Origin of the sequence: Cerasicoccus frondis, assembly GCA_031296915.1 — a bacterium.
Classification (GTDB): Bacteria; Verrucomicrobiota; Verrucomicrobiia; order Opitutales; family Cerasicoccaceae; genus Cerasicoccus; species Cerasicoccus frondis.
The window spans coordinates 114776-172446 of the sequence record JAVDPC010000011.1; the positions used below are offsets into that span (position 1 = coordinate 114776).

Here is a 57671-nt window from a genome sequence, read left to right on the forward strand (position 1 = left end):
TGCATTTTCCACTGGAAACAGCTCCGCCCCCGCTCCCTCACGCCCTAATCATCAACAATTTAAAAATCAGAAAAGCGATAATTCACCTAAAACTGCCAAATCGGGCTTAACTCTTGACAATGCAACTATTACGTATAAGTTCCAAATCCATAACCCCCACACAGCGCCACTTCAACTCTGGTTGGAGAGAGCATATACCCGGCGCCGTAAACAACATCTCGCCCGCCAATGCCCCAACACCACAAGCCATCCCGCCCCTCCAAGGGATTTGCCCTCATTGTTGCCCTGACGCTGATGGCTTTCATGGTCATTCTTTTGCTGAGTCTATCGACGCTTGTTCAAACAAACATCGCCTCCTCCGCCCATCTAAACAATTTACAAGCCGCCAAGCAAAACGCGATCTTCGGTCTGTATGTCGGCCTGGGCAACCTGCAACAATCAATGGGGCCGGACCAGCGCGTATCAGCGCCGGCAAATTTAGCAGGCGCGCCTGATGATTTGAAAAACTACATTGGCGTTTGGGATGTGACAAACCCGGACAATGCCCCCACTTGGCTCATTTCCGGCCAGTCCAATCCAAACTCCGGCAGCTACTTCGACCCCACATCCGCCACCCCGACCTGGAACGCCAACGGCGACTCCACCTCAGACGACTACATCGTAATGGTTGGGCCCAACTCAGTAGGCGATGGGACGCCAGCTTCTCTTCGAGACACTGACAATAACAACATCCCCGATGACATCGTCACTGCCCCCAAGGAATTCATCGAAAACAGCGGCGCCTTCGCATACTGGATCGGCGATGAAAATCAGAAAGCCCGCATCAACCTGGTGAAATCCGAGCCTGGCTTTTCCAGCACAAATGATAAAGCCAAGGCGCGCATGCTCTTCAGCAGTCCAGTCGGCTCGCCCTACAGCCAGCTCAGTGATTTTGCTCAAGTAGATACAGACAATGCTCAGCTCGCCTCTGACATCGCCCGCAGCTATGACTTCTCTGACCTGACGCTTTCCACGAGTGTATCACAAGGCGCCCTCGGCAAGTATTTTCACTCCCTCAGCTTCTACTCTAACGGCATTCCAGTTGATGTAAAAAACGGCGGACTGAAGCTGGATCTGTCACTTGCCTTCGAGATGGACGACACCGATTTTTACAAATCCGAATTCGCGAGTGGAAACACCAACGCTTACAGCAACCTCGTCAACGGCTCGGCAGTCAAAGTCAGCTTCCTATTTGAAGAACCTGTCGACAGCAGTAGCGGTGAACCCTTCTTCGGCCCGACTTGGGATGTGCTGCGCAACCATTACCTACTCTATAAACAAATCCGCAACAACAACACGACGCCAACTCTCAGCGGCGCTCCCTACTACCCAAACACATTTGAACAAGAATGGCGCCCCGGCAATAAGCCTTCAACTTATTCCTATGCTTTCCTCATGAATAAAGGCGCAGCGACTGATGGCGATGGCGATCACCTGACCAAAAAAATTGTGAATGATAGCGAAGTCGTCTTTCCAACCCAAGAACAGCTGATGCCGGTAATCCAGCGAGTGCATTTCTATATATCCCTGCAGAACATTGGCGGAAATTTAAACATTGTGTTGATCCCACACGTCGTCCTGTGGAACCCCTACAATGTCACCCTTGAAGTCGACGCAGTGCGCGTCATCGTATACAGTCAGGACATTCAAATCAACGTCGCTGTCTACGATGGCGGCACGGATGAGATAAAGACATATGACGATGGTGGCGTTATTCATGAATGCAAAGGCAACGGCACCCTGAAGAATTACTTCGTCAACAACCAATCTTCCAGTAACCGTGATAAATTCTTTCTGCTAGTTAAAAATGGTCCAAGCTCGGATTTCCAAACCCCGCTTTCCTTTGAACCTGGCGAAGTAAAAATATTCTCTGCCGCCAATTCTTCCCCGCAGCTGCTTTACAATCATGTTCTACTGATGAACGAGGGATTCAACTTCACCGGTGGTTTTCGCATGGAAGATTTCCCCAGCAGCACCTATAGCAGTGACATTCGATCCTTCGGCAACGGTGAAGACGCTGTTGACATGATCAACAAACTACCAGTTACCGACGCTGATATAGTCATCGCTGGTATCCGCACAGACATCGACGGAGGCCCAGCCTATCGCCTGATCGGCACCTACGTGCCGCGCACGGAGTTTCCTGACACGGTAACCAGTATATCCAACAACCGTGAGGATAAGGAACCACTCATCGCCTATCGACACTATACCATGCAGGAAGAATCTTTGCTAGACTACGCCATCAGCGCCAATAGTGACCTGAATGTGCAATTCTCTCCCGGCGAGAATCCATCAGGCTTACAGCTTTCGGGTGGATCGTTTAGCTCTCCTGTGGGGCTCTTCGTTTTCGACTCCTATCAGAAGCCCATAGGCGACCCCTATAGACCCTTGTCGGTTGGCGGTTGGACGAACCCGCGCTACTATGTTGAAAAATTGAGCTGGGGGAATGAACATGTAATTGATCGATCATCCACTGGTGGAATGAACACCCGGATAATCGCGCCTGCCACCGAAGAAGCTATGCCGCAGACAGATACCCTGACCAATGCCTATTGGGGCTCCACCAATGAGACGGCTAATGGACTGACACACGTCAGCATGTTTGACATTCCCACCACTCCGCCCCTCTCCTTAGTCGACTTCCGCCACGCGGACATCCTTCCCTACTACCGAACGCCGGCGCACGCGATTGGCAATTCGCGCGCCCATCCACTCGTTTCCCGAAACTTGCGCGCAGAAAAACTCGATGGCGCAGTGTTCACCACTCCCGACCTCTCTCTACTCGCAAACGAAGCCCTCTTTGACCGCTACTTCCTTTCGGGCATCACTCCCGAAATCGACTACACGGCCAATGACTATACGGAAACGCGCTCAGTCGCCAAAGTGCTCAGTGACTACGCGAACAACAGCGACTCACAATTCTCCGCGAACCCTCGGATCACTTACACGGAAGATAGCCCAAGCGCTTCACTGGAGGATGCGCTGCTCTTAGACCCGTCAACACTTGCCCCCGACGCGTATCAGAAGTCAGCCGCCTACACACAGATCATTGGCTCGTTCAACGTGAATTCCACGGATCCACAAGCATGGGAAGCCCTGCTAGCAACGATCAAGCAAGAGCAAATGACCACCACGAATCCTGACGGCTCGCTCAGCTTGAAATACGCTGCGAACACCAGCGATGATCGATTCGATAATTTCCTGATCGGACGGCTCAACACCCCAAGTGACACCTCACTGGGCTGGCGCGGTTGGAATCAGCTCAGCTCTGCTGAAATTGCTGAACTGGCCGACCAAATCGTCATCCAAGTCAAAGCCCGCGGTCCGTTCCTATCAATGAGCGACTTCGTGAACCGCGCCCTCAAAGACGACGAAACCGGGCTATCCGGCGCACTGCAAGCCGCGATCGACAACACCGAAGTGAGCGGAGTAGGACTCAACGACGACGTGTTGACCGCTGTTCTCTCTCAGCCCGAAGACAGTTCCAATGGATCAGGCCGCAAGTTCGCAAATTCGGATAACTCCTACCAGGAAACGGGAGACGGAGCAAACGACTTCTTAACGCAAGCAGATCTACTGGCGCCCCTTGCTTCACTATTAACCGTTCGCTCAGACACGTTCCGCATTCGTGCTTATGGAGAGTGCCTCAATCCACTCACTGGCGTTGTCGAAGCGCGCGCATGGTGCGAAGCCATTGTTCAGCGCGAGCCTGAGTATGTTTACCCCTCAGTTGACCAGCTTGCTTGGGACGCCCCTCTCGGCGACAACATCCAGTTTGGCCGCAGGTTCGTCGTAAAATCTTTCCGTTGGCTTGATGAAAATGAAATTTAATCTCCACCTCTGCATGCTCATACTCTGCGCCCCCTGGCTATCTTGCTGGGGAGACGTTAACCTTGCCGACGATAAGCCGGTCAATCTACGCTTCTGCGCAACCGCCTGGAAGAAGTCCGTTCGCGAGCCATTGTATTACCAACTAGATGGCGAGTATCTTCCGCTAAGGCTCACCACCTCCTCACGCTCTGGCGTTGTTGAATACCACGGCCCGAACCCGATTGTTTTTTACGCACGGAACAAAGGCGACTATGCGCCTGTTGCCCAAGCCCAAATACCACCTGGCGTCAAACAAGCGCTGCTGCTGTTTTTCAGTCGAGAGGAAGCGCCAGGCGGAAGACGGTTTGACATAAAAGTGCTCGACGACAACGAGAGCATTTTCCCCCGCAACAGCTACCGGTTCATCAATTACAGCACGGACAACATCGTAGGCAAACTGAGCGACGAGAAATTCATCCTCGACGCCAACGCAGCCATTACGATCCAACCAACTCAAACACAGAACAATCAACTCTCTCTTCAGCTCGCCGAAGTAGACGACAATCAGGCAACCATGATTTACTCCAGCGTTTGGCCCTTTCATCCCAACACCCGGAAGCTGGTCATTCTCGTTCCACCGGAAGGCAGCCGAATGGAGAAGATCAGCATGGTGGTGATCCCTGATTACATGCCACTCGAAACCGCACAGGAGAAACAAACTAATCAGTAACCTCGTATGACGAAAAGAACCAAACCAAACCAGATGCCAAAACGCTGGCTTATGTTTGCCGCCTTTACCTGTTTGGCGGCGCTAGCCACCCCACTCCAAGCAAAGGAGATTAAAGGCCTTTTCATTGGCAACAGTTATTGCGATTACAATGCGCTCAATAAGCAAGTAGAGGCCATGCTCAATGCTTCCGGAGACGAAGCATTGCTCAAACGTGAAACCAAAGGCGGGTTCTCCTGGAAAAAACATTGGGAAGGCCCGAAGGCGCAAAAACGCGTTACCGATGAAGCAGAATGGGATTTCGTTGTGCTTCAAAACCACAGTCGAAGCTCACTGGATAAACGATCAGAATTTGACGAATATGGTGAAAAATTCATTGATTTGGTCAAAGAATCTGGAGCTGATCCCGTGCTCTACATGACTTGGGCTCGGGCAAACTTACCACAAGATCAAGCAGTCATTACCGAAGCCTACAGCTCACTCGGCGAACGTGAAAAGATAAAAGTAGCGCCTGTTGGCTTAGCATTTGAAAAATGGATTCAAGAACACCCGGATGTCCCACTTCACATACAAGACAATAGCCACCCAACCATGGAGGGCTCCTACTTGGCCGCCTGTGTAATCTACTCCACGTTGACCGGCAAATCCCCCGTGGGACTCCCCAACATCATAGATGGCGCCAACTGGGTCACCGGTGGAAAACACTTGGCCTTCCTTGATCCGACGATGGCCAAGAATCTTCAGGAGACGGCATGGGCTACCGTTCAAGCCTACTCGACCAAGCAATACTTCTCCGAAACGCCATTGGAAGTAAGCGCACAGCCCGATGCGACAAGCAGCACAATCAATTACCAAGCCAGCGATACCGACATACGCATTAACTTCGGCGGCGCCACTCCGGCAGGGTGGAATAAGGTCGGCGGAGGCTTAAGCCCTGCGCCCATTACTTTGGTTAGCGCAAATGGTCAGCCAACCACATCCACCATTGAAGTAGTCGATGATTTTCAAAGCTACGAAAACAAGGGCGTCGTCAAACTCCCACTCACCGGTGACGCGTTGGCCTTTGAAGGCGCCAAGAGCGCTACGTTGTTCCTCAATCGTGGTGAAAACAACAGCACGGGTGAAGTGCTCCTTAAACTGGACCCCAGCAAATCATACAACATCCAAGTGTGGGCGTCGCGACACGGCAATGGGCGTCGCTGGGCAAAGTACACCATCACGGGTGCACAAACCGAATCCCAATTCCTGGCGGGCGGCAGCGAAAGCGGAGCTGACGGCAATTTCAACAAAGTGCTTCATTTCGCCGAGGTAAAGCCGAGCAGCGATGGATCAGTCCGTCTCAAAGTTGAGTTCCCCGCCGATAGCGACCCGGTTCGCAACATTGGCGACTTCATTTACCTGACAGGCATGATCGTTTCACCTCACTAATTACCAACAAATAGTTATCCAACGTAAGCCCGGGCTCAGACCTGGGCTTACGCATTTCCTCAGATGTCACCTACAATCGCCAGCAATCCGGATTGGGCATGGTCCGCAGAGTCGCATCCCAATCAGACAGTTCTTTTTCGCACGACCATTCATGGCCTGGATAATGATAAATGTGCACGCTTATTGATTGCAGCAAACACACGATACCAGCTGTGGATTAATGGAGTCTACCAAGGTCAAGGCCCATGCCCTGCACCGAAAACGGAAAGCAATGCCGATGAGTATACGCTCCAACCAACAGGCAATCCGTTGTGCCTGGCCGTGCTCGTGCATTACTACGGCGTCAGCGTGCAAAGCCACTCAAATGCACCGGCAGGACTGTGGGCGCAAATGAAAGTTGATCGCGGCAGCCGTACGGAAATGCACTCCATCAAGCCCGAAGATTGGAAGTACTGCCAGGTCAACGGATGGCGCTCCACAAAATGTCGTCGCAGTTGGGCAACCGCCTGGGTCGAACAATTTCATGCCAGCGAACACCCTGACGGCTGGCAAAATACAGACCATGACGACACGCACTGGCCGCAGGCTCAAAGCCATCGCCACGAAGGCTCCATTCTCCTTAAGCGAGAGACGCCTATGCTCAAAGAATGGCTCATGCCGGCGGAGACATTAATTGCTGCAGCCGAAGTATCATTGGACGCAGATTTCCCTGAAGATGGTTCCATTAAATTGGGCGAAATGCTCGACAATGAAGCGTGGAAAAAACTTCCCTTAGAGCAGTTTCAAGCTGATTGGTCATCCGGGGCTGGCATTGAAACTTCCAAGCGAGATTCAGGCTTGGCGCTGGTCTTTGATCTGGGCGTTAACGTCGCGGCGCAGATAGAATTTCAGGTCAACGCCAGCTGTGGCGTCGTCGACGCCTACGGAGCAGAGCGACTGTCAAATGGCCGTCCCCTGGCCTATCTGAAAGGCGCCGACTACGCATGCCGCTGGCACGCAGCCAACGGCGCAGCTCCATTTCGAACGATTAACTACAATGGGTTCCGCTACCTGCTTATCGTCTTACGTCCAGACGGTTCCCCCATGCGCCTGAAGGCCGCTGGCGCTTGGCGACGCCAGTCCGACATGACCTTGCATTCGAACTTTTCCACCCGCGATGCAGAGCTCTTCAGTCTTTGGCAAAAGAGTATCCACACGCTGCAAATCGGCACGCAGGAGACCGGCGTGGATTGCCCAACGCGCGAACAGGCATTCTATGTTGGCGATGGCTTATGGCACTCGCTTTGGTTGAGTCGACTATTCAATGAGCCGAGCCACCTGCACCATTTCTTTCAAGCCGTGGAAAGTTGTCAGGATGAACTAAGCGGGCTAGTTTCTCCGGCGATTTATCGAGGAACCATGCCCTATGCATTCCTGCTGGATTACTGCCTGATCTATGTTTGGGGCATCGATGTCTACCGCCGTGCGCTTCCCGTTGATGACGCCCGCCTCAGACAATTACTGAGCAGTGGCGAGCGTGTCTTGAAATGGTTTGAAGAGCGTATCGGGCCATCGGGCATTGTGGAAACCGAACCGCATCAGGAGGCCTCTGCTGGGCCCCAACACTATACGCAGCTTGTCTTTATTGATCACCCCGGCATGGGTTGGCACATGACCGATGAGCCAGGCATCGCTCGTTCACGCAAATCGTTTGGCCTAAACGCATTTCTCATCATTGCTCTGGAAGCGTTTCACCGATGCGCTGAATCAGTTGGTTATGAACCTCAACTTGACGGCGACAAGCTTTGCATCGCAAAGCTTAGATCAACATGCCGTGAGCTTTTCTGGAATCCTCAGCAACAAATCTATGCAGATTGCATCGACGCTGATGACGTCCAACAAGGATGGAGTGAGCACTCTCAAATGCTGGCGGTTCTCTCGCGAGTAACCTCCGGCGCCGATGCCTATTCTCTGATTGGGCAACTCATCGAACAGCGTGCAAATCCCGCGCTATGCCGGGGCACTCCCTACATGTGGATTTACTACACCGAGGCGCTCTACCTGAGCGGCCATGGCGATAAAGTCATCGAACTCGTCCGGGATGCATGGAGTGAAATGAATAACAATCCCGAGGTCACAACCTGGTGGGAAACATTTCTCGGCGACCACCTCGACAGTTGGTGCCATCCATGGTCAGCCGTGCCAGCTTGGGTGCTGCATAATCAGGAAGAACAATTTCGCATCGTTCCACCCGCCACGCAGGAGCAAGCGCAGCCTGAACTCTACGTTAGATGATCTCTAAATAATTGCAGTCAGGCAGCTCTGGAAAATAGCGCCGTTGGCAGACTTTGACGCCAGCAAACCATCGAGACGATGTGATCCTGCAAGGGCAGATCGCGCCCCTCACTGCCCCCCAACGCTTACGTAATATCAATACGCTGAATTTCCAGACACGACCTAGGGGCTGTTCGAACAGGTGGAGCCCGAAGATGACAGTCCTGTCATCTTCGGAAGCTTGATAACGCTCCTGGATCCAGCATAATGGCTGGTAAATCTCCTCAATTACTTCTGCATGCCCTCAACAAACCGAACATTTAAAAAGCAACTCACCACGTTGAGTGCGGTTTGTTTGGCTTGCGCATCGCACGCGACCGTGTTGGTGGACAACCTCGATAATCACTTCGAAGCGCTGGGCGCAGTCGTGGGCAATTTGGACGGCCTTCAATTTGTTGCTGGTGAATTCATTACCGGGGATGGTGACTACATCACCATCAACCAAGTCACCCTGCATGTCGGCGGCAAGACTGGTGATCCCTACGGCTTTACCGTAGGGCTTTACGACGCCATCGACGGTTTGCCAGGCAATCTGATAGCTGAATTTTCCGGCAACACCGATCCCATTCTGGATGCGGATCATGTCTACACAGCAGATGGCGATATCCTACTCTCGGCGAACACCAGTTACTTCATTGTCGCTGAAGCATCGACGCCCGAGGCAACGCCGCCTGAAGAAGATCCGACTGCATTTTATGTATGGGACATGACCACCGTAAACAGCCAGACCGCCGTTGGCAGTTGGTCGATACCAGACCGTATATATTTTTATAACGGAACTGAATGGGAGGCCGATAGCGGTGGCGCAGCGCCACGCTTCAGTGTTGAAGGCATTCCCGAACCCGAGCAATATGCCGTAGCCTTTGGCGCCTGCGCCCTCCTATTAGCATGGCGGCGGCGAAGCGCTTCGTAGAGGACGACGAATCTCCCAATTGCGCTACGTCAGGGCAGGCCGCTCAATCAGCCACGCGTTGCACTGCTTTCAATTCCGCTCTCACCAGTGAAGACAGTTTAAGATGAAAGCGCCTCAAGCCAACGGACATAGACTCTCAGAGCTACTTTTTACGTGTATAAGTCGTTGATGCCCAGCATGGATTATTAGTGAAAGCCACTCACTAATAAAATGCTCGTGCGTTCACTTTTTGTTTGTGATCAAGCGCCGGAAGTTTAGTGTTTTATTGATCACCACACTAGGCGGCACAGGGTTCCCCTGTGTTGTTTCGGATTGATGGAATCAGGGCACAGGCGGGACGCCTATGCTACGGCCAATGCGGCCTCCCAAAACCCTACTCGCCTTACACACCTACCCACATTACCCACCTTAAAACACATGAACTTCCCCCAAACACATCCTCCTTAGCGAGCAACGCCGAGGTATCCCAGTCGACGCCATGCGGGACGATTCGGGTCGCGTGCCTTGCGTGACGGGCAAACAGGCTCATTCGCGAACTGGCTTGGTGACAGCAACCAGCCTCGCGACGCCCAGCTTTTGCCCGACCCACGCATTACACGACACCTTATGCCAGCCTGGTCAGCGCCGCGTCGACGTGTGAGTGGCGGATAATTCCGTCGCTCCAGCCGGCGGCCCCTGAACCGCCTGCGCTTCACCTGCGCCTCGTCCCAGCGAGCGGGCAGGTAAGGCAATGTTCTTTGATATCAATTTGGGGCAGGCTTCCCCCCCCCCGGGGAGCAGGTTATTCGTTTTGCGACGCCCTCTGGCAACCAACTGGCGCGCCGCCACTTCACCCAGCTGTCAATTGCTTCCAATGGTTGGCAATATCGATGCGCCGCGCAAACCAGACATCGCCCACGCTCGTGGCATGCTCCAGAAATTTGATCAGACCGCGAACGCGACTTGGGCGACCGCTGAAGCGCGGGTGCACGCCGATGGACATCATCTTTGGCTCGGTTTCCCCCTCTTCCCAGAGCGTATCAAATGCATCGATGCAGACCTGCGCAAAATGATCTGCGGTGAGGAACTTGCCCTGCGGCCCACCCTGAAACCGCATGTCATTGGTGTCAAAGGCGTAAGGAACGATCACCAGATCACGCCCGGCGACTTGCTGAATGCGCGGTAGGTCGTCGTCAAAAGCATCGGAGTCATAAGTGAAGCCCGCTTCGGCGAGCAAGCGTCGGGTATTGGGCGAAGGCGATCCCTTCGTATGCCAGCCAAGAGGTCGTTGGCCACAGGCATTTTCAATCACATCGACAGTCTTTTGAATAATGGCGCGCTCGTGGGCTTCCTCCATTTGCGAATGACCTTCCCAGCGATAACTATGCGCCGAAATTTCATGCCCACGCGCGATGATGTCCTGCGCCAGCCAAGGAGATTTTTCAATCGCCCGCCCCGAACAGGTCACGGCCGCCTTGACCCCAAAGCGCTCCAACACCCGCATCAAACGCCAATGCCCGGCGCGCGTTTCATAATCGAAGTGCGAGGCCAGGCAATAATTCGGCGTCTTTTCGATGGGTTCCAATATCTCGTAGACGAACTCATTTTGCTCATCGCCATCTGCCAGGGACAACTCGGAACCAGCTTCAGCGCCGATGACAATGGACACCGCCACCCGGGCGCCACCTGGCCACTTCGGGTGTGGCGGCTTGCCACCATAACCTTTATAATCGCGCGGGTAATTAGTTGGTAGATCTGACATGCCATGGACATACCCTGAAAGGCAAAAAACATCAAGGAATAGCTATGTGAAAAAAGCTTCACCGCTACAGCACTTTCATCATTCAGCCCAGGCGTCTGCGGAAAAACATATCAGTTTTTCAGGATTCCAAGCCGCACTGCTTGCTATAAATGTTTCGATTCATTAAGCCAAAACCAATCATCTTTACCGAGTATTACTTATTCGTTAAAAGACTATAAAACTCCAATTCAGCCCCCCATTCAAAAGCGTTCCTCTTTGACAGAAGTCGCCCCCCGGACATTAACTGAATTAGATTCCTCTTCCCCCATCCTACTAAAGCTATCCGAACCCAGAACCGTGCCTATCTGCCAAGATGGGTGACCTCGCAGTCTTCAACTTCCATGCGTCTGTTCTTTGTTATACTACTGCTAATCTGCGGAGTTCTCTGCCAGGCTGAGACCTTCACCGCCATTGACATCAACACCGTCGGCAACAGCCGTGGCTACTGGGAATACCTCCCTACTGCATACGCGAATGAACCCGATGCGGACTTTCCCATTGTCATCTTTTTTCATGGAGCGGGCGAAGGTGGCAACGGCGAACTATCCGGTAATCTTAGCAAGGTGCTCGCTAACGGCCCTCCAGAGATTTGCAACGACTCCAACCATGCGTTGCACGCGATGCTCGATCAGGAAAACCTGATTGTGCTCTCCCCCCAGTCGCCCTCCGGCTTCTGGAACTCCGGCATGATTCGCAGTTTCCTGGATTTCGCCTTGGGCTACTACCGCGTCGATCCCCGGCGCATTTACCTCACCGGGCTCAGCGCAGGAGACATTGGCATCAACGCCTTCATCTCAGATGATCCCAATGCAAACCAGGTGACTGCCTTCCTCAACTGCGCGGTGCGCGGCCTCATCGAAGACAGTGGCGCCTACATTAACACGCATTGCCCCTACTGGGCGCTCGCCGCCGTTGGCATCTACGATGGCAACTACGCCACCGACAACGTAGACAAGCTCGCCGGTCACTTAATGGGGATAGACGAGACTGACGCCAAAGCAAACTACCCGGGCACGACCGCAGTCCGCTCGGCCGCATTCGACCCCGCCACTGGTTGGACATGGGAAGACGGCGTCCCCAGCGCCCCGGATGAAACATTGAAGCTCACCATGTTCACCGGGAACAACCACAACAGTTGGGACCGCACTTACAACAATGCGAATACCTGGGCTTGGTTGCTGGCGCAAGAAAAGCCCGAAATCACGATCCTCTCCCCCGGCTCATCAGCGCTGATCCCATCTGGCGCGGGCGCATTTTTATCTGCTGACGCCAAAGACCGGTTGGGCAACACGCTTGACGGCGAGCAAATCGTTTGGAGCAGCAACCTAGACGGCGAACTCGGAACCGGGGAAACCTTACTAGCCGAAGGTCTTAGCATCGGGGTTCACACAATCACCTGCCTAGCCACTGATGCACAGCGTCGCTCGAACGCCGCCAGCATAGAAATCAGCGTCATCTACACGGGTCCATTTCAAGCGGTCATCGATGTCGGCGACGCCTCGCTAACGACCCCAGGGAACTGGAACAACCTGACCAGCCTGACCAGCGGCGTAGTTCCCAGCGTCATCTCTGTAACCGGGCAAAGCACAGGCGCCAAAGTCAGTGTAACACAGCGCTTCGAAGGCGGTCAGACTGGCGGGGTTGCCGCCGCAGACATCTATCCCGAAACGGCTCAAATCGACACCTTCTACGTCGGCGGCTCTTACCCGGAAGGCATCATTGAAATCAGTGGTCTGAATCCCTCCCAAAGTTATGACTTCACCCTGTTCGCCTCGCGTAATGCAAGTGGCTATAAGATCAGCCGCTACACCTTCGATGCCGCAACGACGGGCAACTACGTCATCCTCGATGCTGGTTATAACACGGCAAATTCTGTTGCGATGAACGATGTCTTTCCAGACAGCGAAGGCAAGGTCGCCATCCGCGTCACCCGTCATGAACCGCAAGGCTACGCCTACATTGGCGTAATCGAAATCAGCACCGAAGGCGCGACTTCCGACAACCAACCGCCTTTCGTATTTGCGGGCCCGGATGTGGCGATTGAACTCGACTCCGACAGCTATGGCGACGTCGCCCTGCAAGGCAATGTGATCGACGACGGTCTTCCCGAGGACCAAACCCTGAGCGTTGCCTGGAGCATCGTGTCCCAGCCCGCTGGCGCTCAGGGCGTTTTCACCAACGGCGACCAAATCGAAGCTGCCTTCACCGCTGATCAACCAGGTGAATATGAGCTGCAATTCAGCGCCGATGATGGCGAGTTCACCCGCTCCGACACGCTGAACCTCACCGTGACCTATCCGGCCAAGCCTTACTTGAACTGGCGCGAAACGCGCTTCACCGAAGCGGAGCGCGGCGACTTATCGATCAGCGGTCACGACGCCGACCCGGACGGCAATGGCTGGGCAAATATACTCGAGTATGGTTTTGGCGGCATGTCCCGCGAACGCGCTGGTCAAGTTGCAGCCAACACCAGCATGTTTACCTTTAGCTTTTTTCGCGACCCTTCTCTAATCGACCTCACCTACGAAATCGAAACCAGCACAACGCTGGCCGAAGATAGTTGGACTGTCATCGCAAGAAGCGTCAACGGCGCCCCCAGTGAACTCCTCGACGCGCCATCCTTTAGCTTGGAAGAAAGCGGCCATGACCCGATAGAAATATCCGTCACGAGCCTCAACGACACTGAAGAAATTCGCTTCTACCGCATCAATGTAACCACCGATCAGGTCTTATTAAACAACGGCGTTCGCTACGCCTTTTACGAGGGTAGCTACACCGTCATCCCCGACTTTAGCACGCTCACTCCAAGCAAAGAAGGCGTCCAGTCTGGCTTTCAATTAACCGAGGCGGGCAGCGTCACCGATTATTATGCATTCGAATTCGACGCCTTGATTCAAATCGTCGAAGCAGGGAGTTACACCTTTTACACCAACTCAGACGACGGCAGTAATCTCTACATCAATGGCGTGCAAGTCGTCGACAATGACGGCGCCCATGGCGAGCGCGAACGCTCAGGCAGCGTCACACTGGACGTCGGTCTGCACGCTATCTCAGTTCACTTTTTAGAAGTCGCCGGCAGCGCCATCCTGCAGGTGTCCTATGAAGGCCCGGGCGTCGCCAAACAACTGATCCCGGATTCCATATTATTCATCAACGCCGAGTAACGAATAACCATGCGACGCACGTTCGCCCCCAGATGTAAAAACTCAACGGAAGCTGCGTTCACCTGCTTCGCAAGGTTGCAATTTGCGCCAAGTGGATTACCGGTTACTCCATGAAGCATTACAATTATCAGCAGACCCTCGAAAAGCTCTGGCAAAAAGCCGTCGACCAATACCAGGCTGGCCAACGCGGCTCCGCCAGCTATTTTACCGACGAGGAAACACAGTGGCTCCGCGAAAACGGCGTCACCCCACAGGAAATTTACGACTTCGCCGAGGACTTCAATAACTATGGTGAACCTGACTTCCTGACCTTCGCTCTGGTCACGGATGTCCGACGCTCTTACTTCCTTAAAGAAATGAACGGCGAGTACACCGGCAATTCGGTGGATCCATCCGACTATCCGTCGAAAAAAGAAGAGGTCGACGGCATTGTCTGGCTGCCTCGCCTGATTGCCAAGGCCAAGACCAAACTTCGCGGCGAACTCGACCTCGACACCATGTATGGCTGCGGTGGGGATCGCAATTTCTTCAAAACTCACGACATTCACCCAGCCGATTTCCTGCGCTTCGTGGAGCTACACATAGATGATGATCAAGCTGTCGTGAACTGGGTCAAAGAGCGTTCCCCCGAAGTCAACGCCGCAGCCGTAGGCTAGCACCCTAGATTCGCAAACAGACCATTTCAGTAAGCCCGTCCAGAATCAGGACGGGCTTTTTACACCAGCATGCTAAAGCATTATTCATATATATTAATCTCAAGCCAACCCATGGATGCCCATTAATTCAGGTAAATCATACATTTCGAGCCTCATAAATAGAAAACAGATCTCACATGTTTAATATTTATCAATTGACAATTTCCCGATAAACTCTAGCGGTAGCAAGTATGTCTACCCCGGCAATCCGCCCTCCGTTTGTGGCTATATTCCTGGCCTGCGCTTACGCAGCGACCACCCAGCTATGGGCTGGCGAATTAATCTGGGAAGCAGGATTGGAATCCGAGATTCCTGGCCAACCACCAACCGCGATCGCCTACCGACCGTTGACCAGCCAGGGCGAGCTCGACGCCCTGCCCATTACCGACAGCAACTCCATCGGCAGCATCGTTTTCCCGATGGACGGCGCCCCTACGCTCCCAGCTCCAGTTAATGGCGAGCCCTACCTGCGCATTTTCGATTATCACGAAACGCAAGCTGCCGGCGTCGAATGGAATTTTGCCGAGGTCGACGAAGGCTACGACGCGATCAAACTCAGCTTCAAATTACGCGCTCAGGGACTCATCGAAGGTGGCGGAGATCTGCGCCTTTCAATTGGCCCGGCCTCAACCAGCACGAGCTTTACGCTGAACGGCTCTGCGAATCGCCCCTTTCTGGTCAACTTCAGCAACGACGGCCAAGTTTCCATCGAACATGCCTCGTTCGATCAGCGGCACAGCGCCTCATTCAATCCCAATGCGACTCAGGACGTCACGCTTTTGATCAACGATTTGGACATTGATGCACTGACTGTTAATACACCCGATGGCGGAAAGGAATCGCTCCCACCCAACTCGATCCTGCTGTATCTCGGAGATGAGCGCGTTGGTCTTTCAACTTTCGATGATCGAACTGAGCACGCGGAATTTGATACCCGCCCAATCAATCTCGGTCGTCTGAGTTTACATACCTTGACCAGCGCCACGGGCATTGATTTTGGCGTCGGCGAACTACGTGTCGAGTCGCTGCACCCTTACTACCCCGGGCCATTTCCCAAAGATGAATTTCAGCATCGCGTGCTGCTCGATGAAAACTTCGACACCGACACCAGCGACGTCACGACCTTGCCCAACTGGCAACTAACCGACGGCTCAGCGCTTCTCCCTGTGGCCAACGGCGCCCTTGTCTTTGACGATACAACCGCGGGGGCGGTTTCAGCGCAGCGATTCTTTCGCGACGGCATGGAAGCGCTACGCGATCCAGACTCCGATGAACTTGGCCCTTACTTTTATGTCCGCTTTCATCTGACCATCGAAGAGCCGCCCGAACTTGGATCGAGCGGTTATTTCCTAGGCTACAATAATCCCGTCACCATTGAGAACATGCGCGGGTTTATTTGGCTGAAGTCCGATGAAAACGGACAAGCTAACCTTGGACTTTCGACAGCGAACAATGACATTAACTTTGCATCGCAAAGTTTAGTCCAAGGAGAAACATACACCATTGTCGTCCGCTATGATCTTTCGCGCAATGATGCTTGGCTCTGGATAAACCCATCGGTTAACGACGAGCCGACCATCACCGCACAACAGCCAGACGACATCAGCTACTATCGCGTGGATGCTATCACCGCGAACTTCAACGCCGCCAACCAGCTAGGTCGTTTTCGGGTGGGCGACTTGCGCGCGGCAACCTCCCTGCGCGCCGCCTTGGCAGATGGTCATTTTGGCCAACCACCCACCAGCACGATAACGCGCACCAGCAGCAGCTTCATTGTAGAGTCTGACGACTATGACGCCTTGCTGGACCACTATGGAAACTTATCATCGCTCAACGCTTTTGGAGAACAGATTGTGAGCGAAGCTTTGTGGGACAAAGTTACTTACCAGATTGATGACTATCTTGATCGGCGCAACATCAGCGAGCAATACGCGAAGTCCCAAACGGACCTAATTATGACGCATATCGACGCCTCGGATGCGCGTCTGAGCTTATTTTTTCAAAACAACGACGAAGCGGAAAATGCGACTTACGTCATCCCCTTTTCCACCACGGATCTAATTGCAATTACAACCGATGATGGCGTTCGCCACGTTGCTCCCTTCTCTGACACGCTGGAAAGGGTAACCAACGAGATCATCCTCGAATGCACTGGAGGTGAAACCTGGGTGCGCGGCATCGACACGCTCACACTAAACTCTGCATCGCAAAGTGGAAGGCCAGTCACCAAGATCAATCTGCCATCGCGCAGCTTGCGGCAACTTGATTTTCATTTCGGCGAACTGGTCCTCATCGAGCCGACTGAGTATCGCGTTTTTCAGCGAGATCAATTGAGCTCGGGATTAGTGCGCGTATGTGGTCGCGCGCCATCAGCCGCCGACTCAGTCGAAGTGCGCTTCAGCGGCGAGTCGACCTTCAACGGCTCCTTCTCCACGACATGGCAAGCCGTTGCATTTACCGGCGAACCGCTGGGCCAGTTTGACGACAGCTTCCGCATTCCCTCTGGTGGCTGGCACACTGCAGAAGTGCGCGTGCTGGAAGATGGCGCCGTCATCGCCGAGCAAACCATTTCGCGATTCGGCGTCGGCGAGGTCTTCGTCTGCGCCGGACAATCCAACTCCACCAACACTGGAACAGACCCCGTCGACCAAACGAGCGGCATGGTCGCCGCCTACACGGGCGGGCACTGGCAACTGGGCAATGACCCCTTCCCCGGCAACCACGACAGCACCAGCAAAGGCAGCTACTACTCAACCCTGGGCGACCAGCTTTATGCGCGCCTTGGCGTCCCCATCGCGTTTGCGTCAACGGGGCACGGCGGCACGCACATCGCACTGTGGCAACCCGACGTAGCTTACCGCTACACCTCCTTTACCTATGCCCGCTACAACGGCATCTACGACTGGACGCTGCACCGCATCCTTCAGCTCGGCCAAGACGGTTTTCGCACAGTGCTCTGGCATCAGGGCGAGAGTGACTCCTCCCATACGCCCGGCATCGAGCGCACCAGCGAGCAGGAGTATTATGATGGCTTGAGCAACGTCATTCAACAGACGCGCACCGCTGCCGATTGGGACATTCCATGGTTCGTCGCTCAAACCTCAGTCTGGCCGATTGATAACCCCGATGGCGATGAAAACATCCAGGCCGCCCAGCAGCGCTTATGGAGTGATGGCGTCGCGCATGAAGGCGCCAACAGCGATCTCATCGGCATTGAATACCGGCAATTTGAAACGAGCCGCGTTCACTTTCGCCCCATTGGCTTGCGCCGCCACGCGGAACTGTGGGAAGTCAAACTGGGCGACCACATAGACGCATTAAACGGCGGCGTCTTTGCCCTCGATAGCGATGGAGATAGTCTGCCCGACTTTTGGGAGCGCGCCTTCGCCCTGCCCGTTAGTGAGGCGGCGTCCGCCAGCTCGAATCAGGATGGCGATCGCTACACAGATTACGAGGAATTCATAGCGGGCAGCGACCCATTGAACTCGAGCGACTTCCCCGACCTCAAGCTCTCGCATGCCAATGAACAGTTGGCGCTCGACTACCAAGCCCGCCCCCATCGCCGCTATCTACTTTGGCAGTCCAATAATCTCCAGGACTGGAGCTTGGCGCGTGAAGACATTGCCACCCAGGCGACAGATATCCGTATCGAAGCGGAGCTAACGTCCGAGCCCACGTTTTATCGGCTGCAATGGCTGAACGAATTGGACACCGAATAATTTCCCCCGTCACCCAACCCCTAAGAACAACATGATAACAACCACACCCCTCCCCCGGCGCCTTGCGCGCCTGTTTGCCGGGGCGCTCTGCCTCGTGTTTGGCTCCAGCCTCACTGCCACCACCTATTCCCTCTCGCCACTGGAAGACGCGTATGTCCGCGATGGAGCTTACGCCGATGACACGCTGGGCCTGAGTGATCCGGACATACTCCTCGTGAAAATCGCCGCGACGGACTATAATCGCCGCGCGTATTTAAGGTTCGATTTACGCGGGGTCAACGGAACCGTCAGCGACGCCAAACTTCGCCTCAAGGTAAAGGGACTCAACGCCGGCGCCAAAAACAGCCTGCGTCCCGTTGACGACGACACGTGGGACGAAGATGAAATCACCTGGAACAATAAACCGGCATTCGGCTCATCACTCGGCACCAAAGATGTGCCCGCCGTTGGCGAATGGATCGAGTGGGACATTACCAGCCACATTAACACGATGGTTGCGAATGACGAAGTTTACGCCTCGTTCGTCATCGTCTCCAATACCGGCGCCTACAATCTGCTCGCCAAATATTATTCCAGTGAGGCGTCAACCGCCGACAGACCGGAACTCGAAGTAACCTTTAGCCCGATTTACGACGCGCCATACGATTTGACGAAATTTCAGTCCAGTGTAGCCGATTGTAAATTGCAAGCGCCGGGCTCTACGCCGCCTGCGGTCAATCAGGGCGAGTTCGCCGATTTTGCTGATTGGTTTTTCTACCTAGATGGCAACGACTACATGACCTTCACCATGGAAGGCTATGCCAACCGCTGCGAACTGCGCAACCTGACGGAGTGGCCCACGAACACCTCCACCGCCGCCCGTATGATCGCAGAGCTACGCATACCCGCAATCACCAGCACTGACTTGGAGCAATTCACGTTCATGCAAGTGCACGCCAGTGACTCGGTGGACGGCCCGCTCTTGCGGCTTAACTGGCGCGACTCGCGCGATGGTTATGACGACCACATCTGGGCGACGCTGCGCACATCAGTCGACCCCAAAGAATCAACGATTTACCACTTGGGGCCACGCCCGGACTCGCTGACCGACATCGAAGTCAAAGTCCAAAACAGTCAGCTCTCCATCATCATCGACGGCACAACCGTGCTCAACAACGTGGACATTTCTCACTGGAACGGATTCAGCAATTACTTCAAGGCAGGCGCCTACATCAACAGCCCAGGCTACGCCACGACCCAATTTAACTCACTGACGTTCATTACGCCGTAGCCGAGCAGCGGATCAATTTCCAGCCCCCATCCCGAGCGAGACTGAGATTTTCGTTCGCATCCACCACCAAACATTGCTTCATTGGGTCCATTCCCAATGAAGCATTATAATTACCACGCGCACCTTAAAACCCTCTGGCAAAAAGCGGTCGACGCCTACGCCGCAGGCAACCGCGACGCGGCTACCTATTTCACCGACGGGGAAACCCAGTGGCTCGCCGATAACGGCGTCACACCGCAGGAACTTTACGACTTCGCCGAGGATTTCAACGCCGTCGGCGATCCGGACTTCACGACATTCGCCATGATTACCGATGTGCGGCGGTCGTATTTCAAAAATCAAATGAAGGGCCAGAAGAGCGGGAAGCAAATCGACCCGGCAAAACTTCCGGCCAAGGACTCAGAGGCTGACGGCATCGTCTGGCTCCCCCGCATCATCGCCAAGGCCCGCGCCAAACTCCGTGGTGAGCTCGACCCCGACACCATGTACAGCTGCCCCGGTGATCGCAAATTCCTTCAACGCCACGACATTCACCCGGCTCAGTTTTTAAAGGTCGTTGCCGACCATTTCGACGACGATTCGGCCATTGTCCAGTGGGTCAAGCGCCACATCGGAAAATCCTAAAAATGGGAATAAGAACCACAGTAAAATTCTCGAAACCCTGAGAAAAGATTCAAGGTTGCCCAAACTAAGTCGAATAATGTTTAATCGATGCGAAAACCTTTGCATCTAGTCATCTATTTTATGCGGATAAAACTACATTTCCTTTTGATAACACTCACGCTACTGCTTGGCCGCGCGCATGCATTCACCCCAAGTGAAGACGGGCTGTATGCAGTGTTTGATACTTCAATGGGCGAGTTCACCACGAAACTTTTCTTTGAGGAAACCACACAAACGGTAGCAAATTTCGTTAGCTTGGCCGAAGGAACTCGAGACTGGGTGCGTATGTCCGATGGCGTTCTGCAGAGTGGCGCGCCCTACTATGACGGCTTGTCTTTTCACCGAGTGATAGCTGGATTCATGATCCAGGCGGGTGCGCGCACAACCGGCGTTGGCGACCGCCCAGGCTACAGCATCTATGATGAAATGATTCCAGGCAATTCGACCTTTACGATGGACCGTGCTGGCGTCCTCGCCATGGCAAACACCGGCGAGCGGGACAGCGGAGGATCACAGTTTTTCATTACCGTGGCAGCTGCGAACCACCTCAACCAGAAGCACACTGTGTTTGGTGAAATTGTCGAAGGACAGAGCGTTGTCGACGCCATCAACGCCGTCGATGTTGTTGATCCTGAGAATGAAAACTATGTCCCCGTGGAAGACGTGCTAATCAACTCCGTAACCATCCTTCGCGAAGGCGCCGCCGCTCAGGCTTTTGATCCGCAAGCATACACTTTTCCAACCTTCGAGGCGGCAGAGCTAACCGTGTTAAATCGAGATGCCGACTATGCACTAGGCGTAGAATTAGGCCCACTTGATCGATACCTAATTTATGCCAGCGCAGATTTGGCAAGCTGGGCGAACATTGGTTACGTTAATCGTATATTTCTCGATCCCGGCTACGAGGAACTCTCTTTGGGCGACACCTTACCAGGTGGTGATCGTGGGTTTTGGCGCTCGATCAAATCAGTCTATGCGCCTGCTCCGGACATGCATGGGCATTCCCTCGAAATCCGCTTCGAAGGCAGTACTGCAGATCCTCTGGTGTTTAGCTTTAACAGTGACTATACTGGACAGTTCATCAACAGCAGCTCCGGTAGTTACGATATGTACTACTACACTTGGCACGAGTATGGAGACGGCTATGTTAATTTCACTGCCTACGTTACCGACTGGCCGGCAATTCAAGTAACTCTGGCGCCCGGCGAAAGCGGTGACGCTCAGTTGTACGTGAATAACAACAGTGTTTACGAAAACCTAAACTTCACATTGATCGATCCAGTAGTGCCTTAAAACAACTCCCCCTGCCGGACGTCTTCACCGCCTTCGAGATAGGCTTGGTAACGTTTGCGCCAGTCGTCGATTTTTCTCAGGTAATATTGCACATCGATAGGGTGCTGTTCGCGGTCGTATTCATCGACGCTGCGAGCCACTTGCCAATCGGGATTTTTTGACTTGGGCCCAGTTGTCACGTAGTAGGTGACGGACTCGCCCAGACGCGGCATCGGGTCCATCCGCAGCGCTACTTCCAGCGAGGCGCGCCGCGACTTGCCGCCCTGCCCAACCGCCTTTTTGTAGGCTTCCGGATTTTGCGATAGAAACTCACGCTTAGCCACACGCTTGACTGGCATTTGGCCATCGACCAACGCTTGGCGAATCTCTGTTTCGAGCGCTTCGGGCGTTTCATCAGTCGCGCCGAGGCGGGAGTAAATCAGCCGCTTGGTCAGGTCTTTCAAAATGGGCTCCATGCCCCGCGAACGCAGAGCGCTACCGGCAATGCTCACCTTTTCCCCATCGTAAAGCGCGTAGTTCTTGGCCTTATAGCAGAACATCGCCTCGTAGCTGCCGTCGTACTCCAGATCGATACCCTCTGGCAGCACCGAACATACTTTGCGAAGCAAAGCTTCCGGGTCCGCAAAGTCTTTTTCAGAAGATATATAAATACCGTCTGTATCCGCTTCGAGCACCGTGCACTCTTGCCGCTGAAACTCGGCAATCAGCGTCTGCATCAGCTCACGCCCCTGCTTGGTGACCTCTGCCGCCAGGTCGCCATCTGCAAACCGCGCCCCCGCAAAGCCCAGGTAGCCGTAGAACGAATTGATCAGAATTTTGTAGCTTGCTTGCCGCGCGTTGTATTCCTGCCGAAGCACGGGATCCGACTCCTCGCGCGCCAGTTTCTTGTAACGCAAACGATAATCGCGCAGCTCGGTCAGCAGTGGGATGAAGACGCCCAACGTGTCATTCGCCGGATTCCGCCCGATGTGCAACAGCAGGCTTGGGTAAAGCGACGCCACGTCGAAATGCATCACGTGCCGGTAGACGCCTTCGACAAAGCTTTTGCTGAATGCGCCAGCATAGGGCTTCACCTCGGGCGGCGCCGGAATCGCGTGGTTGGCGTGGAAATATTTATCGAGAAAAAGCAGATCCACCTTCGCACCCGTGCCGCGGAGGCAAGCTTCCTGCAGCGTCATGGGAAACACCTGAACCTGCGCGACATAGGTTGGTAAGAGCAGCTCGGCGATGCCTTTGGTCTCGCGCAAATCATCCAACAGATATGCGCGGAACGTTTCGCGATCCTCGGTGAACATGACCTGGATTTTCTCCGGCGCCAGGTAGGTGCGTTCGTCGGCCTCGGTTGTCACACCAAGGTAGCGCGCAGCGGCCTTGAGCGTATAGCTGGGCAAATCCCGCGTCGTGATGTCATACATCTGAATCGCCAAAAACGTATCGAAAACCGCACGCCCCGGAATGTCGCAACGCAGGTAGTCCACCCAACGTTCCGCAATGCGAATTCGGCTGCTGCGGAAGCTTGCAGTTTGCCCAAAACGGCCCCAGGCACAGGGGACTTTAAAGCGCTTGGCGCGCGTCTTCAGGAAATCAAAATCGAACTTGAAAATATTGTGCCCTTCAATGACGTCTGGGTCCAGTTCCGCAATGGCGTCGTTGAGCGATTCCAATAGCGCACGCTCGGCGTCATCGTCCAGCGACTCGATTTCGAGCAGACGCGTCTCATCGCGAAAACGTAGACCGATCGCAATCACACGGTCACCCTTACGCCGGGGGTCGGGGAACACGCCTGGTTCTTCACTGAAGGTTTCAATGTCCAGCTGCAACCGCCGGACTTGATCAAAGGTCATCCCGGCGAACAATCGCTTCCCACTCGTCAGCAAATACTGATGCTCCACAGGACGCAGCCACTCCATGGCCGCCTCCCCCTTGTGCGCTTTGGCGAATACCGCCAATTCCCCCGGGGTGTCAAAACTCTGTCGCCACGCAAACGCACCGTCACCCGTCAAGTCCTCCGCCCCTGGTAAGTCAGCACTCAGCCAGACAAACGGCTGAGAGGCCGTCGCCTGCTCAACACGCGGCGCATCTCCGGTCACTCCAGCAACTCGCGCCTGACCTTCAGCGTCAATCCAAACGCCGGTAATGGGGGGTTCTGTCTTGCTTTCACTCACGCCCAAAACAAATGCCAGCGATGTTCAAATGTCCAGCGGATAACCTGCAAAAATGTTCCGCCCCGAAAGCATGATTAATCTGACGGATTGACAGCGCCAAAGGAGAGGACTGAATAACAACTTTTTGCGCACCATGAAATTTCACAAATACCACGCCCTCGGCAACGACTACCTGGTCCTCGATCCAGCGGACGCCCCGATGCCCTCGCCCCAGCAAACCATCGCCATTTGCCACCGCAATTTTGGCCTCGGCTCAGACGGCATCCTTTACGGCCCCCTCCCCACTGAAAAGGCGGACTTTGGCCTGCAAATCTGGAACCCGGATGGCTCCGAAGCCGAAAAAAGCGGCAACGGCCTGCGCATCTTCGCCAAGTATCTGTTCGATACCGGCAAAGTCACTGACCAGCCCTTCACCGTCGACACCTTGGGCGGCGTCGTAACGGTCGAAATCCACGACGGCGGCGAATCCATCGAGGTCGAGATGGGCAAAGTTTCATTCCACAGCGACAAAATTCCGGTCAACGGCCCGTCACGCGAAGTGCTCGATGAACCAGTCGAAATCAACGGCCAAACCTACCGCACCTATGCGGCGACTATTGGCAACCCCCACGTAGTCCTGCCACTGGAAGATCATTCCAAGAAGCTTGCCTGCGAGCTGGGCCCGGTCCTCGAAAACATGACGAGCCGTTTCCCAAACCGCACCAACGTTCAGCTACTTAAAGTCCTTGACCGCAACAACATCCAGATCGAAATCTGGGAACGCGGCGCGGGCTACACCCTGGCCTCCGGCTCCTCCAGCAGCGCCGCTGCCGCCGTAGCCCACAAGATGGGCGCCTGCGACAGCCAGATCCTGGTGCACTGCCCCGGAGGCGACATTCAGATCAACATTGGTGAGGATTACGCCGTCACGATGACTGGCCCGGCGACCCGTGTGGGCACGTTCTTGATGGAAGACGCGGTGATGAATCAAGTCATTCCAGGTTAATCCCTTGCGTCATTCTGCCGTTTAGGCATAATACTAGCAGCAATTCATTTATGAGACCAACTTCCCAACCCAAGCGCAAGGCGGCCCTCCTCGGCGTCGGCCTCGATAACACCGACGGCCACAAGCGCATTACCAAGGCGGAAAAATTCGCCGTGGTCGGTGGATCCGAGGAAACGCATGACCGCATGACCGAGACCCTCATCAAGACCTGCGAGGACCTCAAACGCAAGGGCCGCGAGCTCGAGGACGCCGCCCCAAAAGAAGTCGCCGAACTATTGCATAAAAATACGCCACGTTAAGCATTTATGCGCTTTGCGAGCGCTTGACATAAGCCATTCACTTTGAAATCTTTTTGCCATGAGTGACTCCAACCCGGATAAGCCTACCCCCCCTTCCGATTCAGAACAGGAACGTTTAGCCAAAATTGCAGCGAGCCTGCCCGGTGAAGTCGTGTCTCGCGATGCCGCTTTCCCTAAGAAGCGCCAGCGTCCTAAGGCGCGTCTGCCCGAAACAATCCGCCAGAAAATCGAAACGGACGCCACCGAAGAAGCCGCCAAGGACAAGACTGCCGATGGCCCCAAGGCTCCTGTCGAGAAGCCCAAGTTCAAAGTAACCCGTTCGCCATTCGCGCCACGCATCGACCAGACATCCAAGCCTGCCGACTCCTGGGGCGAAGAAGAAGAAGCGCCCAAGGCCGAAGCTAAGCCCGAGCCAGAGGTTGCGAAAAAGGCTGAACCGGAAGTCGCCAAGGCCCAACCGGAAGTCAAGAAGGTAGAAGAAAAAACCGCCGAGCCGGAAGTAAAGAAATTTGAGCCTAAGCCTATTCCGCGTCCAGCCCCCAGCAAGCTGGATATCTCGCGGGCGCCTTTCAAACAGGAAGAGAAGAAAGAAGCTACAGCACCGGAAGCAAAGAAGGAAGAGCCAGCCAAGCCGGTAACTCCAGTCTCCAAAGAAGAGCCCAAGCCCGCGATTACACCAATTGCGAAGGAGGCTCCCAAGGCAGCTCCAGCGCCTCAGGTCAAACCTGCTGCGGACGCCAAACCTGCGGAAGAAAAGAAGCCTTTGCCAATGCCGGTAGCCAAGAGCAGCCCAACCAAGCTGCCCGTTCCTGCCGCCGACAAAAAGGTAAGCGAACCCGTCGCCAAGCCAGCGACCACCAAGCTTCCCAGCCCGGCAAGACCAACCGCCGCCGCCCCGCGTCCAAAGGCAGCGCCAGCTCCAGGTCGCCAGACAGCGCCCGTTGAAGAAGAAGAAAGCACGGGCATGAATATTGTCTGGGTTGCGTTTGACGCAGTCGCAGCCGTGGCTTCATTGGTATTCGCCGCCCTCGTATTTATAAATATGGGCGGGTAAGGAATCCGGATCAACTCCGACCAAGATCACATGGCAACATCAGAAAAAATCAAAGAACTCTCCTCAAGCGATTTCGACAGCGAAGTCCTGGAAGCCAGCACACCTGTGCTTGTCGACTTCTGGGCTCCTTGGTGTGGTCCCTGCAAAATGCTGGCGCCCATCCTCGATGAGCTGGCCGAAGAGCTCGATGGCAAAGTAAAAATTTGCAAGGTCGACGTGGAAGAAAACACCGACTTGGCCGCAAAGTATGGCGTCAATCGCCTGCCCACGATGCTCGTTTACAAAGACGGCGCCGTGGTTGATCAAGTCATCGGCATGACCAGCAAAGCCGAACTGAGCGCTCGCTTGGAAAAGCTCGCTTGACCGGCAACCGCAATAAATTTCAATCCCGCTTCGCCTCAGCGTTGCGGGATTTTTTTTGCCCCATTACACCATCGCTGCTTAAAGCACCAGGCCGACCGACAGCAGACCACTGTAAAAGAGCAACAGCTTGGCGGTTTGAGCCAACACCAACTGAAAATCATCCCGCGTCTGCGCACGCTGCAACAACACACACAATAAGATACCAAGCGGCGCCATCCCCAACGGCAGCAGCAGCGCCCAGCCAAAGCCGCTCAAGGCCAAGCCAACAGGAATTCCCAAAGCGAGCATCACGCTGATAATGTATTGCCGCCACGCCGCCTTGCGCCCCCAACGGACAACCAATGTGCGCTTGCCTGCTACACGGTCCGTTTCCAGGTCACGGTAGTTATTAACGACCAGTAGATTTGTTGAAAGCGCGCCAACACCAGCCCCCAGCAACCAAGCCACGTGGGAAAACGCGCCAGCCTGCACGTAGTAAGTGAAGCCCACCGCAATCAGGCCAAAAAAGATGAAGACAAAAATGTCGCCAAGTCCATTATAGCCCAATGGATAGGGTCCCCCAGTGTAAGCGACCGCACAGATAATGCTCACGATGCCGATCACCACCAGCCACAGCCCCCCCCAATAAACCAAACTCAAGCCGACAATAAACGCCAGACTTAGCACAATAATCATCGCGATGCGCATGGCGTCGGGCGACACCAAACCTGCCGCCACCGCACGGGTTGGCCCAATGCGCTCCTTGGTGTCCGCGCCTTGCACAAAGTCGAAGTAGTCATTGGCAAAATTCGTCCCAATCTGGATCAACAGGGCAAAAGCGAGGCAGATCAGGGCAGGAGCCAAGTCGAAAACACCATTGTGCGCCGCCAGGGCCGTGCCCACCAATACCGGCGCAATTGCGGCCGGCAATGTCTTGGGCCGCGCTGCTAAAATCCAAGCGCCAACTTTCATCGACTCGGTCAGAGCCGCTTAAAGCGGCTTAGCCATGATCTGCACACGGCGCGAGAATGTCTGCCCATACTGGGCCACGAGTTCATGCCAGTTCTCGTCGATGTTAGCTGCGTTATTCTGAATGATCTTCATTCCTTCTGGCGACATAACCGTAACAGAGATATCCACGAACTCCAAAGTGCCTTTTGCTGCTATTGCGGCTCCCTCGGCGTTCAATTGATTGGTATATGTAAAATCGACGCCCTCTGACTCCACAGTCATTACCGCGCCCTTGGTTTTGGAGGAGTTAGCCGCCCAATCACCATTCAGGGGCAGAATCAAATCAAGGTTAGTGTCGTGATACCAAAAGATAACGTTCAAGTCGACGACGTTTGCGGACAGAAAGTTTTCTGCACTAGCAATCGTCGTATCAATGGAGTCAACATTAGTAGCCACACCATCCTGATTATAATATTCAGCACCCGAACCATCACCAGATTCCATCGCAGTTTTAAGGTCCACACCACTGCCAGCCGACATCACATCTGTGAAAGTATGCTCGGAATCAATCAGGAAACGATAAAGCCCAAACATAGGATATGCGCCTCCAGTCGGAGTCAGCGGGTCTTGATAAAGCACTTTGTAACCTACCGCACAGATATCGCCATACACAGGAGAGGTTCCGCTCGCCCCACTAAAGCGTGGACGGTCCTCCACCCGAGCCATAAAGTAAAACTCCGGCATTGTGGGCAACGCGCCAGTGTAGGTAATCCCCGTTGACGTTGGTCTCTCATAGCGCACATCGAGCCAGCAAAAGTCACGATTGCGCAGCACCATAGTTTCGAGATCCGTAGCCATGATGTCCAGAGCGACACGCGCTTCATAATTGGCGGTCAGTTGACCGGTTGATCGATTCCAGACGCTCAGGACATTGGTTGTCAGGCTGAGGACGATCAATATAACCACCGTCATGATGCCAGTGGCAGCGAGAATTTCGATCAGGGTAAAACCGCGGGCTTTAAAATCTTGTTTCATGGGTAGGTAGATCAACGGAGCTTGGCAGTTGTGTAAGAAAAGAGCGGATCAGAGCTGTCCACCAAGGTATCAACCCCACCCTGACCTTCTGCCAGCACCATACCAATGTCTGCAGCATAAATGGAAACGAAAATGGGAAAGTAACCCTGAACAGCCACTTGCCCAAAGGCATAAGGATTGGCTCCACCTTGCATTCCTTCCTCTAAGGTAACAACGAAAATCGATCCGCCATCCACACTACCTGCAGCCATAGCGCTCGTAAAGTCGCTCAAGCTTTCAGAATACTTTAGGACGAGCGGCGAGTCACTAGTCATGGATTGGCGTTCAGTCCAAAAATACAATTCGACCCCGCCTCCAAGTTGTCCAGCTAAGGACTCAAAATCACCACCTCCGGAGACGCGATCATAAATCTCGTCACTCATGAGGGCGGCATTCAGCCGGGTGCGGACACCGTTGGCTTCATTGCTGTCCACCACGTCACGCACCGATGACATCGTAGGACCGAACAGGCCCAATAGGGCCAAGATGGAAACCGCGATCACGCCGACCGCGAGAATGACCTCCGTCAGGGAGAAACCAGAGGTACGCTGAGAAAAACAAGAACGTGGGGTGGAGATAGTCATAGTCGCCTAACTAATTGGTCGCTGATTGCACTTGATCGTATTCTTCCATGTTGAGTACGCCGCCGAAGCGTCGGATGACGAAGCCATTGGTCAGAAACGGATTTTTGATGAGCACTTGCAAGGAAGTCCCACTGGGCTCGACGCGGCCAGCAGCGAACACCACCGCTTCGCCAGCAAAGTTATGAAACGAACCGGGCACATTCGAATCCGTACGAGCGGAACCGCTGCCGTCAAAAGAGTAGTAATACCAGTCGTTTTCATCCCCAGTAGAAACGGGAAAGCTAGCTTGCATAACAGCTGGAATGTCGCTGCTGGTGAGAATTTCACCATTCGAGGCGTCACCTTCGGCGCTCACCAAGCCCGGCACCGAACCATCCGGGATATAGTAGACGCCTGCTGGCAGGTAGACCCCGGAATTGGCGGCGACCCAATCGTAAGTGCCATCTTCATCAGGGTCCCCCCAATAGACAACACCCATGTAACGGAGGAATTTCTTTTCCGCATCTGGTTCACTTGTGTCACTATCAGCATAAATGATGACGCGCGCTTCAGTGCGGCGCATAGACGCCACGGTGCGCGCAGCCTGAAACATCCCAATGGCGGCGCTTTGACCAGACTTCAGGTTCGCGCTGGAATTATCCGGCAAACTGACGCCAATAATGGCCGCCATGACCGCGATGATCGCAATCACCGCCAGGAGTTCCACGAGCGAAAACCCGTGCTTACGGCTGTTTGTGCTGCGAAATGTCATGTTATTGCCAATTGGAAATCGTTTCGAAATCTTCGCCGTCTTCTTCATCTGTCCAGATAGCAACTGAGGCTCTCAGGTCGCCGTCCGCAATGTCATCAGGTGCGCTGGATACATTTATAGAACCATCACCATCGGCGTCGACCCTAATATAAATGTTTGGATTATCAAAGGCATCAACTAATTGGGTGTCTGAGCCTTCAAGCAGCTCTGATTCACCAAAAGAGTAAAAGCCGATCGCTTTGCGGTTGAAAGATGTGTCGCGGTTGCCGTTGGCAGGATTGCGACCTGTCAAGGCCTTCATGAAGTCCGCACTATCCGATGACAGGGTCAACGTGCTACCCGTGTGTAATGATCCAACCTGCGGGTAGTAGCCATACTCGTTCTTGTAGGCCTGAAGCGCTGTGGCCCAGCCACTGAATTGGGCGCGAGTCTTCGCTTTGAGCGCATTCTTCTTTGCGCCGCCAACGACCGGTATCAGAATGCCGGCCAAAATGCCAATAATGGCTACGACGGTTAAAAGTTCAACCAGGGTAAAGCCGCGGCGTTTAAGTGGGGTGTGCGTATTCATCGTATTAAAATTCTAGTCCGTAAACAAAGTTATCGAGATTATTGTCGTCATCAAAGTAATCCTTGGGAATTTCTCCCGTGGCTAAGCCTGAATCGTCTTGAGCGCCATCTGCGCCAAGGCAAACGAGGATAAAACCAGGGTATCTCCAGCTTGAGCCACTATCGCTGGCATCCTTGTAATAGTAGGCATAATTGCCGCCCCAAGGGTCCATGAAGCGGTCATTGGAAATGGTGAAGTCCTCTTCGTTCACAAAGGCCTGCCCACCGTTCACCATATCAGGATTGCCTGCGGTGCTCCCGGGCACCATCTTCTTTTCGCCCGTCAAGTGCTCAAATAAGTCTGAACTGTCAGAGTCTTCACCGAGCCAAGGATAGTCGCCATATTTAAGCTTGTAGCTCTCAAGCGCGGTGGCGAGCGCCTGAAGCTCTGCCTCAGCCTTGGTGCGTGCTTGCTTCACCGCGATGCCGCGAGTCAAACCGAACACAATGGAAGATAGGATCGCGATAATGGCAATGACCACCAACAGCTCCACCAAGGTGAAACCTGGGCGGCGGTTGGGTGAATACTGGGTAACAGGGCGATGATAAAGCATAGGTGAAACAACAAATTTGCGGTGAATATGCCCAGCTGTCAAATAAAGACGCAAGCATCTATCAGGTATCACTTGCCCAGTGAATCTGCACCAGGCAAGGCCTACGTCCCCCCCCGCTTAAATACGCGTTCCGTCGGACGAAACCCGCCCATGGAACGCCTCCAGGACACGCTTGGTGAGGGAACCAGGCTTACCGTCTCCGATCACGCGGCCATCAATCTCAACCACCGGCACCACCTCGGCGGCAGTCCCCGAAAGGAAGCACTCCTTGGCAATCCACAAGTCATAACGGGTCAAGTTAGTCTCAACCACTTCAATGCCAAGGTCTTTCGCAATTTCAAGCACAGCCTGGCGGGTAATGCCTGTCAGCGAACCGGCATTAACTGGCGGAGTAAAGATCTTTCCGTGTTGGACAATGAACACGTTATCGCCCGTGCACTCAGCCACATACCCCTGATCATTGAGCATGAAGGCCTCGACGTAGCCCAAGTGCCCGGCCTCGATTTTGGCTAGAATGTTGTTCAGGTAGTTCAGGCTCTTGATCATCGGAGGCAACGCCGCCGGATTGTTGCGACGGGTCGCAACGGTGATTACCTTAAGGCCGTCGGTGTAGAACTCCTTGGGGTACAGCTGGATCTGGTCTGCTATGATGATGAGTTGCGGGCTTGAGCAGCTCTTGGGAGACAAGCCCAATGAACCAACGCCCCGGGAGACGATCAAGCGAATGTATCCGTTTTGCAGCCCATTGACGCGGCAGGATTCACAGACGGCTTCGGCGATTTCCGCACGGCTCCAAGGCATGTCCAGCATGATGGCGCGGGCGGAAAACTCCAAACGCTCCAAGTGCTCATCCAGCTTGTAGACGTTGCCGTTGTACAGGCGGATGCCTTCAAAGATGCCATCCCCATAAAGGAAGCCATGATCAAAAACTGAGACCTTGGCGTCCGCCTGGTCCACAAAATCGCCATTCATGTAAACTTTCATCGCAAAAGACGGGAGTCGATAGCGCGTTACGGGACGTTTGTCTAGTATTTCTCGCTGCTTTCAAAAGAAATCCCGCTCAATTAAAGCATTCTCGCCTTGCTTGCGGCGCCAGATTAAGCTTAGATAGAGGGGAAAATGAAATCGACGGTTTTCGGCATTTTAGCAATTAGCATAGCGTCAGTCTCTCCGCTGACGGCGGACATGCAGTCGTCCGGTGAAATTGTTGTCGAAGAAATTGCCGTCGACTACGACCCAAACGAGCAGTTACAGGAGTTTTTCAACGCCCTACCGAACGAGCTCAAACTTCGCATCAGCGAATACCGGGAAAAATCGTTGGTGGTTGCTGAGGAAGTGGCCGAATACAACGAGCGCCCGCGCAATGGCCTCCCCCCCTCTTCTTTTAAAACCGCCCAGCGCAAGCGGATGAAAATCGAGGCGCAAATGGCCAGCCTTCGCCTTGAGCAGAAGGCCATCGCCAAGGAATATTACGATCTACTGAGCACTGGATGGGAGCCGCCCAATAATTCCAACATCATCCGCCTTCTGGTCACTCAAACGGGCAACAACCCCGCCACCAGCTAACCCGGCGTCCCGGTGGACCAGTAGATTTTCGCATCAGGAAAATTCAGCTGCAATGAGGTGGTGATAACCTCGCACACTCTTGGAACCGAAGCCAACAGACCATATTGGCCTCTACTCCATTTGCACAATGTGCAATCCAGCCTTTATGCTGGCAGGCCCGCAGGGACTCGAACCCCGACAGAAGGAACCAGAATCCTTAGTGCTACCATTACACCACGGGCCTAGCAAAGCGAAGAAACATCGTGAGTTCCCAAGGATGCGTCAAGCGAATTTCTAAACGCGCTTCAGACTGCATTCATCTTGATGCCTAGATACTTTTTGCATTAGGTATGAACCATGAGCGAGCCCCTTGACACGTCAGCGCCGCACCTGTGGCTAATCAATTGGAAAGCGTACCGCGCCATCGAACAATACGACCGGCAAAGCATCAAACAGCAGGGGTTCGACGTATTGAGTGATTTTGCCGTCCTCGAAGTCTTGCTGCACAAAGGCCCACAACCGGTTAACACGATCGGTCGGCGCGTCATGCTGACCAGCGGCTCCATCACCGCCGCCGTCGACCGCGCAGAGAAAAAAGGCTACGTCGAGCGCCGAGCTTCACCCACAGATCGCCGCGTGGTGGAAGTCCACCTCACCCCCGCTGGGCACGAGCATATCTCTTGCGCTTACGAAGAACACGCTGCCGCCCTGGAAAAAATCTTCAGTGAATTAAGCCAGGACGAGCGCAGCCAATTTTACCACTTAATGAAAAAAGTTGGGCAGCGGGCGCAGGCTCTGGCCAACGAGTAACGCCCCTCGCTTACAGCTGATTACGTGGGTGATGTTTATCATGCGCCGCCGCCAGCGACTGGCCTTTCACGTAGGTATAGATCTGAGTCGTCGCGATATCCGCATGGCCGAGCATTTCCTGGATCGCCCGCAGATCGGCGCCTCCCTCCAGCAAATGCGTCGCAAAGGAATGCCGCAACAGGTGAGGCTTCACCGGCGCATCAATGCCCGCCAGCTTGGCCGTCTTTTTGATCATGACCCAGAATGTCTTGCGCGAGAGCGCCCTCCCCCACTGACTCAGAAAAAGCTCACTACCGGTCCTTGGTTTCACCAGCTTGGGACGCCCCACATCCAAGTAGCGCTCCAAAGCCTTGGACGCGTGGGAGCCGAGCGGCACGACCCGTTCCTTCGAGCCTTTGCCAAAAACGCGGAGCAGGCCAGACTCCATATCGACCGCCTGCAGCGTCAGTCCACAAAGCTCGCTCACCCGCAAACCGCTCGAATACATCAGCTCCAGCATGGCGCGGTCGCGCAGACCTTGCGGCGTGGTTTCATCAGGCGCTGAGAGCAATTTATCGACTTCATCCGCCGACAACGCGCCGGGCAGCTTACGCGTCAAGCGCGGCCCGCGAACCAGCTCGGAAAAGACGTCCTTCCGCCAACGCTCGGCAACCAGATGCTTGGCCATGCCCCGAACAGCGGTCAGCTTACGCGCCAAGCTGGAAACGGCGTAATCTTCATCGCTCAGCGAGCCAATCCAGTCAGACAAATGCTCGCCCTGCACCGCCTGCCAATCAGCCACCCTTTTCGATTTCAAAAACGCAATAAACTGCCTCAAATCGCTTTCGTAGCCTTCGAGTGTGTAGTCCGCCAGCCCACGCTCTAGTTGAAGCGTGGCAAGAAAGCTCTGTAGTGGCTCCTCAAAAGCTGGGTCCTTGGACATCATTCACATCCAGCATGCCGCTTACCCGCGCATTGACAAGCTGATCGGAAGCATCGATCGAATAATAGTTGTCCTCGCCCATGAAACTTATCATAGTAAATGTTGTCATCTCAGTATACCATGAAGCTATTCGCAACGCTCAGCGCCACTCTATTATTCGCCTTGATCGCAGACGCCCGGGACTGGACCAGCCAGGACGGGCGCACCATGACGGCCGATTTCGTGGAAACATACGAACGCGACGGCGTCATGATGGTCGTGTTCAGCAAGGGCGATGGCATGCGCTATCAAGTACCCTTGAGCCGACTCAGTCAGGAAGACCAAGATCACGTGCAGGAACTCGTTGCCAATGGCTCCCAAAACAATCCCTCGCCAAGAGAAAAAGCTGTTCGCGAAAAAACGTCATTCGAAACAGCAATTTCGCGCAATCTGGTTGAGCTGAACGGCAGTCGCCTGGAACGAGTCGGCGCCAAAGAATTCACGCCTAAAGATTATTACGCCATCTATTATTCTGCACACTGGTGCCCGCCCTGCCGCAAGTTTACCCCCAAATTGGTGCAGTTTTATAATGATGCCGCCGCCCAGCAGGATAAGTTTGAAGTTATTTTCGTGAGCAGCGACAACGACGAAGACGCCATGGAAGAATATATGTCTGAATACGAGATGCCCTGGCTGGCCCTCGATTATGACAGGAAGAAGAGCAGCCGCGAACTGACACAGTTTTCCGGCAGTGGGATCCCCTGCCTTGTGCTTGTCGACCGTGATGGCAATGTCCTCAAAGACAGCTACGTAAACGGGGATTACGCGGGCCCAAGCAGCGTCCTTAGAGAATTAGAAAGACTGCTAAGCACTAAAGAAGGTTAAGTAAAACCAGCGAACGAATCAATACTTCGCAGTGATCGCACGAAGGCGGTCCCATTCGGCAATGTAGCGCTGTAAGTGAACTTTGCCGGCCTCGATTTCTTTCTCCAGGAGCTCCCGCACGAGTTGCTGCTCACGCTCGTATTCCTTGGTGTCGAGGAGGCCGGAAAAATGGGCCATCCGAGCCCAAAGCAAATGAGTCGTAAAGGCGTCGAACTCGTTGTAATCGAGCACCTGTTTCACTTTGCCCAGCTCGATCAACGCCCAGACATTGTCGCCGGACACATCCACCTTGCCCGGAATACCACAAATCGTCGCCGCTTCGTGCAGCCTCGGCGTATTCTGGCCACGTGCGAGCAGGTATTGCAGATCTACATGATAGTCGCTCGACGTCGAAAAATAGTCGGCCCCCTCCCAGGGCTTATCCGGGCGGTCGCCAAAGCCAAAGCCCGGCAGACCATTGACTACCGCTCGCTGCGCCAAAATCGGCACGTCGGCATTCTGTGAATTAAAGCCCACGAGTTGCGGCTTGCTCCGACCAATGCCTTTAATAAACGCCTCCAACAACACCCGCTCAGTGCATTTTTCGGGGTCAAAGGGATCGCTGGGCAGAGAGACTAGCTTCAGCGTCGGAACCCCGTCTTTATCCACCTCACGGAAAATCCCCGCAATGGTCACAATGCGGCAAAGCATGGTTTTCACCCAGGGGCGCGGACTTTCCGGCGTCGCACCGGCCTCTTTCCACATGCGACGATAAGCGTCAGGCAGACTAAGCGGCGGATTGTGCTCCACGCCATAGAGCGCTTCAGCCGCCATTGGATCGGGCGTCCATTCAATGTCGAAGGAAAGTATGCGGGACTGGATGGTCTTTATCACGGGAGTCAGTTACAAAAGCGCAAAGCGGGCTGAAGGATCAACTCAAAACAAAAGCCAGGCCCCGCATTGGGACCTAGCTCGAAAATTTAAGGGCGCAAGGCGACTTAGACTGTGCCAAAGATGGTCTTACCAGTGGAACAAAGATCGTCGCAGCACTGCATCATGCGCTCGGTCATGTTCTTTTCAGCCTTCTTCAGGTAGCTACGTGGATCGTAGGTCTTCTTGTTGCCGACTTCGCCATCAATCTTCAGCACGCCTTCGATGTTGCTGCAGATGTGGGTGACGATCGGGCGGGTGAAGGCATACTGCGTGTCGGTGTCGATGTTCATCTTGACCACGCCGTATTCCAGCGTTTCGCGGATGTCGCTGAGCTCGGAACCGGAACCACCGTGGAATACGAGGTCCATCTTCGATTCCTCGCCATACTTGTCGGTAACCGCCTTTTGGCCGTCACGGAGAATGGTCGGCTTGAGCTTGACCGCGCCAGGCTTGTAAGCGCCATGGACATTACCAAAAGTCGCAGCGAAGAGGAAGCGACCGATCGGGCTCAAGGCTTCGTAAACTTCCACCATGTCTTCTGGCGTCGTGTAGAGCTTTTCAGCTGGGAGACCAGAGGTGTCGTGGCCGTCTTCTTCACCACCGACGCAGCCAGCTTCGACTTCGAGGATGATATCCAACTCGGCGCACTCCTTGAGTAGAGCCTTCGAAATTTCCAAATTCTCAGCTAGAGGCACCACGGAGCCATCGAACATGTGAGACTGGAAAAGCGGGCCCTTACCCTCTGCCTTACGCTTGCGGGAGGCTTCAAGCAGCGGCTTCAGGAAGCCGTCCACCTTTTCCGGGTGGCAGTGGTCGGTGTGCAAAGCCACGAGCACGTCATATTTCTCGGCCAAAATATGAGTGGCCTCTGCAAGCACGATCGCGCCGAAGGCTGCGTCATTTACGCCGAGACCGGATGCAAACTGGCCGCCGCCGGTGGATACTTGAATGATGCCGTCGGACTTAGCGTCGGCGAAGGCTTTGAGTGCTGCGTTGATGGTCGTGATCGAGGTGATGTTGACGGCCGGATAGGCGTAATTGCCCTTCTGGGCGGCGTCGATCATCGCTTCGTACTGCTTCGGTGTTGCAACTGGCATGATAGCTTTTGGTTTGTATGTTGAGCTAAGTTAAGCAGGGCAGCTTATGTTAGGTCGCGACGGAATCAACATTAATTATGCGCCGCCGGACATTTTCTGACCTGTGGCGCCCCTCGCCAGAACCACACTCCCGGTTTCACAATTGTCACCAGATTTGCCCCCAAACGAAGTCGCCAGCGGTATTTCTGGATTGCGCGGCCCGTGCGTGCAATGTTTTATTACGGTTCCAACCCTTTTACTGAACCGCCAAATACTAATCTCATGATCGACCAGATCCAAGAATACCTCGGCGGAGACGCCGACTCATTGCTCAACCACCAGTGCCAAACGATCTCGAAGGATCGACTCCATCTGCCCGGTGGCGACTTCATCGACCGCATTTTCGCCTCTACTGACCGTAATCAGCGCGTTCTAAACAACCTAAACTGGATCCTGCATACCGGCCGTCTTGCTGGCACCGGCTACATGAGTATCTTGCCAGTCGATCAAGGCATTGAACACAGCGGTGGAGCATCATTTGCCAAGAACCCTGACTATTTCGACAGCGAGAACATCGTCAAGTTGGCTATCGAGGGTGGCTGCAACGCCGTCGCCTCAACCTTTGGCGTTCTCGGCAGTTGCGCCCGAAAGTATGCGCACAAGATCCCGTTCATCGTCAAAATAAACCACAACCAGTTGCTCACCTACCCCAACCAGGCTGATCAGATCATGTTTGGCTCGGTCGACCAAGCCTACGACATGGGCGCAGCCGCTGTCGGAGCCACGATTTACTTTGGCTCCGAAGAGTCTAACCGCCAAATCATCGAAGTCGCCGAGGCGTTCTATCGGGCGCACGAGCTAGGCATGGCGACCATTTTATGGTGCTACCTGCGCAACCCAGCCTTTAAAAAAGACGGTGTCGACTACCACGTTTCTGCCGACCTCACCGGTCAGGCGAATCACCTTGGCGTCACCATCGAGGCAGATATCATTAAGCAAAAGCTTCCGGAAAAGAACGGCGGCTATAAGGCGCTCAACACGGGCAACAGCAGCTATGGCAAGCTTGATGAGCGTATTTACACCGAACTGACCACCGACCACCCCATCGATCTGACCCGTTATCAGATTGCCAATTGTTACATGGGGCGGCGGCCACTGATCAACTCTGGCGGCGCATCTGGCTCCAATGACTTTGGCGACGCCGTCAAGACTGCTGTCATTAATAAGCGCGCCGGCGGAGCCGGTCTGATATCAGGTCGCAAAGCATTCCAACGTCCTATGGCTGAGGGAGTTAAACTCCTGAACACAATTCAGGACGTTTACCTCTGCGACGAGGTGACTATTGCCTGAGCGAGGGCGATTAGTTTAGCGCATTTCACTGCAGAGCCTTTAATCATCAGCATTAGAGGCGAAGGCTGCGACGTATTACATGCATGATCGCTTGGCGTAAGCCTTGGGAGCAATCACTTCGAGGAAGCAACACCTAGAGGCCATACCCCCCAGAAGCAGGCCCAAGAACCCAACAAAAACAGAGCCAGACAGCCCCTACATGGTAGAGCTGATCACATCTAATGAATAGGTTTACTCAAATGTTGATGCTACCCGACCCAGGTCTCAGCATCACTACCCTATTTCCAGTGGTGGTAAAATAAAAATTTAATTGACTAATAGTCCTAAGAAATCCACTGTATGCACACTATGAGACTACTATCTACTATTTTACTGGCTGCAGTCATACCAGCGGCGGCAAACGCCATGGTTCTTATTGAGATTTCCAAAAGTGGAGGCGATGTCTTCATCACTGGATCCGGCAGTATCGATCTCACCGGAGCAATCGCTGCTGGAACTGAGTCAAACTCAGTCAGTATCATCATTCCATCATCAGGAACAATCCGCCATTCCAATGGCCCTGGAACAACCTACGAACGCTATCAGGGCGGCCGAACCGGTAATTATGGCGCCGGTGGACAGACCAATAACCCAGAAGTCTCAGCTGGCACGCCATTTGGCTTCACCACCACCCGCCTCTTGGTTCCGACAGGCTATGTATCGGGCACGCCGATTAATTTCACGATGATTTTTGAGAATACCAACTTCGCTGATCTTGGTATTGACGAATCTGGCTCGGTCACCTTTACCCTCGCAGGGTCTGGCGACACGGTCCATATCGCTGTAGTTCCAGAGCCATCTACATACATTGCAGGAGCAGGCTTCTTGGCATTAGGATTCTTCGTCTGGCGTCGCCGCAAGAAGGCCAAAGCGACAGCCGAACAAGAAACTGCAGTTAGCGCATAACTCAGTTACTTGATATTGAATTTACCACAAAAGCGCTGGGCAATTGCTCAGCGCTTTTGTCTTTTCTGCAATTGAAGATAGTCGCCACCACAGCTACACGGGCCAAATCAACATTGCCCCTTTAGAAATAAAGCTCAGTTTGAATAGTCCCATCTGCGCAGTGATCTTGCGCAACCAGCAAAGGCTGGCCTGGGTGTGACAGGCTTGTAGTATGCCCTCAAATGCTGAGTCCTTGCGAATGGGTCTTTACAACTCGCAAGAGCAAGGACCGATCTTGAGCGCATCAGTTTCACACCCGCGCCATCACAGCCTCAACGTCAGGACACTCCTTAGAATGAGTAGGAAATACTCACCTTTCCATAAAACGTGTCCTCAGGTCCAAGGTCGATGCCCGCAAAGCCAACTTTTCCATCGTTGTTGCCAGTATAGCCTGCTCCAATCGCGATGGCGCCATTCTCGATAACATCCCAAGTCAACTCGATTGCAGTCAACCAGTAGGCATAACCGTTTTGCCATTTACCTCCAGCAGGCGGACCACTATCGCCAAAATAGGAATTGGCGTTCAAATAGCCAACACGTCCTTCCCAGAAAAACGCCCAATCCTCGGCCAGTTGCCATCTCTCTGATATTCCAAAAACGCCCGCCGCCTGTTCGAGTTGTGAGTCATAAGTGAAGTAGATCGCAGGCTGCAGCATGACATCGCCAATGAAGCCAAAATAGAATTTACTGCGATACCACGAACCGAATGCATTGGGCTGGCCTTCACCGAAACTATTATCCGCGTAAATACCCAGCCCACCACCGACATCCACATCAAGGTGCTCCATCAAATGGTATTTCCACCCGCCAATACCATTAAACTGCTCAGTGTATTGACCATCGAATGGCAGAACCCCTGAAAACGTGCCATAGCCATCTCCCCCAAACAATGGGCCGCTGGTTGAGAAGCTCGGCACGATCGCATCACCTGCAATGCGTTTGCCGACACTCGTGTAGGAGGTGTAGTAGGTGGCTCCAGGCACGTATTTATGTTCAGAAGGATCCCCAAGAATTCGGTCCCCATTGAAGCTGATAAAGCTGTCCCATGCCTCGGTATTCACCGAGAGGGGTTCATCTGGAGCCGAACTCGCATACTGCCCTGCGGGCTGTCCATCCTGGGCGACCAGCGGCAAGGTAACGAGCATGTATAAGGTTGAGGCAGTCTGAACTTTTCTTATCATGCGGTCATCAAAAACACATGCATTTCAATTCGCAATCTTGATTAGCCTACTCCCGTAAATGCTGTCTAGCAGATATCAATACTCGCTACGGCCCATTTTTATATTCGCACTGACTCTCATGGCGGCGCCCCTCGATGCTGCCCTCAAAGCATTCACTCATGAGGCGACTCAGGCTAATATCGATGGCCCCTCCACCCTGCTTGACCACCCAACGACAAACAACCGCCCCAATCACCTACTTTTCGTGACTGGTAATCTCGGCCAACCCAACCCACATTCTGTGCGAGTCGCCTACGATAGCGTTCAAGATCGCTGGCGCATCTTCAATGAGGACGGCAAACCAATGCCTCCTGGAGCTGGCTTTAATGTGATCGCCATCGACTCTGCTTCGAGAAACGCCTTCGTCCATAAAGTAGCGCCAAGCAACCGACAAGGCTCAGGAACGATGATTTCGCACCCGGCGATCGATTTCAATCCGCAGGCTGGCATTATCGTAACGGCACAGGATAGCTATGCAGCCAACACCGGCCCATTATGCGTTACCTTCAATGGCATTTACTGGATTATTCAGCGCGAAGACGGCGAAACGATGCCATTGGGCACTGCCCTTAACGTGCTGGCTGTCGGTGATGGGAGAACGGAATCATTAGGCATGACACCGTTCACCACCCATGCGAACGGGCATATAGTCGGCGTTGGCAATACGCGGAACAACGCCACGAGGATTCAAAATATCGATAATCGGGCTAAAATCTTTATCTCCCGCAAACGTCCAAGCGGGGTCGCCAACGCGCCAGAAGCGGCAGTGCGCTATGATGGCTCAAGCTGGACAATAATGAATCAGGATCTATCCCCTCTCCCTCATGGTGAAATGTTTAATTGGCTCGTAATGGATCAATCCCTGGCAGCCTCGGAAAAGCTCAACGCCGGCAATCTCAGCATCGGCTGGCTCATCATTGAAAATAAAGGCGCTTTTGCCGCTCGTTTCAAACTCGACTTCCAACTGGATGATACGCCCCGCACATTAAATTCTGCAACCATCCAACCCGATTCATCCATGGTTTTTCGTGTGCCCGAGCGGGCAACAGAGCTTCAATTAACCGGTGACATCACCAATGGCCTCTCTGTGGAAAGTCTGGAACCCGTCCAATACGAGACAATCCCCAACGCCACCTATCAACTAACTGGCAAAATGGGGGCCAGTGATTGGATCGAGTTGGAATAGCGCCTATTTGCGCTGAAACGGCTCCATCAGTTCCCTGATCAACGGGTTGTCATCGGTGTCATCGATTCCTCCAAACACTGAAGCCTCACTCGATTTCAATTCCAGCTTTCGCTCAATAACTTCCTCCAGGTAAACTTTCCAAGCAGCCCATGCCTCCTTGTATTGCTTATCCAAGCGGCTCAGTTCACCCTTCCAATAATAGGCATATGGCGGCGGCTGTTTCATTTTCAGCAGCCGATCCAAAGTCCAGTTAGCGCCTTTCATATCTTGGCTGTTGAGCTGAGCCTGCAACAGCATGCCGCCCCGCACCACGTCATCCGGACGCGAGGCGTACATCGCACGAAGATCATCCACATCGCCCATGACCAAGGTTTCCATCACCGGAATTTGCGGCACTGGCGCATATTGCTTCGCCAGTTCGATTGCTGCCGGGTAATTCCCCATACGCCCCATCGCGTTAGCCTGATAATACCAAGCATTAGGCGCTGCATCCGGGTGCGCATCCAAAAATTTGATTAGCTGCCCGGGATCCCCTTTTTCCAACCAAAAGCTCATGATCCGCCCACGCTGCTCGTCATTGTAGAAGCTCAAGCTGGGATCGCGCTTCAACTCAGAACCAAGCGTCACCAGAAACTCGTCGCGGTTTAATTGCTTCAGATAATTGGTGCGGAACTGCGGATCCAACTGACTGAGGCGGTCCAAATCCCGGTCAAAACGCTCATTCTTCTTTGCCGCCTGAATAATGCGGTGATGCAACTCATTGGGATTTTCCGCCTGCCGAGTCAACGCATCCTTCCATGCTTCATACGCATAATGCGTGCTGCGCGGCAACCAAACCTGCCCTTCATAAAGCGCTGGCGACACCAAGTTCGGCTCCACCACACGCGCAATTTGGAAGTCCTTCCGCGCCGCAGAGCTGTCATCCTCCAGGTAGAGGTGATACTGCCCCCGTTGCAGATACAGCTCCCATGATAACGGCTGGAACATCAGACCCGTCGCCAGATCATTACCCACCGCCCCGCTTTCTCTGGCTTCCAGCGACTCTGCGATGTTCGCTGCAATCTCCCGCTTGGCGACTTTGCTATGCAGCATCAGTCCCGTAAGGTCCGCCGTAATCCAGAGGCCGCCTGCTACGATGAGCAAAACACCGACCAATCGCCAAATCCACCTGGGTATGAAGCAAGACGGCGAGGCCTTTAAATAAGGCAGGCCCATTCGCATCAGCCAGATTGCGATCAACACCACGCCCAGTTGATGGGCGGAAACGTCAAAAACCGAGTGCAGCAAAAATATCGACGCTGATACGATGGCGGCCGTTCGCACGGAGGCCAATCGGTCTTCACCAAACTCGAGCAACATCCAATAGATGAAGATGACCAGCATCAACATCAGCGAAAAACCCAACACCCCCATTTCGGATGCGATCCACATCCAGTCGCTCTCCGGGTGAATGATTGGCTCGGGCGACAGCGACTCTGCCCGATAATGCGTGAACGCCTCGGGAAAGTTGCCCAAGCCCACACCAGTTGCCGGCTGGGCGGCGACCATCGCCAGCGAATCTCGGTAGATCCCCCAGCGAAAATCCTCAAACATGCTGTTCTCCGAACCTAGCCAGGTGTTGAAACGCGACAATGTTTGCTGCCCAGTGATCAGCATCATCCCAAAGCTAAAGGCGATCAGCGGCACGATAAACTTCATCGCCCCCTGCCCCCCAAACATGGTAAAACGCAAGATCACCCAAACCCCGCATCCAAGCAGGAACAGGAGCAACCCGGCTCGCGAAAGGCTAACAGATATAGCCAAAGTCGCACACACGAAAGCCAGGCCCGATAGAATGCCCAATACTTTTCGCTGAGCAAAATTATAATAGGCCAGGCTCAACGCCATGATGCCGACCATGACCAAAAAGATTGATGTCTGATTACGGTTATCGAAAAAGCTGAAACTGGCTGCCCGGTCAGTGTTAAAATACTGCAGGCCATTGCTCGTGCCATAGAGGACAATCGCTGCCAGCACGCCCCCCAGTAAAACGAAAGTCTGCAGTAGACGCGTTCGGTCCTGTATCTGGAAACGCGCATTGATCAACAGGTACAGATAGCCCAAGCCAGCGACCAACATCACAAAAGACTCTAATGACTTCAGCGGCTGAGCTGACATGGTTACGGGTAATTCCGCTCCTGCCCGCACCACTTCCTTCCACCAGTCAGGACGCCCAAAGAAGAAACCCGGCAGAAATGACAAGACTCCCGATGGAACAAAGGCAAAACACGCGACTACCACAATCCCAAGCACGATCCAGTCCATCTTGCAATCCAGCGTGGTCGACGGCGGAATCACCATGAGCAGTAAGCCGATCAGCGCAACAAAAGCGCCTTGAACCCAGAGATAGCGCCCACCACTGAGTAAGACCAAACCAATCAAAGCGGCAACTGTAAGGTAATGAATCAGCTTTGTCGGCTCCACCGGCAAAGGCTGCGAGTCAATCGACGGCTCTACCTTTTCAGGCAACACCACACTGGTGTGTACGTCCGCGTATTGTCGACTGGGTGCTTTATTGCCCATAAATGGCGATCAGCTTTGAGTGGACTTCGCCATTGGCAACACAAAGTTGTTCGCAAACCAAGCGAAGCTTATGAAGCGTTGAGGTCGATCTTCGCCTTCGGCGTATCTTTTCGCTTCGCCCGGTAGTTGTAGTAGTCGTTGTAGCGATTGTAATAATAATAGTGGCTCGGCTGGCGCGTATCGACGAAATTGAGCACAAAGCCATCAACCGCCACTCCCCGCAATTCGAGGATGTCGAGCGAAGATTTGATCTGGCCCGAACGCGTGTAGTTGGAACGGACCATGAAAATAACCGCATCCGCTTTGGTCGCGAAACTGGGCGTATCATCGGTCGCCAGCACAGGCGGACAGTCAAAAATCACATAATCATAGCGGTCCCGCATTTCGGCCAACAGAGCTTCAAAACGCTTGCTCAATAACAGTTCACCGGGGCGCTCAGGGTAATCTCCGCAAGGTATCACTTGCAGGTTATCTGTCTCGGTTTGGATGATGACATCGTCCAGTTTCATGGTCGGGTCCTCGATCAGCTCGGCCAGTCCCGGATGGGAATCAATGTCAAATTCCGTATGAACGCGCCCACGCCGCAAATCCGCGTCCACCAGCAAAGTCTTGGAATGGGCAAACGCCATGGTAATGCCCAAATTACTCGCCAAGGTCGATTTGCCTTCTGCCGGCACCGCGCTCGTTAGCAGGATCACTTGCGGCTTCTGGCCGTCGAGGTTCATGAAGAGCATCGACGAACGAATATTACGGCAGGATTCCGCAAACATCACTCGATCATCACTGGCTTGCAGCAAGGGCAAGCGAGTGCCTTTCTTGCCGACTTGCAACGGTATCACACCTAGAACAGGTGGACTGAAGCGGGCGCTCACGTCTTCAGCCGATACAATGCGTGTATCCAGCATCGAGATCAGCGTGAGGATGCCGACGCCCAACATCAACCCAACGACACCGCCCAGCGCAATTTGCTTGTTTCGGTCCATCGCAACTTGGAAAGCCGGGCTGGCCTTTTGCAGAATTGAAATCGTTTCCTGGTGAGTGTTTTGAGTGATGTCGATGGACTCAATGGATGAAAGTAAGCGCGCATGAACGGCTTTCGCACTTTCAAGCCGCGAGTTCAAACGGTCAAACTCTGCCAGCAAGGTGCTGAATTTCAACGCTTTCACTTCCCATTCCGCGATGATTTCATCGAGATTCTTCAGTTCTGCCTCCAACTGCTTCCGGCGATCCTCCAGCTGCCGCAGCGTCTGGCGGCGGTAGATGTTCAGCAGGTTCGCCTGGCGCTCGATTTCCTGATTCAATCGCCGGATCTTAGGATGCGCCGGCTTCATGTAGATGGAAAATTCGTCGCGCTCCGCGCGCAATTGCTCCACAGAGCGTTTCGCCTGCTCATAGCTGCTATCCAATGAGCTTAGCTTGGACTCGGTCAGGGCGTCCAATTCTTTCTCACTATCGCCTCCCATGTTACTCAAAATCCGAATCTCGGTTTTTAAATTCGCACGACGATTATTCAAATCCGCCAAATAAGATCCTGCATTATTGCCCTGCTCAGTAATGAAAACGATGTTATTGGTCCGTTGAAATTGCAGCTTCTGCTCTTCCAGTTCCTCAATGTCCTGCTGCTTCTCAAGCACTTTCTGCATGACGGTCAGGAACACTTTTTCCGTGGTCTGGTTACGACGCTCTTCCTTGTAGGCCAGAAATTCGTGCATCAACGCATCAAGGTAATGCTGCACGTATTTGGGCTCAGAGCCCGTCGCCGACAAATCAAACGCACTGGCGTCCGTCGCCTGATTAATACCTACAGACACATGTGTGCGCTGCAACTCAGGATACAAAGCGGCCACCCGCTGCACCGTGCGCTCGCGAACCTGCTGGCTATTCATCAGCTTAATCTGGGTCCCGAAAAAATTCAGGAAAACCTCCTGATACCGGGCCCCCTCGGGGATACTCACCTGCCCATCAATCACCATCTGAGCATTTGAGCGATACTCCGGCTGCCGCTGCGACTGCTGATACCACTTGCCCGCCACCCCTAGAGAGACACACAGCACGATCACCCACCACAGGCGGGACATGACCATCCGCGCGCGGAAATAAAAGGTGCGGAGCGCTTCCGACCATTCGAAATCACTGTCGCTATCGCTGAATCCAGATGCGCCCATTGATTAAAATACAATCCATTTTTCGTCGACAATGATACGGTCGCCTGGCTTCAGCAACACATCATTATCGAGCTTACCGTAATCCAGGATTTCATCGACATTGATTTCCCGCTCGTTGCGGGAGCCGTCCTCGCCATAGCGAATTAGCTTCACGTCGCTGCCATCGCCAAACTGGGTAAAGCCGCCTGCCGACAGAATCGCTTCGCTAAGCGTAATTTTTTGTCCAATGGAAATCGGGTAGACCCCTGGGCGCCCGATCGCTCCGCTCAAGGTAAACGAACCACTCGTATCGCCGCGGCGACCAACAAAAATGCGGTCATTCGCACGTAAGATAATGTCCATGCTCAAATTGCCCGTTTCCAGGATTTGGCCTACATTGACGTCGAAGCGTTGCGAATCTTCCGGGTTTTCCGCATTGGGGCGAATCAAAGACACCCGGGTTGGGTCCGCATAAACAGAAAATCCACCGGCACGCATGATCGCTTCGCTAACGCGGAGGATGTCGCCGGGGGGAATTTCCACCATACCCTCACGGCTGACCTCGCCCATGACCAGCACCACGCCACGCCGACTCGAAGCCTGATGCTGTGAAATCAGCACGGTCGCTTGATAGTAGTAGTCCTTCTTAAGGGCTTCACTCACCGCCATCGCCAATTGCTGCGCCGTCAAGCCCTGCGCCTTCAAACCGCCTAAAAGCGGCAATTCGATGTTACCATCTTCCTCAACCAATAAGACTTCCGGAGCCTCGCGATCTTCGAGAACGGTATACTCCAAGCGATCTCCAACCTCGATAATGCGGCTATTGTCGAGCTCGAGCATTGCCCGATTTGAATCGTTGCCATCCACTGGCGGAGGCGGAGCGCGAAAAAGCTCTGGGAGCGGCTCAGCGACACCATCTGTGGCATCGCCGGACGACATCGTCGATTCAGCAGTTGGTGATGAACCGGGATCAGGCGCTAATCCAGTTGTTTGTGCGGAACTCCAGCTCAACCCACCCAAGATGAGCGTTGCCAGGATTCTAGAAATCATAACGGAGGCCCAGCGTAACAATGTTCTGGGTATAAGAACGATTGAACAGATTTGAATCTTTGCGGGAAAATGCATAATCCAAGCTCGCCTTCAATTTACTGGATAAGGAATAGTCAACACCAACACCAACGCCATAGCGACCATAATCTTCCGCCGTTGAAACCGGTTGCCCCAAGGAATTAAAGCCCGAGCCACCGGAATCGGCTCCTAACTCATAAAAGGCTTGGCCACGCGGGCTAATCTTACTGTTCATCCGCCAATTGAAGGCGTAGATAACTGAAAATACCGAATCGACATTGGATAAATAGCCGTAATTGAAGCTGTGTGAAGCCGTCAACGAGTGCTCGAAGACGCTGGACAATCGGTGGCTCGCCGTGACCGAGCCAATGATCCCGCTTGGCTGAGTCGAGTCGTTGATGGTGCCGCCCGTATCGAAATAAAACTCCTGATAGGCAAAATTACCTGCTAAACTCAGGTTTTCGGACGCCTGCCAGATCGCCATTGGACCGACCGACCAAGACCAACTGTTGTTATTAACGCCCTCCTCATAAACATTATAGTTAAGTGAACCCGTGACGCCAACCGTCAGGTTATCTTCCACCATCAGTCGTGGGCCGCCAGCAAGCTGATACTCATGGCGCTGCGTGTAGTCAAACAACGAGGAAGTCGGGATGACGTCCAGGCGGCTAAACCCGGCGAAAAGCACGAGATCGTTCAAGTCCCAGTCCGCATCCACCCCGGCAATATTCGTGAAACGACCGTAGTCCAGTGGATTGTTCGAGACCACCGCTCCATTCAGACTAAAGGCGTCGGCAGCATCGACGGAATAGGATAGCCGGTCATAGAACTCAAGGGTCACGTCATCGATGAACACCGTGAACGCGATCTTGGTGTCTGGCGTAATATTGAGAAAGTTGTTGATCGAATCCAGCTCCGGGTTGCGAATGTATTTTTCATACCCCATTCCAATGCTGACGCTGAGGGTGTTCAGCTCCGTGACCTGATATCGGCCACTCAACACAATCCCCGGTCGCAGAATGATGTCCCAAATCGGATTATACTCCGCGTAATTAATGTTGTCGTTGTAGGTGACATTAAAGGTCGCCGCTAAATCGAAAACGAATCCTCCAATTTTGAAGTTTTCACTCTGAGCGTTAGCTACATTGAGAAACCCATAGAGAAATACAGCCACAAGGCCCTGCTTAACCTTAAGGTTAATTTTCCATTTGCTTGCCAGCATTCGCTTAGAAAATAGAGTCAACACGGGAGCCAATCTAGGAGGGGAGAAAGAAAATGTGCAATAAATTCTTTAAATTGAATGATAAAAGCGCCGATAATCAGTGAAGGATGTGTAAATCACTACGGATTAATTTGCTGTTAATTTAGCAGAAAAATTGTAGACTAGACAACTAAAGCAATGATTTTCGGTTACTCAAAACGCGCAATCATATGGATGGCAATCATGGCGCCGTCCATCTTGAGCTATGCTCAGGACGAGAAACCAGCGGAAGCCAAATCAATCAGCCTGCTGGAAGTCCCGGAAGTGACTCAAGAAGAACTACTGGACAAGCAGAAGAATCTGGCCCGCTGGCACATGGGGGCAACCCTCTACGACGCGTCCGAAGATTTTCTCAACCCAGTCACTTGGCAAGAAGCCGACAGCACAGAAACAATTGGTGTGCTCATGTTGGACGACCCGACCGGGTCCTTCGAAGTCCATCCTGGCGAATATCGGTTCGTGGTCGACCTCACGGATTTCTTCACCATCACCCGCTTTAACTTCAAAAACTTCACTGCGGAAGGTTCGGTCCAAGTATTCTTCTCCCGTTCCCTGGAGGCGCCAGACGCCAGCGCTTGGAAAAGCGCCGCGAAGCCAGACAACTTTACCCGGAATCAAGTCGTCAGCCCCAAATTCCGGCCGTTTGAAGCCCGATACATCATGGTCCACCTGACGGTGACAGAGGCCGGACTCATCGGCAACATGGGCGCATTTGGCAACCTGTCCGTCGCCGAAGTCCGCATGAACGACCAAAAGCGTGACGAAAACATCGCCGCCAACACCTCACGATCCGTTGACAGCAAACCAGTCAAATACAATTACGCTTCGGCGCACTCCGACTCACGCGTAGCCTACGTCAGCTCCGGTCAAGCCAACTACGCCATGTCCATGATCGACGACGACGTCGAAACCTTCTACGATTTTGAAGAAGGCGACGAGGAGAATATAGTAATCGTCGACCTCAACGATCAACGTGAAGTCAACAGCGTTTCCATGCTTTTCGAGTCTGGCCCCGGCGACTTCGATTTCTATGTCGTCAACAAACTTCCTGACGATGTTCAGGAGGCTCTCAACAAGATGGATGAGGAAAACAACGCCAAGCGTGAAGCACTCAAAGGCAAGCCGGATAAAGGCGAGAATGACGACATGGCCATGATCTTCAACCATGGCCAATGGGAGCCCCTGCTCCTGGCACAAAACGGCGCGGCTGACGCCATCGGCTCCATTGTTAGCTTTGCCGGTGACGCCATTTTCACCACCGTTTCGCTTCCCGGCAGTTTCTTCAGCGCACTGGCTCCGACTGTTCAGCAGACAGTTACTGGATCAGAAGAGCGCTTTCGCATCGACTTTTCCAACCTGACGGGGCGCTACCTGATCATTCGCTTCACGCCTGCTCCTGGCGGCGGCTCCACGATGCGTGTTTATGAAGTCAGCTTGATGGGTGACATCATCGCCAATGAAGATGACCCGCCAGTCGACCGCGTGGAAGCTTTCAGCATGTTCAACGCAGGCTCCGGAGTCTTGGAGCTGGCGCCTCCCCCCTCTCAGATACTCACGCCACCGGTCCCTGCGCCCCCACCTCCGCCGATTAGTCCGTAGCGTAGGCGCACCTGAAACGGGCGAAACAGCTGCCCGGCAACAACTTAGCCGTTAATATATTTCTTAACGGTCCGGCGATCAAGCTCCAGTCGACGCCCGATTTCTTCGTAATTGGGCGTTTTCTCATAAAGCTGGGAAACGTAGCGCGAGAGCAGTTCATTGGCGGTCAAGCTGCCCAATTGTATCTCCATCGCCAGCTCACTGGCGGGGCTGTTCGCGTCTGGCGCTCCCAAAGGTTGCGGCGTGTATTCGCCGTGCACGAGGATGTTCCTCACGCATTGCTCCAATTCCCGGAAATTACCTGGCCACGGGTAATCTTCGCTCAAATCGCGCGCCACCACCGCCATCGCTTCGTCGGTCAGCGCCGGGCTTTCATCAGCGCCTACCAGTTTCCGCGAAATATGAGACACCAGGTTCTCAAGCTCGCCAGGAGACTCGCGCAGAATCTCCCGCAACGAAGGCGTCCGCACATGATCAGCGTTCAGCCGGAAATAGAAGTCCTCGCGAAAGCGGCCTGCCTCGATTTCCGCCAGCAAGTCACGATTGGTCGCAGCCATAATCTTCCCTTGGAAAGTCCGCTGCTCGGTATCGCCAATGGGCGTAAAAGTCCGGGTTTGCAGCAAGCGCAGCAACTTGACCTGAATCGTTGGTTCTGTCTCGCCGATTTCATCCAAAAAAACCGTTCCATGCTGACCACAAACCGACAAATACCCCTTGCGGTCATGCAATGCGCCCGTGAAGGCGCCCTTACGGTGGCCATAGAGCTCGGACTCGATCAGGTTCGACGACAAGGCTGATAAGTTAATCGGATAGAAGGCCCGGATGAAGTCTTCCTCAAACTCGCGCGTATTCGGATTAAACGGGATAAACCGGCTCAAGCCAATCGCCCGCGCAACAAGTTCCTTACCCGTTCCCGATGGGCCAGTGATGAGCGTGATGATGTCCCCCATGCGGTCAGCCAAGACCCTCTGGTAGCGGTCCATGTCATGGGTGAATATCGACTGCCAGATCCGCGCCCGCAGCTTGGTCGCCGCCGGGCTAGCCCCAACGATGTATTGATAAATGTGCTGAAAGGCGCGGCGCACCTGGAAAAAAACCGCAAACAACCGAATTTCATCAATGACGGCGTAGGCGCCAACAAAACCTTGCGGCAACCAATGACGAACCTCCTGGCCAAAACGATCATAAAACGGAATGCGCTGGGCGGCGCTTCCCCGCATATGACCCGCCTCAATTACTTTGTCGAAATCACGCCGAAACTGATGAAACACATGAAAAAAGACCAGCTCCTGGTAAAGATAGGCGTCACGATCGTTGGGCTCTTTCTGCAGATCCCAATTTTTCCGGCCAGACTCAATCGTTCGCTCCAAAAGGGCCAGTATCGCGCCAAGGTCGGATTTTTCGGCGCCGCGCCCACCATGGGCCTCCAGGATTTCACGCTCCAGCTCCTTGCGCGCGTCTTCAAACGGATTCATCCAGACCAAGCGCGCCAAACTCTGCGCCAGCGGTCGCTCTTCGGGGGAAAACAATCGAGTGCCCATTGTTCATTTTTTGTAGGATTGCGCACATTCAATGTCAACTCCCGTTATTTCAAAACAACAAACCCTCGAACGAACAATACACATCAATCTGATTAAAAACGACTTACAAAACATTCAGCAAAATTGGCATACAACGGGCAAATAGGTAGGCATGAACAAATTAAATAAAGTCAAAGCCCGTCAAAACAACGCATCTCATAATCCACGCAAGCAACGTCGCTTTTGCGACAGCCTTGGCCTTTACGGTCTGCTGTGCTTGGGCTTCTTCGGCTCATTCATCGCGCTGCTCGAATATGGCGTGCGCTCGTAACGAAAAATCCCGCATAGATTCATCGCCTGAACAGTCCAGAAGCCCAGCGCTGGCCTCGTTTGAGAAAACTAAGGTTGGCCACTTGCAGGTCGTCCAAGGAAATCAGTGAACCTCCCGCGATCGACAACCGATCAAAAACTGCCCTAACACGCTCCGCTGAACAGGAGCGAAAAACCTCCCCCGCCAGAGTATATTGCTCGCGCTGCCAAACATTAACATCAGAGCAGCGATAAACGAACTGCTTTGGAGCCGGGCTGTCCAGCAGCTCAAGCAACCGCTGGATGCGACGGGCGTATTTATCCCTGACCTTCTCCAGATCATTGACGCCAGCAGCAGAGAAATCATGCGGAAAAAGCATGCCATATTTGCGGCAAACCACCGGAGTAATGATGTCCCGCTCGGCTTTGACATCCTGCCCCTCTTCCTCAAAGAGCAATCGCTCAGTTGGCGGCAGGTAAACCAAGTTCTCAGGATTCAAAAAATCGCTGAAACGGTTCTCCAGCAAAGAGAAAGCAGACTCAATCGGCGTGACATTCCAATCAAAAGGCAAGGCCTCCTTGCGCAGGTTCTTACGCCGCAAAAACTCGGAAATCTCGCAATCAATGCCGATGGGGATGTAAGTCGTCATGTCTGTGAATCAAAAAAATGCATGAGCGCGTGCGCATCTGCAATAGCGCCAACGCATTTCGCCAAAAAAAATCGCCGCTCCCATCCAGAAGCGGCGATTGAAAATACCGAAAACCGAGGCGCTTAGTCCTCCAGAAGATTCGCTTTAATGTAATCAAAGCTAATCTTCAGCGAATCAAAAGGATCACCTGGGCAAACGTCCTGCTCGACCATAAACCACTCGCAACCACCTGCTTCTGCGGCGGCGATGATTGCCTTGAAGTCTAGATTGCCTTGGCCAATTTCGCAAAAAATGTGCTCTTGGGCTGCCACCATCTTGAAGTCCTTCAAGTGAATCAAAGGAGTGCGGCCGGCAACTTTCTTCACCCAGGCAACGGGATCACAACCACCGGCGGCGACCCAGTAGGTATCGAGTTCAGCCTGGATCGCGCATTCATTATAAATTTTCTCCAGAATCGTGACGTCTCCCATGCGCATGAACTCGACGTCATGGTTGTGGTAAGTCAGCACCAGATCATGCTTCTCGAATACTTCGACGGCGTTTTTCAAGTCAGCAATGAGCTCATTAACAGACTCTTCGCTGGTGAAATCAACACCGGCCGGATAAGGGTAAGCGGTGTATTTGCAACCCAGCTCCTTGAGACGCTGGCAGGACTTTTCCGGCTCCTTGCGCACCACATCACTGGGTTCGTGCGTCGAGCAAAGCACGAGATTGTTTTCTTTGCAGAGGCGGACGATCTCGCTGTTTTCAATCGGGCCAAAACCGCTGACTTGAACGGCTTGGTAGCCGATATCGGCGACTTTTTTGAGAGTTTGCGCAACGTCTTCCGGTGTCTTGCAGAAATCGCGCAGCGTGTAAAGTTGGACGGCAACTTGGCTTAGCTTCATGAGGTGAGGGTTATCTGAGGGTTACTTGAAAGCCCAAGAATTACACTCGCCCACCAAGCAAGCGCAACCAAAAAACAAACACGTGTAGGGTAACTGATTGCGTTGCCCTGCACGTGTCTGTAGAGAAACTTACAGCTTAATGTGCGGCTGCTTCGAGCGAATCTTGCGCTGAGTCGACCGCGTCTTCCACCTGCCCCACCGGATCCGGGCGGTGCGGCTTCACGCCTAAATCACTCAGCGGCTTGAAGGTCACGGTAAGCACTGCGGCAAAGCCGAGCACGAAGACCGTCCACCAAAGCGACTTGGCGGCCTGCGGTTTTTTGTTAATCAGCGCAGTCATGGCGCCCAGCGCCAGCCAGATCGCGAACTTGATCATCGCCCATCCCGGAAAGCCGTAATTAAACTTTGCCAGCAATCCAAAGCCGCCAACCAACAAAAATAGCAACCCGACGCCGCTGGTAATCGCGCCGAACTTTCGCCAGGATGTATTGTCAGGTTTCAGCGCCGAACGCGCCACCATGCTGCCAAACGCCAGAAACACGAGCAGGATGCCCGCAAAATGCATAACCAAGTAAAAACGATAGTCCATGGCGTGAGGTTTAAGACTAAAGGTTAAAGGTTAAAGGTTAAAGCAACCCCCAGCTAACATTTTCAGCCAGGCATTCGCGAACCGGACTCAATTGCATTTCTGCAGCATCAACTCGTCCAGAGCCGAACGCGTGGTCTTGGCCGGGACAATCAAGTCGAAGTAGCGCCGGGCGTCGGCCTTGCGGCCAGATTCCGCCAAGGCGTTGAAGTGCGCCAAGCGAAACAAGTCGTCCTGCGCATCGCTGCCGCCGACCATCGGCAGTCGATCAACAATGGGCTCAATCAACTCAACCGCCCGCGCGGCGTCTCCCCTCCCCCAGCAGGCGCAGGCATCCACGAAATCCGCCCCCACCGGACGCCAGATTTCGCGCGCCTCCACATTATTCTGCTCGGCGCGCACCCGCGCACGCGATACGGCATCATTCGCGGCCTCCTGCTGCCCGCTTCGCGCCAGGGCGTAGGTGAACTGCCCTTCGAGAAATGGGATCAGGCATTCGCCGGCGTGAGGCGCGGACAGCTTGACCACCTCATCCCAAACGTCGTCCACCAACTGGCCAGCCATATCCATGCGCCACAGCAATGCAATTGCATCGATCTGCTCGCCGACACTTTCTGGATTGAGCCCCCAAATGTCATGGCGCAGCACACGCTCCGCCTTGGTCCAATCCGTTTGCTCCAGGTAAAACAAAGCCCAATGCCAGGCATTATGCGCATGAATCCCGCGGTCACAGCCTGACCAAAAAGGGGCAAAGCGCTCCATCTCGCGCACCCCCTCTTCCACCTGCCCGGTGCGGATCAGCACATGCGCCAGCGTGTGGTGGGCCCAAGGCTGCCCCGGCTCTTGCGCCAGAGACTGCTCGGCGGTCGCGCGGGCTTCGTCGTAACGACCCGACAATTCGAAGGCGAACGACAACATGGAAAGAAAGCCCGGATGCGCGCCATTAGCCTTACGCAATCGCATCATGTGCCAAAGGAAACGCTCCCCGTTATAATGCTGGCCGTTCGTGTAGTAAAGAAACTCACAGACCTTGGCGGACACCAAATCACGCGGATTGTCGACCGTCAGTCGCTCAAGCTTCTCCAGCGCTGCGTTGAATTCATTACGCTGAAAATGCTCCAAGGCCTCAATGAAAATGACTTCCCGCGTGCTCGCTCCGTAGAGACTGCGACGGGCCGTCAATAAATAACCAGCAGCGCCCAGCATCCCAGCCTGCGACTGGGCGTAGAGCATCGCCAACGCCGCATAGGCCTGAATAAGCGGCGTTTGCGCGAAGTTCTTGGCGTGGTCAAAGATTCGCCCCACATGCGGCGTCAGCCCCAGGAGATTGACTTCAAATTCCTCGATGGCGGCAACGGCCTCAGGGGCCTCCGCCCACACCGCCAATCCTCGCTGGGTAACAAATTCAGGCATGTCTCCAAAATAATAATCAATTCATCTGCTTGGCAATCAAGAAGCTCACTCTGCAACGATCAGGTGATTAAATTCCGGGAAGAATTTGCCTGACATTGACTCTCACCATTTCACTGCCACTAGTAGAATGATGCGCCGAATCCTAAAATATGCTTTCCTATCCACTACGGCCACCGCCTTGCTCTGCCAAGCGGATGTGGAAAATTTTATCGTCGAGAAACGAACTGTCACTTATCAGACGGCCAGTTTCACTCTGGAGACGCCCAGTAATCCGGCCTTTCTCGATTTCTATTTCGAGATATCCGGCGCACCTGAACTGGAGAGTGCGAGCTTTTCGGCCAATCTATCCGACGTCCCGTTTCAGTTTCAGGACGACACGGTCTGGCGCGGGTTCGTGGAGTTTGAAACGCAGACGGAACTCGATTTTGTTTACAACAACGCCTACTTCTACGACTTCACCACTCAATTGGCGGGACAATCCTCCAAAACTGCCAAGGGACGCTTGGCGCCTTCTGGAGGGTACCCCATCTACCAGCCCATCGTATCCAATTTTTCCCAAGTCTCAAGCGTCAGCCCGAATATTGATTTCAATATACTCATGAGCAATTCCGCGACTGGCGTGGACGGCTCAATCGGCTCAAACTACGTCCAGTTCACGTTGATCGATCCAGTTTCCATTGGCGCAGTGCTGGTTGACCAATACCCCAAAACCACCACAAGAATCGAGATCGAGCGCAATCAGCTGGAATCCAGTCACGACTATCTGGCGCGCGTACAGTTCGTCTGCCAATCCAACGAAACAACCGTCACCGGGACCAATGATTATCCCGTGGTCGGCCTCTTCTCTCGGGAAACCTGGTTTCGCCTGCGCACGACCGGCTCCTACCAAACCCTCGTCCCCACCCTCACCCAATATAGTCATTGGCGACAAGACGACGCTGACAACATCTTGGCAGAATCTGACGAAGACTACCTGCTCGGCCACGTTGACCAGCCCCCGGCCGATAACCTCTACGCCGTCACGCTCTCCCAGCTCAGCGTGCGTAAAGGCTATGCATTCGAAACGGAACTCGGAGACGAACACCACGATTTTGAAATCGAACTGCGCGACGAGGATTACGAAAACTTTATCAGCGGCCTGATCTCCATTGGTTGGAGTTACAACGACGGCGACACTCAGTTGGAAATGATGAACTGGGAACATGCCAACGTCAGCACTCCTCCTCAAATCACCAATTGGAACGCGTGCCAAGGCATTGTTCCCACCACGGATTTCAATATCCAGGTGCAACAGCCCGAAAACATGCCTGACGACATCGCCGCAACGATTGAAATTCGTGACAGCGAAGATGAAGTTGTCGCCGAAATACAGTCCACTGCTACGGCGGACGAGAATATTTACCCGATTACCATTCCAGCAAACACGCTGGACGTCACGACTCCTTACTCCGTCCGGTTGACCATTATCGGCAACGAAACAGTCACCAGCGGCATCGACGCCCGCAACGCTCATGTGATCGAGTTCGATATCGAAACCACCCTCAACTCTTGGGATGGCGTCCAGACAGCAGCCATTTACCGGGGTGCGTACTTCGATAATGACACTGGCAATTCCGATCCC

At 53.8% G+C, this 57671-nt stretch carries 47 protein-coding genes and 1 tRNA gene (1 of these 48 cut by a window edge); 25 read left to right on the forward strand and 23 right to left on the reverse strand.

From position 1 onward, the window contains the following. The first annotated feature begins 228 nt into the window (after window positions 1-228). The 6 genes from RBB63_RS11150 (at window position 229) to RBB63_RS11175 (ending at window position 9873) form a co-directional block, all read left to right on the forward strand. On the forward strand, window positions 229-3873 hold the full coding sequence (locus RBB63_RS11150) for a hypothetical protein (RefSeq protein ID WP_309384176.1): 3645 nt from the start codon (window positions 229-231) through the stop codon (window positions 3871-3873). Further along, window positions 3863-4582, forward strand: coding sequence for a hypothetical protein (locus tag RBB63_RS11155; RefSeq protein WP_309384178.1), 720 nt, complete (start codon window positions 3863-3865; stop codon window positions 4580-4582). The genes RBB63_RS11150 and RBB63_RS11155 overlap by 11 nt, the downstream gene beginning before the upstream one ends. A gap of 33 nt (window positions 4583-4615) precedes the next feature. Further along, window positions 4616-6007: a DUF4886 domain-containing protein gene (locus tag RBB63_RS11160; RefSeq protein WP_309384180.1), complete on the forward strand. Its 1392-nt coding sequence runs from the start codon at window positions 4616-4618 to the stop codon at window positions 6005-6007. A 63-nt stretch (window positions 6008-6070) separates the two neighbouring features. Continuing rightward, window positions 6071-8281: a glucosidase family protein gene (locus tag RBB63_RS11165; RefSeq protein WP_309384182.1), complete on the forward strand. Its 2211-nt coding sequence runs from the start codon at window positions 6071-6073 to the stop codon at window positions 8279-8281. Window positions 8282-8558: 277 nt separating this feature from the next. After that, on the forward strand, window positions 8559-9233 hold the full coding sequence (locus RBB63_RS11170; protein ID WP_309384184.1) for a choice-of-anchor R domain-containing protein: 675 nt from the start codon (window positions 8559-8561) through the stop codon (window positions 9231-9233). 478 nt (window positions 9234-9711) lie between these two features. Continuing rightward, window positions 9712-9873 (forward strand): hypothetical protein, encoded by a 162-nt coding sequence (locus tag RBB63_RS11175; RefSeq protein ID WP_309384188.1) that lies wholly within the window; start codon window positions 9712-9714, stop codon window positions 9871-9873. Between the two features lie 189 nt (window positions 9874-10062). Here the strand turns inward: RBB63_RS11175 and RBB63_RS11180 are convergent, their stop codons facing one another. Next, the gene (locus RBB63_RS11180) at window positions 10063-10974 is read right to left on the reverse strand and encodes a polysaccharide deacetylase family protein (RefSeq protein ID WP_309384190.1); all 912 of its coding nucleotides are present in this window, start codon (window positions 10972-10974) and stop codon (window positions 10063-10065) included. A gap of 380 nt (window positions 10975-11354) precedes the next feature. On the opposite strand from RBB63_RS11180, the gene RBB63_RS11185 reads away from it, so the two are divergent. The 6 genes from RBB63_RS11185 to RBB63_RS11210 all read left to right on the forward strand — a co-directional run bounded on the left by RBB63_RS11185 (window position 11355) and on the right by RBB63_RS11210 (window position 21817). Next, window positions 11355-14177 (forward strand): PA14 domain-containing protein, encoded by a 2823-nt coding sequence (locus tag RBB63_RS11185; protein WP_309384192.1) that lies wholly within the window; start codon window positions 11355-11357, stop codon window positions 14175-14177. A 110-nt stretch (window positions 14178-14287) separates the two neighbouring features. Continuing rightward, the gene (locus tag RBB63_RS11190) at window positions 14288-14833 is read left to right on the forward strand and encodes a DUF5069 domain-containing protein (protein WP_309384194.1); all 546 of its coding nucleotides are present in this window, start codon (window positions 14288-14290) and stop codon (window positions 14831-14833) included. Window positions 14834-15063: 230 nt separating this feature from the next. Continuing rightward, window positions 15064-18591 (forward strand): sialate O-acetylesterase, encoded by a 3528-nt coding sequence (locus tag RBB63_RS11195; RefSeq protein WP_309384196.1) that lies wholly within the window; start codon window positions 15064-15066, stop codon window positions 18589-18591. A 31-nt stretch (window positions 18592-18622) separates the two neighbouring features. Further along, window positions 18623-19861: a CBM96 family carbohydrate-binding protein gene (locus RBB63_RS11200; RefSeq protein ID WP_309384198.1), complete on the forward strand. Its 1239-nt coding sequence runs from the start codon at window positions 18623-18625 to the stop codon at window positions 19859-19861. A 96-nt stretch (window positions 19862-19957) separates the two neighbouring features. After that, entirely contained in the window at window positions 19958-20485 is a 528-nt protein-coding gene (locus tag RBB63_RS11205; RefSeq protein ID WP_309384200.1) for a DUF5069 domain-containing protein, read from the forward strand. Window positions 20486-20629: 144 nt separating this feature from the next. Continuing rightward, window positions 20630-21817 carry a peptidylprolyl isomerase gene (locus RBB63_RS11210; protein ID WP_309384202.1) on the forward strand — a complete coding sequence of 396 codons (1188 nt, stop codon included), beginning with the start codon at window positions 20630-20632 and terminating at the stop codon, window positions 21815-21817. Here RBB63_RS11210 and RBB63_RS11215 read toward each other — a convergent pair. Further along, window positions 21814-23982, reverse strand: coding sequence for a DNA polymerase domain-containing protein (locus RBB63_RS11215; RefSeq protein WP_309384204.1), 2169 nt, complete (start codon window positions 23980-23982; stop codon window positions 21814-21816). The genes RBB63_RS11210 and RBB63_RS11215 overlap by 4 nt on opposite strands. A 133-nt stretch (window positions 23983-24115) precedes the next feature. Here RBB63_RS11215 and dapF point away from each other — a divergent pair, with 133 nt between their 5' ends. From dapF to trxA, 4 genes are read left to right on the forward strand one after another with little or no spacing between them, the layout of a single operon-like run. Continuing rightward, window positions 24116-24967 (forward strand): diaminopimelate epimerase, encoded by an 852-nt coding sequence (gene dapF / locus RBB63_RS11220; protein ID WP_309384206.1) that lies wholly within the window; start codon window positions 24116-24118, stop codon window positions 24965-24967. A gap of 50 nt (window positions 24968-25017) precedes the next feature. Continuing rightward, complete coding sequence (locus RBB63_RS11225) at window positions 25018-25266, forward strand: hypothetical protein (protein WP_309384208.1); 249 nt, start codon at window positions 25018-25020, stop codon at window positions 25264-25266. 58 nt (window positions 25267-25324) lie between these two features. Beyond that, window positions 25325-26320, forward strand: a complete 996-nt coding sequence (locus RBB63_RS11230) for a hypothetical protein (RefSeq protein ID WP_309384210.1) — start codon at window positions 25325-25327, stop codon at window positions 26318-26320. Window positions 26321-26350: 30 nt separating this feature from the next. Beyond that, window positions 26351-26683 (forward strand): thioredoxin, encoded by a 333-nt coding sequence (trxA, locus tag RBB63_RS11235; RefSeq protein WP_309384212.1) that lies wholly within the window; start codon window positions 26351-26353, stop codon window positions 26681-26683. Between the two features lie 78 nt (window positions 26684-26761). Here the strand turns inward: trxA and RBB63_RS11240 are convergent, their stop codons facing one another. The 7 genes from RBB63_RS11240 to ilvE all read right to left on the reverse strand — a co-directional run bounded on the left by RBB63_RS11240 (window position 26762) and on the right by ilvE (window position 32166). Then, on the reverse strand, window positions 26762-27634 hold the full coding sequence (locus RBB63_RS11240) for a 1,4-dihydroxy-2-naphthoate polyprenyltransferase (RefSeq protein ID WP_309384214.1): 873 nt from the start codon (window positions 27632-27634) through the stop codon (window positions 26762-26764). A gap of 18 nt (window positions 27635-27652) precedes the next feature. Then, window positions 27653-28648 carry a PulJ/GspJ family protein gene (locus tag RBB63_RS11245; RefSeq protein ID WP_309384216.1) on the reverse strand — a complete coding sequence of 332 codons (996 nt, stop codon included), beginning with the start codon at window positions 28646-28648 and terminating at the stop codon, window positions 27653-27655. Between the two features lie 11 nt (window positions 28649-28659). Then, complete coding sequence (locus tag RBB63_RS11250) at window positions 28660-29271, reverse strand: type IV pilus modification PilV family protein (RefSeq protein WP_309384218.1); 612 nt, start codon at window positions 29269-29271, stop codon at window positions 28660-28662. A 10-nt stretch (window positions 29272-29281) separates the two neighbouring features. Further along, window positions 29282-30022 carry a prepilin-type N-terminal cleavage/methylation domain-containing protein gene (locus RBB63_RS11255; RefSeq protein ID WP_309384220.1) on the reverse strand — a complete coding sequence of 247 codons (741 nt, stop codon included), beginning with the start codon at window positions 30020-30022 and terminating at the stop codon, window positions 29282-29284. A 1-nt stretch (window position 30023) separates the two neighbouring features. Further along, the gene (locus RBB63_RS11260) at window positions 30024-30590 is read right to left on the reverse strand and encodes a type II secretion system protein (protein WP_309384222.1); all 567 of its coding nucleotides are present in this window, start codon (window positions 30588-30590) and stop codon (window positions 30024-30026) included. 4 nt (window positions 30591-30594) lie between these two features. Next, a complete protein-coding gene (locus RBB63_RS11265) occupies window positions 30595-31182 on the reverse strand; it encodes a prepilin-type N-terminal cleavage/methylation domain-containing protein (protein ID WP_309384225.1) in 588 nt (195 codons plus the stop codon). 117 nt (window positions 31183-31299) lie between these two features. Next, complete coding sequence (ilvE, locus tag RBB63_RS11270; RefSeq protein ID WP_309384227.1) at window positions 31300-32166, reverse strand: branched-chain-amino-acid transaminase; 867 nt, start codon at window positions 32164-32166, stop codon at window positions 31300-31302. 135 nt (window positions 32167-32301) lie between these two features. Here ilvE and RBB63_RS11275 point away from each other — a divergent pair, with 135 nt between their 5' ends. Further along, a complete protein-coding gene (locus tag RBB63_RS11275) occupies window positions 32302-32748 on the forward strand; it encodes a hypothetical protein (protein WP_309384229.1) in 447 nt (148 codons plus the stop codon). Window positions 32749-32897: 149 nt separating this feature from the next. Here RBB63_RS11275 and RBB63_RS11280 read toward each other — a convergent pair. Then, window positions 32898-32971 (reverse strand) — tRNA-Gln (locus RBB63_RS11280). A 113-nt stretch (window positions 32972-33084) separates the two neighbouring features. On the opposite strand from RBB63_RS11280, the gene RBB63_RS11285 reads away from it, so the two are divergent. After that, window positions 33085-33537 (forward strand): MarR family winged helix-turn-helix transcriptional regulator, encoded by a 453-nt coding sequence (locus RBB63_RS11285; protein WP_309384232.1) that lies wholly within the window; start codon window positions 33085-33087, stop codon window positions 33535-33537. A gap of 10 nt (window positions 33538-33547) precedes the next feature. Here the strand turns inward: RBB63_RS11285 and xerD are convergent, their stop codons facing one another. Continuing rightward, window positions 33548-34459: a site-specific tyrosine recombinase XerD gene (gene xerD / locus RBB63_RS11290; RefSeq protein ID WP_309384235.1), complete on the reverse strand. Its 912-nt coding sequence runs from the start codon at window positions 34457-34459 to the stop codon at window positions 33548-33550. A 120-nt stretch (window positions 34460-34579) separates the two neighbouring features. Between xerD and RBB63_RS11295 the strand changes: the two genes are divergently transcribed. Then, the gene (locus RBB63_RS11295) at window positions 34580-35323 is read left to right on the forward strand and encodes a thioredoxin-like domain-containing protein (protein WP_309384237.1); all 744 of its coding nucleotides are present in this window, start codon (window positions 34580-34582) and stop codon (window positions 35321-35323) included. An 18-nt stretch (window positions 35324-35341) separates the two neighbouring features. Here RBB63_RS11295 and RBB63_RS11300 read toward each other — a convergent pair whose 3' ends face one another. Together RBB63_RS11300 and fbaA are read right to left on the reverse strand one after the other, a co-directional pair. Continuing rightward, window positions 35342-36196, reverse strand: coding sequence for a hypothetical protein (locus RBB63_RS11300; RefSeq protein ID WP_309384239.1), 855 nt, complete (start codon window positions 36194-36196; stop codon window positions 35342-35344). A 104-nt stretch (window positions 36197-36300) separates the two neighbouring features. After that, window positions 36301-37332: a class II fructose-bisphosphate aldolase gene (gene fbaA, locus RBB63_RS11305; RefSeq protein WP_309384240.1), complete on the reverse strand. Its 1032-nt coding sequence runs from the start codon at window positions 37330-37332 to the stop codon at window positions 36301-36303. Between the two features lie 261 nt (window positions 37333-37593). Between fbaA and RBB63_RS11310 the strand changes: the two genes are divergently transcribed. Together RBB63_RS11310 and RBB63_RS11315 are read left to right on the forward strand one after the other, a co-directional pair. Next, window positions 37594-38661 carry a class I fructose-bisphosphate aldolase gene (locus tag RBB63_RS11310; RefSeq protein ID WP_309384241.1) on the forward strand — a complete coding sequence of 356 codons (1068 nt, stop codon included), beginning with the start codon at window positions 37594-37596 and terminating at the stop codon, window positions 38659-38661. Between the two features lie 348 nt (window positions 38662-39009). Next, window positions 39010-39606, forward strand: a complete 597-nt coding sequence (locus RBB63_RS11315) for a PEP-CTERM sorting domain-containing protein (RefSeq protein ID WP_309384243.1) — start codon at window positions 39010-39012, stop codon at window positions 39604-39606. Window positions 39607-39935: 329 nt separating this feature from the next. Here the strand turns inward: RBB63_RS11315 and RBB63_RS11320 are convergent, their stop codons facing one another. After that, the gene (locus RBB63_RS11320; RefSeq protein ID WP_309384245.1) at window positions 39936-40826 is read right to left on the reverse strand and encodes a hypothetical protein; all 891 of its coding nucleotides are present in this window, start codon (window positions 40824-40826) and stop codon (window positions 39936-39938) included. Window positions 40827-40944: 118 nt separating this feature from the next. On the opposite strand from RBB63_RS11320, the gene RBB63_RS11325 reads away from it, so the two are divergent. Beyond that, window positions 40945-42051: a DUF7452 domain-containing protein gene (locus tag RBB63_RS11325; protein ID WP_309384247.1), complete on the forward strand. Its 1107-nt coding sequence runs from the start codon at window positions 40945-40947 to the stop codon at window positions 42049-42051. Between the two features lie 3 nt (window positions 42052-42054). On the opposite strand, the gene RBB63_RS11330 is transcribed toward RBB63_RS11325, so the two are convergent. The 4 genes from RBB63_RS11330 to RBB63_RS11345 all read right to left on the reverse strand — a co-directional run bounded on the left by RBB63_RS11330 (window position 42055) and on the right by RBB63_RS11345 (window position 49047). Continuing rightward, window positions 42055-44613: an O-antigen ligase family protein gene (locus RBB63_RS11330; RefSeq protein ID WP_309384249.1), complete on the reverse strand. Its 2559-nt coding sequence runs from the start codon at window positions 44611-44613 to the stop codon at window positions 42055-42057. 68 nt (window positions 44614-44681) lie between these two features. Next, a complete protein-coding gene (locus RBB63_RS11335; protein WP_309384251.1) occupies window positions 44682-46778 on the reverse strand; it encodes a polysaccharide biosynthesis tyrosine autokinase in 2097 nt (698 codons plus the stop codon). Between the two features lie 3 nt (window positions 46779-46781). Continuing rightward, complete coding sequence (locus RBB63_RS11340; RefSeq protein WP_309384253.1) at window positions 46782-47807, reverse strand: SLBB domain-containing protein; 1026 nt, start codon at window positions 47805-47807, stop codon at window positions 46782-46784. Then, the gene (locus RBB63_RS11345; protein ID WP_309384255.1) at window positions 47797-49047 is read right to left on the reverse strand and encodes a hypothetical protein; all 1251 of its coding nucleotides are present in this window, start codon (window positions 49045-49047) and stop codon (window positions 47797-47799) included. Before RBB63_RS11345 ends, RBB63_RS11340 begins: the two co-directional genes overlap by 11 nt. A 177-nt stretch (window positions 49048-49224) precedes the next feature. On the opposite strand from RBB63_RS11345, the gene RBB63_RS11350 reads away from it, so the two are divergent. Beyond that, window positions 49225-50685 carry a hypothetical protein gene (locus RBB63_RS11350; RefSeq protein WP_309384257.1) on the forward strand — a complete coding sequence of 487 codons (1461 nt, stop codon included), beginning with the start codon at window positions 49225-49227 and terminating at the stop codon, window positions 50683-50685. Window positions 50686-50729: 44 nt separating this feature from the next. Here the strand turns inward: RBB63_RS11350 and RBB63_RS11355 are convergent, their stop codons facing one another. Next, entirely contained in the window at window positions 50730-52226 is a 1497-nt protein-coding gene (locus RBB63_RS11355) for a sigma 54-interacting transcriptional regulator (protein ID WP_309384259.1), read from the reverse strand. Between the two features lie 151 nt (window positions 52227-52377). Between RBB63_RS11355 and RBB63_RS11360 the strand changes: the two genes are divergently transcribed. Then, entirely contained in the window at window positions 52378-52536 is a 159-nt protein-coding gene (locus RBB63_RS11360; RefSeq protein WP_309384261.1) for a hypothetical protein, read from the forward strand. Between the two features lie 19 nt (window positions 52537-52555). Here RBB63_RS11360 and RBB63_RS11365 read toward each other — a convergent pair whose 3' ends face one another. From RBB63_RS11365 to RBB63_RS11380, 4 genes are all read right to left on the reverse strand, one after another. Further along, a complete protein-coding gene (locus RBB63_RS11365; protein ID WP_309384263.1) occupies window positions 52556-53164 on the reverse strand; it encodes a DUF1796 family putative cysteine peptidase in 609 nt (202 codons plus the stop codon). Between the two features lie 122 nt (window positions 53165-53286). Beyond that, the gene (locus tag RBB63_RS11370; RefSeq protein WP_309384265.1) at window positions 53287-54051 is read right to left on the reverse strand and encodes a sugar phosphate isomerase/epimerase family protein; all 765 of its coding nucleotides are present in this window, start codon (window positions 54049-54051) and stop codon (window positions 53287-53289) included. Window positions 54052-54187: 136 nt separating this feature from the next. Then, on the reverse strand, window positions 54188-54640 hold the full coding sequence (locus tag RBB63_RS11375; protein ID WP_309384267.1) for a hypothetical protein: 453 nt from the start codon (window positions 54638-54640) through the stop codon (window positions 54188-54190). An 87-nt stretch (window positions 54641-54727) separates the two neighbouring features. Then, entirely contained in the window at window positions 54728-56050 is a 1323-nt protein-coding gene (locus RBB63_RS11380; protein ID WP_309384269.1) for a tetratricopeptide repeat protein, read from the reverse strand. 127 nt (window positions 56051-56177) lie between these two features. On the opposite strand from RBB63_RS11380, the gene RBB63_RS11385 reads away from it, so the two are divergent. Then, a protein-coding gene (locus RBB63_RS11385) for a hypothetical protein (protein ID WP_309384271.1) crosses the window boundary here: on the forward strand, window positions 56178-57671 show its 5' portion. Its footprint extends 984 nt past the window's final position; the window shows 1494 of its 2478 coding nt (coding positions 1-1494); it begins with the start codon at window positions 56178-56180; its stop codon lies off the right edge, out of view.

What these genes read in the sequence shown, in the direction of transcription:
- RBB63_RS11150 (WP_309384176.1), top strand. Translation starts at nt 229, where the DNA reads ATGCCCCAACACCACAAGCCATCCCGCCCCTCCAAGGGATTTGCCCTC.
- RBB63_RS11155 (WP_309384178.1), top strand. Translation starts at nt 3,863, where the DNA reads ATGAAATTTAATCTCCACCTCTGCATGCTCATACTCTGCGCCCCCTGG.
- RBB63_RS11160 (WP_309384180.1), top strand. Translation starts at nt 4,616, where the DNA reads ATGCCAAAACGCTGGCTTATGTTTGCCGCCTTTACCTGTTTGGCGGCG.
- RBB63_RS11165 (WP_309384182.1), top strand. Translation starts at nt 6,071, where the DNA reads ATGTCACCTACAATCGCCAGCAATCCGGATTGGGCATGGTCCGCAGAG.
- RBB63_RS11170 (WP_309384184.1), top strand. Translation starts at nt 8,559, where the DNA reads ATGCCCTCAACAAACCGAACATTTAAAAAGCAACTCACCACGTTGAGT.
- RBB63_RS11175 (WP_309384188.1), top strand. Translation starts at nt 9,712, where the DNA reads ATGCGGGACGATTCGGGTCGCGTGCCTTGCGTGACGGGCAAACAGGCT.
- RBB63_RS11180 (WP_309384190.1), bottom strand. Translation starts at nt 10,974, where the DNA reads ATGTCAGATCTACCAACTAATTACCCGCGCGATTATAAAGGTTATGGT.
- RBB63_RS11185 (WP_309384192.1), top strand. Translation starts at nt 11,355, where the DNA reads ATGCGTCTGTTCTTTGTTATACTACTGCTAATCTGCGGAGTTCTCTGC.
- RBB63_RS11190 (WP_309384194.1), top strand. Translation starts at nt 14,288, where the DNA reads ATGAAGCATTACAATTATCAGCAGACCCTCGAAAAGCTCTGGCAAAAA.
- RBB63_RS11195 (WP_309384196.1), top strand. Translation starts at nt 15,064, where the DNA reads ATGTCTACCCCGGCAATCCGCCCTCCGTTTGTGGCTATATTCCTGGCC.
- RBB63_RS11200 (WP_309384198.1), top strand. Translation starts at nt 18,623, where the DNA reads ATGATAACAACCACACCCCTCCCCCGGCGCCTTGCGCGCCTGTTTGCC.
- RBB63_RS11205 (WP_309384200.1), top strand. Translation starts at nt 19,958, where the DNA reads ATGAAGCATTATAATTACCACGCGCACCTTAAAACCCTCTGGCAAAAA.
- dapF (WP_309384206.1), top strand. Translation starts at nt 24,116, where the DNA reads ATGAAATTTCACAAATACCACGCCCTCGGCAACGACTACCTGGTCCTC.
- RBB63_RS11225 (WP_309384208.1), top strand. Translation starts at nt 25,018, where the DNA reads ATGAGACCAACTTCCCAACCCAAGCGCAAGGCGGCCCTCCTCGGCGTC.
- RBB63_RS11230 (WP_309384210.1), top strand. Translation starts at nt 25,325, where the DNA reads ATGAGTGACTCCAACCCGGATAAGCCTACCCCCCCTTCCGATTCAGAA.
- trxA (WP_309384212.1), top strand. Translation starts at nt 26,351, where the DNA reads ATGGCAACATCAGAAAAAATCAAAGAACTCTCCTCAAGCGATTTCGAC.
- RBB63_RS11240 (WP_309384214.1), bottom strand. Translation starts at nt 27,634, where the DNA reads ATGAAAGTTGGCGCTTGGATTTTAGCAGCGCGGCCCAAGACATTGCCG.
- RBB63_RS11245 (WP_309384216.1), bottom strand. Translation starts at nt 28,648, where the DNA reads ATGAAACAAGATTTTAAAGCCCGCGGTTTTACCCTGATCGAAATTCTC.
- RBB63_RS11250 (WP_309384218.1), bottom strand. Translation starts at nt 29,271, where the DNA reads ATGACTATCTCCACCCCACGTTCTTGTTTTTCTCAGCGTACCTCTGGT.
- RBB63_RS11255 (WP_309384220.1), bottom strand. Translation starts at nt 30,022, where the DNA reads ATGACATTTCGCAGCACAAACAGCCGTAAGCACGGGTTTTCGCTCGTG.
- RBB63_RS11260 (WP_309384222.1), bottom strand. Translation starts at nt 30,590, where the DNA reads ATGAATACGCACACCCCACTTAAACGCCGCGGCTTTACCCTGGTTGAA.
- RBB63_RS11265 (WP_309384225.1), bottom strand. Translation starts at nt 31,182, where the DNA reads ATGCTTTATCATCGCCCTGTTACCCAGTATTCACCCAACCGCCGCCCA.
- ilvE (WP_309384227.1), bottom strand. Translation starts at nt 32,166, where the DNA reads ATGAAAGTTTACATGAATGGCGATTTTGTGGACCAGGCGGACGCCAAG.
- RBB63_RS11275 (WP_309384229.1), top strand. Translation starts at nt 32,302, where the DNA reads ATGAAATCGACGGTTTTCGGCATTTTAGCAATTAGCATAGCGTCAGTC.
- RBB63_RS11285 (WP_309384232.1), top strand. Translation starts at nt 33,085, where the DNA reads ATGAGCGAGCCCCTTGACACGTCAGCGCCGCACCTGTGGCTAATCAAT.
- xerD (WP_309384235.1), bottom strand. Translation starts at nt 34,459, where the DNA reads ATGTCCAAGGACCCAGCTTTTGAGGAGCCACTACAGAGCTTTCTTGCC.
- RBB63_RS11295 (WP_309384237.1), top strand. Translation starts at nt 34,580, where the DNA reads ATGAAGCTATTCGCAACGCTCAGCGCCACTCTATTATTCGCCTTGATC.
- fbaA (WP_309384240.1), bottom strand. Translation starts at nt 37,332, where the DNA reads ATGCCAGTTGCAACACCGAAGCAGTACGAAGCGATGATCGACGCCGCC.
- RBB63_RS11310 (WP_309384241.1), top strand. Translation starts at nt 37,594, where the DNA reads ATGATCGACCAGATCCAAGAATACCTCGGCGGAGACGCCGACTCATTG.
- RBB63_RS11315 (WP_309384243.1), top strand. Translation starts at nt 39,010, where the DNA reads ATGAGACTACTATCTACTATTTTACTGGCTGCAGTCATACCAGCGGCG.
- RBB63_RS11320 (WP_309384245.1), bottom strand. Translation starts at nt 40,826, where the DNA reads ATGATAAGAAAAGTTCAGACTGCCTCAACCTTATACATGCTCGTTACC.
- RBB63_RS11325 (WP_309384247.1), top strand. Translation starts at nt 40,945, where the DNA reads ATGGCGGCGCCCCTCGATGCTGCCCTCAAAGCATTCACTCATGAGGCG.
- RBB63_RS11330 (WP_309384249.1), bottom strand. Translation starts at nt 44,613, where the DNA reads ATGGGCAATAAAGCACCCAGTCGACAATACGCGGACGTACACACCAGT.
- RBB63_RS11335 (WP_309384251.1), bottom strand. Translation starts at nt 46,778, where the DNA reads ATGGGCGCATCTGGATTCAGCGATAGCGACAGTGATTTCGAATGGTCG.
- RBB63_RS11340 (WP_309384253.1), bottom strand. Translation starts at nt 47,807, where the DNA reads ATGATTTCTAGAATCCTGGCAACGCTCATCTTGGGTGGGTTGAGCTGG.
- RBB63_RS11345 (WP_309384255.1), bottom strand. Translation starts at nt 49,047, where the DNA reads ATGCTGGCAAGCAAATGGAAAATTAACCTTAAGGTTAAGCAGGGCCTT.
- RBB63_RS11350 (WP_309384257.1), top strand. Translation starts at nt 49,225, where the DNA reads ATGATTTTCGGTTACTCAAAACGCGCAATCATATGGATGGCAATCATG.
- RBB63_RS11355 (WP_309384259.1), bottom strand. Translation starts at nt 52,226, where the DNA reads ATGGGCACTCGATTGTTTTCCCCCGAAGAGCGACCGCTGGCGCAGAGT.
- RBB63_RS11360 (WP_309384261.1), top strand. Translation starts at nt 52,378, where the DNA reads ATGAACAAATTAAATAAAGTCAAAGCCCGTCAAAACAACGCATCTCAT.
- RBB63_RS11365 (WP_309384263.1), bottom strand. Translation starts at nt 53,164, where the DNA reads ATGACGACTTACATCCCCATCGGCATTGATTGCGAGATTTCCGAGTTT.
- RBB63_RS11370 (WP_309384265.1), bottom strand. Translation starts at nt 54,051, where the DNA reads ATGAAGCTAAGCCAAGTTGCCGTCCAACTTTACACGCTGCGCGATTTC.
- RBB63_RS11375 (WP_309384267.1), bottom strand. Translation starts at nt 54,640, where the DNA reads ATGGACTATCGTTTTTACTTGGTTATGCATTTTGCGGGCATCCTGCTC.
- RBB63_RS11380 (WP_309384269.1), bottom strand. Translation starts at nt 56,050, where the DNA reads ATGCCTGAATTTGTTACCCAGCGAGGATTGGCGGTGTGGGCGGAGGCC.